The organism is Yoonia sp. I 8.24, from assembly GCF_022096995.1.
Lineage (GTDB): Bacteria > Pseudomonadota > Alphaproteobacteria > Rhodobacterales > Rhodobacteraceae > Yoonia.
This window is the reverse complement of the sequence record NZ_JACXGQ010000002.1, coordinates 459,505-517,175: the sequence shown is the minus strand read 5'-3', so window position 1 is coordinate 517,175 and position 57,671 is coordinate 459,505. Positions and strand designations below refer to the sequence as shown.

56 protein-coding genes and 2 tRNA genes (2 of these 58 only partly in view) are annotated in these 57,671 nt (G+C 51.9%); 35 read left to right on the top strand and 23 right to left on the bottom strand.

All coding sequences use genetic code 11. From position 1 onward, the window contains the following. A protein-coding gene (gene thyX / locus Yoon_RS05515) for an FAD-dependent thymidylate synthase (protein ID WP_238110872.1) crosses the window boundary here: on the bottom strand, positions 1 to 297 show its 5' end (the start). Its footprint begins 609 nt before the window's first position; 297 of the gene's 906 nt are visible here — the first part of the coding sequence; the start codon lies at positions 295 to 297; its stop codon lies off the left edge, out of view. 135 nt (positions 298 to 432) lie between these two features. Between thyX and Yoon_RS05510 the strand changes: the two genes are divergently transcribed. Beyond that, positions 433 to 1,803, top strand: coding sequence for a surface lipoprotein assembly modifier (locus Yoon_RS05510; protein ID WP_238110871.1), 1,371 nt, complete (start codon positions 433 to 435; stop codon positions 1,801 to 1,803). A 44-nt stretch (positions 1,804 to 1,847) separates the two neighbouring features. Here the strand turns inward: Yoon_RS05510 and Yoon_RS05505 are convergent, their stop codons facing one another. From Yoon_RS05505 to Yoon_RS05495, 3 genes are read right to left on the bottom strand one after another with little or no spacing between them, the layout of a single operon-like run. Beyond that, positions 1,848 to 2,969 (bottom strand): class I SAM-dependent methyltransferase, encoded by a 1,122-nt coding sequence (locus tag Yoon_RS05505; RefSeq protein WP_238110870.1) that lies wholly within the window; start codon positions 2,967 to 2,969, stop codon positions 1,848 to 1,850. Continuing rightward, positions 2,969 to 4,147, bottom strand: coding sequence for a class I SAM-dependent methyltransferase (locus Yoon_RS05500; protein WP_238110869.1), 1,179 nt, complete (start codon positions 4,145 to 4,147; stop codon positions 2,969 to 2,971). Before Yoon_RS05500 ends, Yoon_RS05505 begins: the two co-directional genes overlap by 1 nt. Beyond that, the gene (locus tag Yoon_RS05495; RefSeq protein ID WP_370642117.1) at positions 4,144 to 5,136 is read right to left on the bottom strand and encodes an NAD-dependent epimerase/dehydratase family protein; all 993 of its coding nucleotides are present in this window, start codon (positions 5,134 to 5,136) and stop codon (positions 4,144 to 4,146) included. The genes Yoon_RS05500 and Yoon_RS05495 overlap by 4 nt, the downstream gene beginning before the upstream one ends. A 243-nt stretch (positions 5,137 to 5,379) precedes the next feature. Here Yoon_RS05495 and Yoon_RS05490 point away from each other — a divergent pair, with 243 nt between their 5' ends. Further along, positions 5,380 to 6,147, top strand: coding sequence for a sugar phosphate nucleotidyltransferase (locus Yoon_RS05490; RefSeq protein ID WP_238110868.1), 768 nt, complete (start codon positions 5,380 to 5,382; stop codon positions 6,145 to 6,147). A 2-nt stretch (positions 6,148 to 6,149) separates the two neighbouring features. Here the strand turns inward: Yoon_RS05490 and Yoon_RS05485 are convergent, their stop codons facing one another. From Yoon_RS05485 to Yoon_RS05470, 4 genes are all read right to left on the bottom strand, one after another. Next, on the bottom strand, positions 6,150 to 6,896 hold the full coding sequence (locus Yoon_RS05485) for an Asp/Glu racemase (RefSeq protein WP_238110867.1): 747 nt from the start codon (positions 6,894 to 6,896) through the stop codon (positions 6,150 to 6,152). Then, entirely contained in the window at positions 6,893 to 8,053 is a 1,161-nt protein-coding gene (locus Yoon_RS05480; RefSeq protein ID WP_238110865.1) for a Xaa-Pro peptidase family protein, read from the bottom strand. The genes Yoon_RS05485 and Yoon_RS05480 overlap by 4 nt, the downstream gene beginning before the upstream one ends. Beyond that, on the bottom strand, positions 8,046 to 9,056 hold the full coding sequence (locus Yoon_RS05475) for a pyridoxal-phosphate dependent enzyme (RefSeq protein ID WP_238110992.1): 1,011 nt from the start codon (positions 9,054 to 9,056) through the stop codon (positions 8,046 to 8,048). The genes Yoon_RS05480 and Yoon_RS05475 overlap by 8 nt, the downstream gene beginning before the upstream one ends. A 144-nt stretch (positions 9,057 to 9,200) precedes the next feature. Further along, a complete protein-coding gene (locus Yoon_RS05470; RefSeq protein ID WP_238110863.1) occupies positions 9,201 to 9,509 on the bottom strand; it encodes a hypothetical protein in 309 nt (102 codons plus the stop codon). 166 nt (positions 9,510 to 9,675) lie between these two features. Here Yoon_RS05470 and Yoon_RS05465 point away from each other — a divergent pair, with 166 nt between their 5' ends. Beyond that, the gene (locus tag Yoon_RS05465) at positions 9,676 to 10,356 is read left to right on the top strand and encodes an outer membrane protein (RefSeq protein WP_238110861.1); all 681 of its coding nucleotides are present in this window, start codon (positions 9,676 to 9,678) and stop codon (positions 10,354 to 10,356) included. A 488-nt stretch (positions 10,357 to 10,844) separates the two neighbouring features. On the opposite strand, the gene Yoon_RS05460 is transcribed toward Yoon_RS05465, so the two are convergent. Then, complete coding sequence (locus tag Yoon_RS05460) at positions 10,845 to 11,732, bottom strand: hypothetical protein (protein WP_238110859.1); 888 nt, start codon at positions 11,730 to 11,732, stop codon at positions 10,845 to 10,847. Between the two features lie 545 nt (positions 11,733 to 12,277). On the opposite strand from Yoon_RS05460, the gene Yoon_RS05455 reads away from it, so the two are divergent. The 4 genes from Yoon_RS05455 (at position 12,278) to Yoon_RS05440 (ending at position 16,278) form a co-directional block, all read left to right on the top strand. Then, positions 12,278 to 12,655 carry a hypothetical protein gene (locus Yoon_RS05455; RefSeq protein WP_238110856.1) on the top strand — a complete coding sequence of 126 codons (378 nt, stop codon included), beginning with the start codon at positions 12,278 to 12,280 and terminating at the stop codon, positions 12,653 to 12,655. Further along, a complete protein-coding gene (locus Yoon_RS05450; protein ID WP_238110855.1) occupies positions 12,610 to 13,929 on the top strand; it encodes a relaxase/mobilization nuclease domain-containing protein in 1,320 nt (439 codons plus the stop codon). The genes Yoon_RS05455 and Yoon_RS05450 overlap by 46 nt, the downstream gene beginning before the upstream one ends. Positions 13,930 to 14,079: 150 nt before the next feature. Next, positions 14,080 to 15,894 carry a type IV secretory system conjugative DNA transfer family protein gene (locus Yoon_RS05445; RefSeq protein ID WP_238110854.1) on the top strand — a complete coding sequence of 605 codons (1,815 nt, stop codon included), beginning with the start codon at positions 14,080 to 14,082 and terminating at the stop codon, positions 15,892 to 15,894. A 66-nt stretch (positions 15,895 to 15,960) separates the two neighbouring features. Further along, entirely contained in the window at positions 15,961 to 16,278 is a 318-nt protein-coding gene (locus Yoon_RS05440; RefSeq protein WP_238110853.1) for a hypothetical protein, read from the top strand. A gap of 44 nt (positions 16,279 to 16,322) precedes the next feature. Here Yoon_RS05440 and Yoon_RS05435 read toward each other — a convergent pair whose 3' ends face one another. After that, entirely contained in the window at positions 16,323 to 17,015 is a 693-nt protein-coding gene (locus Yoon_RS05435) for a recombinase family protein (RefSeq protein WP_238110852.1), read from the bottom strand. A gap of 197 nt (positions 17,016 to 17,212) precedes the next feature. On the opposite strand from Yoon_RS05435, the gene Yoon_RS05430 reads away from it, so the two are divergent. The 13 genes from Yoon_RS05430 to Yoon_RS05375 all read left to right on the top strand — a co-directional run bounded on the left by Yoon_RS05430 (position 17,213) and on the right by Yoon_RS05375 (position 29,106). Further along, on the top strand, positions 17,213 to 18,508 hold the full coding sequence (locus Yoon_RS05430; RefSeq protein ID WP_238110850.1) for a hypothetical protein: 1,296 nt from the start codon (positions 17,213 to 17,215) through the stop codon (positions 18,506 to 18,508). Positions 18,509 to 18,533: 25 nt separating this feature from the next. Next, a complete protein-coding gene (locus Yoon_RS05425; protein WP_238110848.1) occupies positions 18,534 to 18,707 on the top strand; it encodes a hypothetical protein in 174 nt (57 codons plus the stop codon). Between the two features lie 153 nt (positions 18,708 to 18,860). Further along, positions 18,861 to 19,109, top strand: coding sequence for a hypothetical protein (locus tag Yoon_RS05420; protein WP_238110846.1), 249 nt, complete (start codon positions 18,861 to 18,863; stop codon positions 19,107 to 19,109). Positions 19,110 to 19,377: 268 nt separating this feature from the next. Beyond that, positions 19,378 to 20,376, top strand: a complete 999-nt coding sequence (locus tag Yoon_RS05415; protein ID WP_238110844.1) for a formylglycine-generating enzyme family protein — start codon at positions 19,378 to 19,380, stop codon at positions 20,374 to 20,376. 429 nt (positions 20,377 to 20,805) lie between these two features. Next, a complete protein-coding gene (locus tag Yoon_RS05410) occupies positions 20,806 to 21,240 on the top strand; it encodes a hypothetical protein (RefSeq protein ID WP_238110842.1) in 435 nt (144 codons plus the stop codon). Between the two features lie 24 nt (positions 21,241 to 21,264). Then, the gene (locus tag Yoon_RS05405) at positions 21,265 to 21,642 is read left to right on the top strand and encodes a hypothetical protein (protein WP_238110840.1); all 378 of its coding nucleotides are present in this window, start codon (positions 21,265 to 21,267) and stop codon (positions 21,640 to 21,642) included. Between the two features lie 157 nt (positions 21,643 to 21,799). Beyond that, positions 21,800 to 22,993, top strand: coding sequence for a hypothetical protein (locus Yoon_RS05400; RefSeq protein WP_238110838.1), 1,194 nt, complete (start codon positions 21,800 to 21,802; stop codon positions 22,991 to 22,993). Continuing rightward, the gene (locus tag Yoon_RS05395) at positions 22,986 to 23,264 is read left to right on the top strand and encodes a hypothetical protein (RefSeq protein WP_238110836.1); all 279 of its coding nucleotides are present in this window, start codon (positions 22,986 to 22,988) and stop codon (positions 23,262 to 23,264) included. The genes Yoon_RS05400 and Yoon_RS05395 overlap by 8 nt, the downstream gene beginning before the upstream one ends. Before the next feature lie 1,103 nt (positions 23,265 to 24,367). Further along, positions 24,368 to 25,009: a hypothetical protein gene (locus Yoon_RS05390; RefSeq protein WP_238110835.1), complete on the top strand. Its 642-nt coding sequence runs from the start codon at positions 24,368 to 24,370 to the stop codon at positions 25,007 to 25,009. Next, positions 24,999 to 25,502, top strand: a complete 504-nt coding sequence (locus tag Yoon_RS17995; protein WP_370642115.1) for an ion channel — start codon at positions 24,999 to 25,001, stop codon at positions 25,500 to 25,502. Before Yoon_RS05390 ends, Yoon_RS17995 begins: the two co-directional genes overlap by 11 nt. Positions 25,503 to 25,712: 210 nt before the next feature. After that, entirely contained in the window at positions 25,713 to 26,201 is a 489-nt protein-coding gene (locus Yoon_RS05385; RefSeq protein ID WP_238110833.1) for an excalibur calcium-binding domain-containing protein, read from the top strand. A 240-nt stretch (positions 26,202 to 26,441) separates the two neighbouring features. Next, positions 26,442 to 27,704, top strand: coding sequence for a DNA (cytosine-5-)-methyltransferase (gene dcm, locus Yoon_RS05380; protein WP_238110828.1), 1,263 nt, complete (start codon positions 26,442 to 26,444; stop codon positions 27,702 to 27,704). Between the two features lie 70 nt (positions 27,705 to 27,774). Next, positions 27,775 to 29,106 carry an MvaI/BcnI family restriction endonuclease gene (locus Yoon_RS05375; protein ID WP_238110826.1) on the top strand — a complete coding sequence of 444 codons (1,332 nt, stop codon included), beginning with the start codon at positions 27,775 to 27,777 and terminating at the stop codon, positions 29,104 to 29,106. Between the two features lie 167 nt (positions 29,107 to 29,273). On the opposite strand, the gene Yoon_RS05370 is transcribed toward Yoon_RS05375, so the two are convergent. Continuing rightward, positions 29,274 to 32,765 carry a DEAD/DEAH box helicase gene (locus tag Yoon_RS05370; RefSeq protein ID WP_238110824.1) on the bottom strand — a complete coding sequence of 1,164 codons (3,492 nt, stop codon included), beginning with the start codon at positions 32,763 to 32,765 and terminating at the stop codon, positions 29,274 to 29,276. After that, a complete protein-coding gene (locus Yoon_RS05365; RefSeq protein WP_238110822.1) occupies positions 32,758 to 33,531 on the bottom strand; it encodes a Hachiman antiphage defense system protein HamA in 774 nt (257 codons plus the stop codon). The genes Yoon_RS05370 and Yoon_RS05365 overlap by 8 nt, the downstream gene beginning before the upstream one ends. A 231-nt stretch (positions 33,532 to 33,762) precedes the next feature. On the opposite strand from Yoon_RS05365, the gene Yoon_RS05360 reads away from it, so the two are divergent. Further along, complete coding sequence (locus tag Yoon_RS05360) at positions 33,763 to 34,575, top strand: hypothetical protein (RefSeq protein WP_238110820.1); 813 nt, start codon at positions 33,763 to 33,765, stop codon at positions 34,573 to 34,575. Here the strand turns inward: Yoon_RS05360 and Yoon_RS05355 are convergent. After that, positions 34,548 to 35,270, bottom strand: a complete 723-nt coding sequence (locus Yoon_RS05355) for a hypothetical protein (RefSeq protein WP_238110818.1) — start codon at positions 35,268 to 35,270, stop codon at positions 34,548 to 34,550. The two genes, Yoon_RS05360 and Yoon_RS05355, sit on opposite strands and share 28 nt — an antisense overlap. Before the next feature lie 214 nt (positions 35,271 to 35,484). Between Yoon_RS05355 and Yoon_RS05350 the strand changes: the two genes are divergently transcribed. Beyond that, positions 35,485 to 35,817, top strand: a complete 333-nt coding sequence (locus Yoon_RS05350) for a hypothetical protein (protein ID WP_238110816.1) — start codon at positions 35,485 to 35,487, stop codon at positions 35,815 to 35,817. Then, complete coding sequence (locus tag Yoon_RS05345) at positions 35,804 to 37,369, top strand: recombinase family protein (protein ID WP_238110814.1); 1,566 nt, start codon at positions 35,804 to 35,806, stop codon at positions 37,367 to 37,369. The genes Yoon_RS05350 and Yoon_RS05345 overlap by 14 nt, the downstream gene beginning before the upstream one ends. Here the strand turns inward: Yoon_RS05345 and Yoon_RS05340 are convergent. Further along, positions 37,348 to 37,422 (bottom strand) — tRNA-Thr (locus Yoon_RS05340). The genes Yoon_RS05345 and Yoon_RS05340 overlap by 22 nt on opposite strands. A gap of 86 nt (positions 37,423 to 37,508) precedes the next feature. Between Yoon_RS05340 and Yoon_RS05335 the strand changes: the two genes are divergently transcribed. From Yoon_RS05335 to Yoon_RS05285, 11 genes are all read left to right on the top strand, one after another. Continuing rightward, on the top strand, positions 37,509 to 37,658 hold the full coding sequence (locus Yoon_RS05335) for a hypothetical protein (protein WP_238110813.1): 150 nt from the start codon (positions 37,509 to 37,511) through the stop codon (positions 37,656 to 37,658). 6 nt (positions 37,659 to 37,664) lie between these two features. Continuing rightward, positions 37,665 to 38,930 (top strand): UDP-N-acetylglucosamine 1-carboxyvinyltransferase, encoded by a 1,266-nt coding sequence (gene murA / locus Yoon_RS05330; RefSeq protein WP_238110812.1) that lies wholly within the window; start codon positions 37,665 to 37,667, stop codon positions 38,928 to 38,930. Continuing rightward, positions 38,930 to 39,403, top strand: coding sequence for a DUF2948 family protein (locus Yoon_RS05325; protein WP_238110811.1), 474 nt, complete (start codon positions 38,930 to 38,932; stop codon positions 39,401 to 39,403). The genes murA and Yoon_RS05325 overlap by 1 nt, the downstream gene beginning before the upstream one ends. A gap of 671 nt (positions 39,404 to 40,074) precedes the next feature. After that, positions 40,075 to 41,385, top strand: a complete 1,311-nt coding sequence (hisD, locus tag Yoon_RS05320) for a histidinol dehydrogenase (protein ID WP_238110808.1) — start codon at positions 40,075 to 40,077, stop codon at positions 41,383 to 41,385. Beyond that, on the top strand, positions 41,382 to 41,861 hold the full coding sequence (locus tag Yoon_RS05315; RefSeq protein ID WP_238110807.1) for a UPF0262 family protein: 480 nt from the start codon (positions 41,382 to 41,384) through the stop codon (positions 41,859 to 41,861). The genes hisD and Yoon_RS05315 overlap by 4 nt, the downstream gene beginning before the upstream one ends. 1 nt (position 41,862) lies before the next feature. Beyond that, positions 41,863 to 42,345: a low molecular weight phosphatase family protein gene (locus Yoon_RS05310; RefSeq protein WP_255698682.1), complete on the top strand. Its 483-nt coding sequence runs from the start codon at positions 41,863 to 41,865 to the stop codon at positions 42,343 to 42,345. A 134-nt stretch (positions 42,346 to 42,479) separates the two neighbouring features. After that, positions 42,480 to 42,698 carry a translation initiation factor IF-1 gene (gene infA, locus Yoon_RS05305; protein ID WP_090196658.1) on the top strand — a complete coding sequence of 73 codons (219 nt, stop codon included), beginning with the start codon at positions 42,480 to 42,482 and terminating at the stop codon, positions 42,696 to 42,698. 72 nt (positions 42,699 to 42,770) lie between these two features. Continuing rightward, positions 42,771 to 43,355: a nucleoside triphosphate pyrophosphatase gene (locus Yoon_RS05300; RefSeq protein WP_238110801.1), complete on the top strand. Its 585-nt coding sequence runs from the start codon at positions 42,771 to 42,773 to the stop codon at positions 43,353 to 43,355. Beyond that, the gene (locus Yoon_RS05295) at positions 43,352 to 44,386 is read left to right on the top strand and encodes a ribonuclease E/G (RefSeq protein ID WP_238110800.1); all 1,035 of its coding nucleotides are present in this window, start codon (positions 43,352 to 43,354) and stop codon (positions 44,384 to 44,386) included. Before Yoon_RS05300 ends, Yoon_RS05295 begins: the two co-directional genes overlap by 4 nt. Further along, entirely contained in the window at positions 44,386 to 44,571 is a 186-nt protein-coding gene (locus Yoon_RS05290; protein ID WP_238110797.1) for a DNA gyrase inhibitor YacG, read from the top strand. Before Yoon_RS05295 ends, Yoon_RS05290 begins: the two co-directional genes overlap by 1 nt. Positions 44,572 to 44,665: 94 nt before the next feature. Further along, positions 44,666 to 44,740, top strand: a tRNA-Phe gene (locus tag Yoon_RS05285). A 96-nt stretch (positions 44,741 to 44,836) separates the two neighbouring features. Here Yoon_RS05285 and Yoon_RS05280 read toward each other — a convergent pair. Next, entirely contained in the window at positions 44,837 to 45,574 is a 738-nt protein-coding gene (locus Yoon_RS05280; protein ID WP_238110795.1) for a replication-relaxation family protein, read from the bottom strand. A 56-nt stretch (positions 45,575 to 45,630) separates the two neighbouring features. Continuing rightward, positions 45,631 to 47,280, bottom strand: a complete 1,650-nt coding sequence (locus Yoon_RS05275; RefSeq protein ID WP_238110793.1) for a type IV secretory system conjugative DNA transfer family protein — start codon at positions 47,278 to 47,280, stop codon at positions 45,631 to 45,633. 36 nt (positions 47,281 to 47,316) lie between these two features. Between Yoon_RS05275 and Yoon_RS05270 the strand changes: the two genes are divergently transcribed. After that, positions 47,317 to 47,454, top strand: a complete 138-nt coding sequence (locus Yoon_RS05270) for a hypothetical protein (protein WP_238110792.1) — start codon at positions 47,317 to 47,319, stop codon at positions 47,452 to 47,454. A gap of 199 nt (positions 47,455 to 47,653) precedes the next feature. Here Yoon_RS05270 and Yoon_RS05265 read toward each other — a convergent pair whose 3' ends face one another. The 7 genes from Yoon_RS05265 to Yoon_RS05235 all read right to left on the bottom strand — a co-directional run. Next, a complete protein-coding gene (locus Yoon_RS05265) occupies positions 47,654 to 48,946 on the bottom strand; it encodes a tetratricopeptide repeat protein (protein WP_238110790.1) in 1,293 nt (430 codons plus the stop codon). Between the two features lie 148 nt (positions 48,947 to 49,094). Further along, a complete protein-coding gene (locus tag Yoon_RS05260) occupies positions 49,095 to 49,295 on the bottom strand; it encodes an AlpA family transcriptional regulator (protein ID WP_238110789.1) in 201 nt (66 codons plus the stop codon). A 226-nt stretch (positions 49,296 to 49,521) separates the two neighbouring features. Continuing rightward, a complete protein-coding gene (locus tag Yoon_RS05255) occupies positions 49,522 to 53,625 on the bottom strand; it encodes an OmpA family protein (protein ID WP_238110787.1) in 4,104 nt (1,367 codons plus the stop codon). Positions 53,626 to 54,203: 578 nt separating this feature from the next. Then, complete coding sequence (locus tag Yoon_RS05250; RefSeq protein ID WP_238110785.1) at positions 54,204 to 55,670, bottom strand: aldehyde dehydrogenase; 1,467 nt, start codon at positions 55,668 to 55,670, stop codon at positions 54,204 to 54,206. Between the two features lie 10 nt (positions 55,671 to 55,680). After that, positions 55,681 to 56,718, bottom strand: a complete 1,038-nt coding sequence (locus Yoon_RS05245; protein WP_238110784.1) for an LLM class flavin-dependent oxidoreductase — start codon at positions 56,716 to 56,718, stop codon at positions 55,681 to 55,683. Between the two features lie 4 nt (positions 56,719 to 56,722). Next, entirely contained in the window at positions 56,723 to 57,634 is a 912-nt protein-coding gene (locus tag Yoon_RS05240) for a flavin reductase family protein (RefSeq protein WP_238110782.1), read from the bottom strand. Then, a protein-coding gene (locus Yoon_RS05235; RefSeq protein WP_238110780.1) for an alpha/beta fold hydrolase crosses the window boundary here: on the bottom strand, positions 57,631 to 57,671 show its end. Its footprint extends 772 nt past the window's final position; only the last 41 of its 813 coding nucleotides appear in the window; its start codon lies off the right edge, out of view; the stop codon is at positions 57,631 to 57,633. The genes Yoon_RS05240 and Yoon_RS05235 overlap by 4 nt, the downstream gene beginning before the upstream one ends.

Below are 57,671 nucleotides of genomic sequence, written 5' to 3'. Positions count from 1 at the left end.
GTGCAGCTTGATTTCGCACATCTCGAACGGTGTCGAATGCCAGTGCCGCATCAGATAGCGGATCAGCCCGGTGTCATTTTGCACGGATTTTGTGCCCTTACCGTAAGACACCCGCGCCGCCTGACAGATCGCCGCATCATCGCCCATATAGTCGATGACCCGGATAAACCCGTGGTCCAGAACCTCGTGCGCGTTGTAAAGATGCGCTTCCATCCCCGCGGACACCGCACGCAAGGTTGGTTGAGCTGTCGCGCGCAGGGCGGCAATTTCGGCCTGTTGTTCGGGGCTTATGGGCATGTTCATCTCCGGCAGTTAGATTCGGTTTGGGTCACTATAGTGTGTGAAATCATTTCAGACACCCAAGATAGGCTAGCTGCCCATTCTAAGTTATGACATTATCCCGCAAAAACCGACGTACCGAAGGATCAAACGATGGCACTGCGTATGATTGCCGTGATGGCCTGCCTTGCCGCTGCCCCGGTGTTGGCCCAATCGACGATCGATATTCCCAACGCGCAAGCCCGCGTTATTGCGACCCGCGCCGCACAGGCTGGTGATTTCGCATTGGCGATCGAGATTGCGCAGCAATTGCTTGCCCAAGACCCCGATGACCGGACCGCGTTGATTGTAATGGCCGCCGCCGCACCGCAGGTCGGTGATTTTGATGCCGGGCAGCGCGCGGGTGCACGCGCTTGGCGTGTGTCGCAAACAGATATCCAAAAATACGAGGCAGCCCGCCTGACTGCGTTGGCCGCCGCAAATGCAGAACGGTTTACGCTCTCAACGATCTGGCTGCGGCGCGCGCTGACTGTGGCGCCCAACGATACGGAGTTTGAGCGAACGATCACCGACGCACGCGCCATATCGCGCCGCAATCGGTGGGCTACGTCGCTGGGGTTTTCGATTGTGCCATCCGATAATGTGAATGGCGGTGCCGCGGATGCGACGCTCACCGCGCCGGGCAATCCGGATGGGGTCTTGTCAGACGATGCGCTTGCTTTGGCAGGGGTCCGCGCAAGTTTGAACTTTCAAACCCGCTACCGTCTGCACACAAACGACAACAGCCGCACGATGATCGGTTTGCAATATAGCGGCGCGCGGGTGCGGTTGCAGGATGACGCCCCGCTGCCTGATGCCGCATTTGCCACCGACACCACGATCATCAGCCTATCGCATGAACGCGCCTTGCCCAAAGGCGCGATCAGTTTTAGCGCCGCTGCGGGGGCTTCAAACTATGCGCAGTCCAGTGCGGGCAACCAAGAGGTTGATTTCCAAAAATACGATATCGCGCGACTAGCTGCCACCTACCGGTACCCAGTGGGCAGTCGTTCTGAAATTGGGGTTAGCTTGCAATCTGAGCGGCTGACCTACCTGTCCGCCGCGATTGGTGTGGTTGATCGGAATACTGTCAATGCATCCTTTGCGCGGCGCCTTGAAAACGGTGATAGCTGGCGTGCCGCAATCAGCTATACCGACAGCGACAGCGCCTCTGTGAACTATCTGTCCGAAACTGTGACCCTGCAAGGCAATTACAATTGGCGCGATCCCATTGGTCCTGTCACGCTGGGCGTTGGGGCGGGCGTCACTTGGGCTGATTACCCCGCATATCGATTGCTTTTGCCTGTTACGGGTGGGCGACAGGACACAACGTTGTTTTACACCATTAATATGCAGTTCGCCGATTTATCATACGCCGGGTTCACGCCGGGCGTTTCCGTCAATCACAGCTTTTCAGACAGCAATGTCAGCAGATTTACACGCGACACGCTTGCGGTTGGCTTCACCTTAACCTCGCAATTTTAGCCCCGATGGCACGGACCGAGACATCATATTGAAGTGCGCGCCCGTTAGAAAACCAACGTGGCATTGGCATGGACCTCTGATAATTGGGCCGCGATTTCATCTTTGTAGATTGGGTTCATTACAATGATTTTGAGCTGATCACGGTTGCGCAGCTTTTCGGGCAGATAGGTTTTGCATGCGGTGCCCTGCACAAATGTGCCTGCCCGGCGCGGGTTAATGTCGATGACCCCTTCCACGATATTGGGATCAGGCAATGTGTTTAAAAACGTCGTCGCCCGCGATCCTGCGCCCCAGACAAAAACCGCATCGCCATCGGCACGAAAACTAGTCAGCCGTTCTTCCCAAGACTTAGCAAATCGCGCGGCGACGCCAGAAAAATCCGCGGTTTTGGGCTTGGGCAGCGCCCTATTTGCAGCCTGCGCGCTACGGCGCGAAAAAACGGTCAGGTGTTGGTCACTGTAATTGAACACGCAGTGATTATCCGCAAAGCCCACCCGTTCAAGCAGCGCGGTCAGGGCAAAAGCATTAAAATAATTCACATGTTCATAAATCAAATCACAATAGAGCGTTCCCTCGATCATCCGCGCTGCGTTCGGCACATGGGTGATCAAGCACCCATCATCCGCGACCCAGCCTGCCATTGTGGATAAAAACGCGAATGGATCGTCAATATGTTCAAGCGTCATACGGTTGACGACGGCACCGAATTCTTCTTGTGCGGTGGCTGGCAGAATTTGTGGAACAATCGTCGCCCGTGATGCCCCGCCTCCCCGGTAAGCCGGGTCATAACCAACCAACCGCGCAGCAGATAGCGGTGCCAGCGCATGTAAAAACTCTCCCTGCCCGCACCCGACCTCAAGAATACTTTCCAGATCACGGCCAAGTTCATGCACCCAGGCTGCGGCGGTTTCATGTAAATATGTTTGGAAATGCGCTGAATTGCTTTGCGTGCCTTCATAGGTCTGATCATAGGTCACTGCATTTGCATCGAAATCCGCATTCCACATAAATTGGCAGGCGTCACAGCCAAACAAATCGATAGAACGCCGTAAAGATGCCTGTGATTGCGCCGCAGAATGAACCAAGACACAGGCGTTCACTGGCAGTGGTGGCGTTTTGACGATGCGGCGGGTCGCGCGAGATGCACAGCACGGGCAAGCGGGCATCAAGCTACCTTTGCCAGCTGCGGCAGCGGAAGCCAGACATCAAAGCCTTGGAGTTTTGGTAGAATTTCGGCCTGCAGGTTCCAGGCAAACAAAATAATCGCATCCGGTCGATCTGCCAGCATCTCATCGGGGGCGACGATGGGGGTATTTGCAATCGGCAGAAACTTTCCGATCTTCGATGGTGCTAGGTCGGCCACACATGTCAGCGGCATTGTTAGATCACAAGCTGCCAGTAGCGACACCGTTTTCGCAGCGGCGCCATAGCCTGCCACACGCTTTCCCGAAGTCTCATCCGCGAATTGCGCGGCAGAGGTACGAAACCCATCCAGCTTTGCGCGCAATTGCGCAGGCGCCAATTTGACGCGCGGCGCGGCCTGCGCGATTGCGGCGGTTATATTTGGACTATGCGCTGCCCCCAATTCACAAAATACCCGCAAGCTTCCGCCTTGCGCGGGGACATGCAGCGCATCAACAATCCCAAACCCCGCGGCCCCGACACAGGCGGCTAAGGTCGACAGCGAAAAATGACTGTGGTGTTCATGGTAGACCATGTCAAATGCCCCGGCCTGCACCAAATCAAGCCAGGATTGCGCTTCGATCACCAGCAGCCCGCCGGGTTTGACCACGCTGCGCACTTGTTTGAGCAGCGCCGTCGGCGCGGCCATATGCGCCAAGACATTCGACATAGTGACAACATCCACCTGCCCATGTTCGCGCGTCACTTTTTCAGCCATTTGCGCATCTAAAACACCACAATACGCCGTGCAGCCTGCATCATTGGCCGCAGCAACCGGGCCCGCAGCGGGATCGATCCCGATGCAATTGATGCCCTCTTGCGCGAGCGCCAATTGTAAGGTCCCGTCATTCGACCCGATCTCAAACGCGGTTGCGCCGCGGCCCACCCGTGTTGCAATTTGCTTGGCCAGCCCAGCGGCGTGTTGGCGCACGGTTTGTGACACGCCAGAATAGTACGGGTAATCCGCACCAAATAGCGTCGCGGTTGGTAGGCTTGTGGTGTTTTGTACCAATCCACAATCGTCACATTGGCAAAGACCTAGCGGATATTGTTTTGCCTGCGCCATTGGATCAGCAAGCAGCGCATTCGCCACTGGGCTTGTTCCCATGTCCAAGATGACCTGCGTTGATCCCGTGCAGACGCGACACGCCACTTGGGTCATGCTGCACCCGCCTGTTTGAAACGGGCAAGACGCACAAAACGGTCAGCCCGCAAATCTGCGTCCAATGTGGGTATTTGCCGAAATACATCAATCGTTTGCGCGACGTGACTTTCAAAATCGTCACTATAAGAAAAGCTTGGAAAGGCGCGCAAAAATGCGGTGCCGTTTACCCGGTAGCTGCGCCGATCAGCTTGGCCATTTTCGCCTAAGAGAGGCGGCGCTGCCTGACCCGCGATTGCTGCGCGCGTCGCCGCTTCTTGAACTGTCATTTGCATATTCGGGGGCGCAATATTCCAGATCGGCGGCTTGGTGTTACCGACCGGGCGCTGCACTGCAGCCGTAACCAAAGCCCTTGCAAAGTCTTGTACAGGCATAAAGGGGCGCCAGCTTTTTCCATCACTCAAAAGCCGGATCGGGCGGCCGCATGCGGCCTCAGCACAAAGCTCATTCAACAGCAGATCTGTTCGCGGCACAGGCGACGCGCCAAAGGCTGTCGCACCGCGCAAAATGGCAACCTCGAACCCCGCATCATTGAGAGACAGAAGCGCTTTTTCTGCGCCCAATTTCGCGGCAGCGTAAGGGGTGATTGGTTTGGTTGGGCCAGTTTCATCCAATTCAATTGCACCAGATTCGCCATAGACGGAACAGGTCGAACTAAACACAAACCGGCCCACACCTGCCTGCTTCGCCAGCTGTGCGAGCGCGATCGCCGCTTTTTCATTCAGGTCGTAAGTCTCTTGTGGGTTGAGCCAGCCCATTGGATCGTTGGAATAGCCTGCAAGGTGAATGACCGCATCAACGCCTCGAAGATCCTGTACCGTCGGGGTCCGAAAGTCATCCCAATCCGCAGCAGACCGCGTGATCGGCGCAACCCTAGCATGATCAAACCATCCTGCATCTGCCGTTTTCACATTATGCCCGAGGGCTACCAACCGCCCAAGCACTACTGCCCCTACGTAACCATGGGCTCCCGTAACTAAAATCGTCACCGCGCTTACTCCGCACACTCTTAACTTTTCTCACATGACATCATAAACATGGCCATAACGTGGAGGAAAGATGTTCCCAAATTTACTTATCAGCCGGGCGCCAAGCACAAGCGCTACGTTCTTGTTTTCTTTTCTAGCTAAACACGCCGAACATGCCGTGCGGGGCACAAGCCGGATCGATCACAAAAGGCAGCATGCGCGGCTTGGGAAGTCTGAACAATTACTTGGCCCAATGGTGCCGTTTTGAGCGAGCATACACATCTGACGGGTGTCATTCTTGCAGGGGGCAAAAGCGAACGGTTTGGCGGCGTTGAAGCCCTGCCCAAACCCGCCGTGCTGATCAATGGCATCCCGCTTGTGGTTCATGCCGCGACCCAATTGATACGTGCAGGCTGTCGCCGCATCATTGTCCTTACGGGCGCAAACCACGTGCAGTTGCAAGCGGCGTTGGCCCTGCCAAGTGCTGCAGGGCGGTTGACTGTCGGGCCAGATCAAAGCGCTAAGATTACCCTACGGTTTTCGGGCAATGACACGGCCACGGGCGGCAGGTTGGCACAGCTCAGCCGCGCCGAATTGGCGGATGGCGCGCTCATTTCTTATACGGATGTTTTTGCCGACTGTGATCTTACGCAACTGCTGGATTTGCGGCGCGACACACACGCTAGCCTCGCGATGCTTGCCGTTAACCCGCGCCAACCTTGGGGTGCGCTAGAATTGCAGGGGACCCGGGTCGTTGATTTCGCCGAAAAACCGATCCGTCAGGATGAGTGGATCAACGGCGGGATTTTTGCCGCTGACGCTACACTTTTAGATGCGATTGAGACCCCGCAAGACGCACTGGAAGGCCCAGTCATGGCACGGTTGATTGCGCGCCAATCGGTTCAGGCGTTGCGCCATACCGGCTGGTGGCGTGCGGTTGATACCACCAAAGATCGGCGCATCGCGCAGACCGATGATTTTGCACGGTTCGACTATGCGCCAGATATGCGACCGCAGCTTACCCCGCGTTGATCCTACACCGTCCCCAGTTGACCTGGAAACCCTGTCGCCAGCGCCACACCGGCGCTACGCGCCATATGCCATGCCAAAGCCTGATTGCTACTGACCACAGGCTTGCCAAGCTGCGCCTCAAGATCAGTAATAATGTCGAGCGTGCGCAGGTTTGTACAAGACAGAAACACCGCATCCACATCTGCGTGCTGTCCGACGTCCAGCGCCGCAGCATGGATAGAGGCCGGATCAATACGCGCCACCCGTTGTTCAATCTCTTCGCCAAATGACAGGCTATGCGGCACTGCAAAGCCTGTCTCCACAAACGCTTGCTGGATCGGCAAGGCCACATCTGCAACATAAGGCGACACGATCCCGACAGCGCGCGTGTTCAACGCCATTAGCGCCGCGATAGAGGCGCTTAGCGGATCACAGACCGCCCGCGTTTGCGCATTTGCGGCGACCATCTGCGCGACATTCTTTGCGCCGATCAATGTCGTCCCCGAGGTGCACGCATAGCCAATCGCGTCAAACGCCACCGCAGGCGGCAAAAGCCCAACGGCTTGCGGCAAGTCCACCGCCATTTGCGTGATTGTATCACGCGTGAGCGCTGTGCCAGATGCGACCCGGCTGACATAAAGCGCAATCTCGCCTGATGGGAACAGTCGCCGAAAATCCTGCTCAATCGTTTCATCAACCTGCAACACCACCAGCCCCAGCGTTGCGGCTGTCCCGATCGGCCCTGTTAGATGGTAAGGATATGTCTTCACCTGTGGATTTCCGGCAATGCGGGCGGCGCCCGGCGTGACAAGAGCTGCGCACCCGCCGCAGTCAGAACGATGTTTTCTTCATGCACCATGATCTTGCCCGGCGCGATTTCCACCCCCGGCTCAAGCGTGAGCACCATGCCCGCGCGCAAAGGTGTGTGATCGTGCGGCGTCAGAGACGGCCATTCCGTCAGCGTGATCCCCAACCCATGCCCCAAGCGCCCGCCGCCGGGCTGCGCACCTTGGGACAGGATGCTTTGGCACATCACGTGGTGCAGTTCAGCCGCTGTCATACCGGGATGCAGCGCTGATAATGCCGCATCAGTGGCTTGATAGGCGACATCATAGGCCCGCCGCGCCGCATCATCGGGGGTGCCAATCGCAAAATTGCGATCAAAATCGCAAAAATACCCGTCACGCACCGCGCCTGTATCAAGCATCAAAATATCGCCGTCTTGTAGGGCCCGGCTAGAGGCAGGCGAGATCACATCGCCATAGCCACCCTGCCCGGCCCCGCCTGCCACATAAGACACCCAATCGGCCCCTTCGGACAGCAGCGCGATTTGAAAATCGCGGAACACCGCATCCAAGGGCCGCCCCTTTTGCGCGAATGTCGCCACCCGGTCAAACGCACGGTCAGCAATGGCGCAGCTTGCTTTGATCTTGGCGATCTCTGCTGCGGATTTGATTTCGCGTGTGCGCTGCACTGTATCCGTTGCATCGACAATCCGCCGTGGCGCGATTTTGGCTGTGCAGGCCACATAGTCCGCAAGCGGCATCCGCAGATGCGTCTCTAAGCCCATCGGGATCCCCAACGCGCCGTGCGTTGGCACCTGTTCACAAATGGCATCACATAACAGACTGACCCCATCATCAGTGGGGTTAGGCGCGTCCCATGTTCGCATATCCGTGATCCAACTGCGCCCCATCAATTCCGCCCCAATCGCCGGAATAACAGCAATGGGCGCGCCTGATGCTGGTACTAAAATATACCAAGGACGGGCCGGGCTTTCCCAAAATCGGGTCAGAAAGCCGGTGACATAGAACACATCGGCGGGCGTGGTCAAAAGCAGCGCATCTTGTCCTGCGGCGGCCATCTGGTTTTGCATCCGGGCGACGCGGGTTTCAAACTCCGCGCGTGTGAACACGCCCTCAGCCATCTTCTGGACCTTCGCTGATAATGCAAAGCACCCGCGCATCCGGCCCAAGTGCCGGACGTCGCGCCAGAACAGCTGCAACACCCGCGGCCCCTGATGGGGTCGTCGCAATCGCATGCGGCGCAAGGAACGCGACCGCATCTGCCGCCTCTTGTTCCGTCACTGTAACAAAGGTGTCCGCATCGCGGGCCAACCCCGCAAGCGCCACCATCGACGGGGTCTTGCAATCAAGCCGCCCCATTTCAGACACAGGGCCCGTGGTGGTCACCACCGCCCCCTCTTTGATACTCGCGATCAATGCGGGGGCCGCGTCGGGTTCGACCACGATGATTTCGGGCCCGTCCTCCCAAACCACACGTGCATAGGCGGCAACGGCAGCGGCCAATCCGCCGACCCCTGCTTGCAGCATAATATGGGTTGGGGGGCTATCAATTTGCGCAGCCACCTCAACGGCCATTTGCAAATAGCCTTCCATTACTTTTGTCGGCAAGGTCACATAGCCCGGCCATGACCCATCTGACAAAAGCGTGCCATCACCTGCATCTGCTGCCTGCTCTGCCGCGACCAAACTGTCTTCGTATGTGTCGCCTGCACGTTCAACTTGCGCGCCTGTCGCACGTAACCTTTCAGCAAAAGGTTCTGGCACAGTTTTGGCAAGATAGATGATCGCCTTAGCGCCAAAAACCCGGGCGCCCGCCGCAAGCGAAAGCCCGTGATTGCCTGCACTGGCGGTGATAAACACATCCCCCACAAGCGCCTGCGCCCAATTGTCATCCGTGACTTTCTCTGCGGCAAGCGCGGCAATCGCATAGGCCGCGCCAAGCGCCTTAAAACTGCCAAGTCCCATGCGCGCGCGTTCATCTTTGAGAGAGAGCGACGCGATCCCAAGCTGTGCCGCCGCCGCGTCCAAACTGCGCAAAGGCGTTGGCGCATGTGCCGGACACAACGACAAAAGCTGCGCCACTGCAGAAGCGTCATTTTTTGGAAAAAAACTCAATCCCGACATCCCTGCGCCGCGATAAGGATTCTGAAGACTATCTGACATATGCGCACTTTCGCTGAGGGGCCTTAAATCAAAAGCGTACCTTAGTCAGGAATATGCGCAATCCCTATATCCAACAGGCGGCCTACACGGCCTAAGTTGTGCAGTTTAGACGCCCGTCAAACAGGTATCCGTAGTTCTCCCTTTATAGCAGAACGTATCAGATCGGTTTTCATCCGCCACCAAGGATCCGAGGATTAGTGAACAAAGCGCGGCAACTGGGCCCACAAGACGTAGGCCCAGCCTCATCTTAAAGCGGATACCGCGCTGCGACGCTTGTAGCACGGTCGTATCTATCATGGACTGACCTGCACTTGCATCGAGCCAAATACCGTCCGAGACCCGATATCCAGCATCGATCATATAGCTCGCTGCATCAAAGCTGGCATCAATCATTTTGCCCACAGCAACGGTCACACGAAACATTTCGTTTATATGGCTGATGCTCAATAACACGACACAGGCGTGGCGCTTACGTCACGTCACCACAGTAACAAGCCATGAAAAACATCCCTAACTTGACTTCAAAAACCACCCCACTATTTGCAGGGTTGCATTATTAGTTAACTGTAAGGGTATCTCAATGAACTATAAATTTCTTTTCACATCATCACTTATCGCTTTTGGTCAAATGGCATCCGCAGGCGGCATCACCGTGCCAGTTATAGAAGCGCCTGTGATCGCTCCAACAGCGCCTGTTGCCGATTGGTCTGGTTCCTATGTCGGTGCCGATCTTGGCTTTGGGAGCGGAACCTATGGCAATGACACTGCTGGCTTCCCTGGCGATGGCGAAGACGATCTAAGCGGTGGAATTTTCGGTATTAGTCTCGGACATAACTTCCAATCCGGTAGCTGGGTCTACGGCGCAGAGTTGCAATATTTTGGTTCGACAATTGAAGGCACCGACGATTGCGGAAATCCTTCATATGAATGTGCTTTGGAAGTGAACGCGCTTTATTCTTTGCGTGGTCAGGCTGGGTATGTTCTAAATTCAGGAATGCTGATCAAAGGCAACGTTGGGATCGCCGGTGCAGATACGTTTGGTTTTGTTGATAACGGCTCAGGTGAACAAGGTTCAGACGTCACCCTATCTGGTGTAACATTCGGTGTGGCAATTGAAAAATCTATCAATGAACACCTCTCTTGGGAGGCTGGCGTTCAGCACTATGCTTTCGATGCCGAAGACTATTTAACCGACTCTGTTTACCCTGACGTTGAAACGAACATCACGACAGCGGAAATGGGTTTGAATTACCGCTTCTAAATCCATCAGGTTTCTTCGGCGAGCTCATGATCTCATATGGGCTCGCCGATACCATTTCCTAGGTTCCCTACCAGTTGCCGAGCTGGATGCGAGTTGCGCCAAAAGCCCCATCCGTGCGCGTTCATCTTTCAGCCAAAGCGACGCGATCCCAAGCTGGGCCGCAGCAGCATCCAAACTGCGCAAAGGTGTTGGCGCATGTGCCGGACACAACGACAAAAGCTGCGCCACTGCAGAAGCGGCATTTTTTGGAAAAAACTCAATCCCAGCATCCCTGCGCCGCGATAAGGATTCTCAAGGATATCTGTCATATGCGCACTTTCACTTGGGCGGGCTGGAACCAAAAACCTACCCTAGTCAGCGATTTGCGCAATCCCTATGTCCAATCAGCGGACTTCACCAAACAAACTGGACTGCCCCCGAAGGAGGCGCCCAGCACCAACCGCAAAATGATGTAACTGGGCCCGCATCGCGCAGGCCCAGTCATTTTATTACAATGGGAAGAGCGCTAGCACGCTTGAACGACGGTCATCACGGCTCAGTTGGTTAAACCGTTGGTCAACACGTGTTTGCGTTCCCGTTTCGAAGGAAATCATGGCTTGAATTTGGGTAATATCCGTTGTTTCGACGGTGGTTTGACCCGCGCTCGCATCCAGCCAGACACCATCTGTCACCTGATAGCCGGCGCCAATCGCATAGGTCTGTGCGTCAAAGTTGTCATCAAGCGATTTTTCCACAGCAGCCGTCACGCGGAACGTTTCGTTAACATCATAGCTGCCACGGGCGCCAAGCAGCGCACCGTCAAACCAGAGATTGCTATCTTTATAGTATCCGCGCGCTTGAATTGGACCTGCGTCATAGGAGGCGCTCAGTGTTGAAATCGGGTCATCAAGGTAGGTATAGGACTGCACGTCAAGGCCAAGACGCAACTCTGGTGCTGCGGCGTATTCTGCATAAAGCGATGTGAGCGCGTCATCGTCATCGATGCTGGTATAGTTCAAAGCAACGGCAAATTGATCGTTTTGGTACTGGCCGAAGACCTCGTAACCATCCCATGCCGGGATATCCCCATCAACGCCCGTAAACCCTGCGCCGAACAACATTTCCGGTGACGCCATATAGCTGGCAGAAACCGCATATTCGACGAAATCAACCGGAATGATGACATCGTGTTGGATGCTTGCAATATCTGCACTCAGCAAGAACTGACCAAACGTGTATTCAGCGACCCCTTGCACGCGGCCCGACGAACGTTCATCGTTTTCAATGTCAAAGTGAGAGTAGTCGTAGCTCAGGTGCGCATAGTTCAAGCCATCCTCGGCCGAAGCGGCACCCGCGATCAGGGCGATCATGCTTGTCAGTGTAAGTTTCTGTAACATTTGTAATATCCTTTTTTAAAATTGGTTCTTCCTATGGTCTGAACCTTAGGTTTTCGATTGACCGTGACGGTCGCAAGGGAAGGCTTAGCGCGCTGCTAGAATTGCGGCCCCCTCATGTCACTTTCCTTTGCGTTGTTCCAAATTGCATTGACGTAACCGCAACTCATCCGCGTTACAGTCGTAGGTCGTTTGAGGGTGGGGAAAGGTTCAAAGAAAGAAAGTAAATAGTTCAAAAAAGAGCACAACACGTTATTATAAATAACAATATCCCCCAAAAATAGGCCGGAAAACGACATATCGAGGGACAATACTTATCCCCAATAGCGTTGCTATTCAGGTTATTTGGCGAAATAAAGGGATGGTGCACTTGCGGAAGATTCCGTAGAACCCATTGACTCAAATGTTCTGCTTGAAAAACTTGAGGATTGGGAACGGTATTTACAGTCCGATCCTGAAGTTGCCGACAAGTTACGATCTTTGGATCTAGCTACATCTGGTGAAGCGAGCGCCACAGCCAAGGTTCCTCTGTTGCGGGGGCCACGCCCATGACGCAGCATCAGCAAAAGACACCACGGCCTGCTCCTTTCTCGCTGCGCCTGACACATGATGAACGGGTTGCTCTGGAAGCCAAGGCTGGATCAATGCCACTGGCGTCGTATATAAAGTCCGTGGTTTTGGCCTCGGAGGCCCCCACATACCGGAAGAGGCAAAAACCACCTGTTGCGGAGCAACAGCTTCTGGCGCAGGTCTTGGCAAAGCTCGGACAGACACGCACAGCGAACAACCTCAATCAAATCGCCAAAGGGCTGAACCAAGGCACACTCATCATTGATGAGGAATTGGAGGTCGATCTGAACACGGCCATCGCTGAAATCGCATGGATGCGCGTCACGTTGATGAAGGCGCTTGGGATAAAGCCATGATCTTGAAGGGGTCACAGCGGAGCGGTGCAAAATCACTGGCAGATCATCTGATGAATGACCGTGATAATGATCACGTGCAATTGCTCGATTTACGCGGGTTCATGGCAGCTGACTTGCATGGGGCATTGTCAGAGGCTCATGCCATATCAAAAGCAACCCGTTGTAAGCAGTTCATGTTTTCTCTCAGCTTAAACCCACCCCAAGATCACATCGCAACAGAAGCTGAACTGCGCAACGCCGCAGATCGCGCCGAACAGGCATTGGGCCTGAATGACCAACCCCGCGCCATCGTCGTGCATGAGAAAGAAGGACGTCGTCATGCCCATGTCGTATGGTCACGCATTGATGCTGATGAGATGAAGGCCATCAACCTTCCGCATTTCAAAATCAAACTGCGGGACCTGTCGCGTGATCTGTTTTTAGATCATGGTTGGATACTGCCGGATGGCTTGGCGACCTACGGCAACAAAAGCCCGTTGAACTTCACACTTGCAGAATGGCAGCAAGCGAAACGCCAAGGCATTGATCCAAGAGAAATCAAACAAACCTTCCAGCACGCATGGGCACGATGCGACAGTCAGATAGGTTTTAAGAACGCATTGGCTGAACGTGGATACTTCCTTGCCAAAGGTGATCGACGCGGCTTTGTGGCACTGGACGTTGACGGCAATGTCTACGCCATCGCCAAATGGACTGGGATCAAAGCAAAGGATGTTCGGGCAAAGCTAGGTTCACCTGATGTCTTGCCGTCAGTGCCCCAGACGCAGGCCGAGATACGCACCAAGGTGAGCAATCAGATACGAAGCTATATTGCCAACATAAAAGCGGGCCACAAAAAACAACTCACGCCACTGCGTGAGGAACGTACGCACCTGATCAAGGTGCATCGCATGGCACGCCAGCATTTGAACGAAGATCAAGCCCAACGATGGCGTACAGAGACTAAAATCCGTTCTGACCGTCTTAACAAGGGCTTACGCGGGTTGTTTGATCGTATCACCGGGGCGCATCGCAAAATCATCAAAGTAAATATGCACGAAGCCAAACAATGCGCGCTCCGCGATCAAACCGCACGTAGTGATCTTATTCAATCGCAAATGCAGGAACGGCAGGCCTTACAAACGCGTTTCACAAAAACACGTAAAAAGCACAAACAAGAACGGTCACATCTCGCCCAAACGATTAAGAGGTCGCTAAAACGAACAACTCATGTGCCAGATCAATCCCGTGACACGCCAAGACGGACCACCCCCGGTTTATCAATGGATCGCTGACGTCAAAGGCATTGAATGCCCCTCATTTTGTCAGCGTGACGGTTTGCAGATGCAACGATTACCCGATTTTACCCGGTGATTACCCACGCGGATCATAGCTGATCTAAGGCACATCTTACGCATGTTCATTTTTTGCAAAGGAGATGCGTGATGGAGCAAACGATAACAAATAAAATGATATGGGGTGCCATTCTTAGCATATGTGTATTGGCATTCTGCGTAACCCCCAATGAAAGTCTTGCGCTTGGGTATTTTGACCCGCGCAATCAACATTACCTCACCCGTTCTGAATGGGCTTTGCGGTTAAGCCTTTTGCGCGGGATATTGATGTGCACATCCGTCATGATGGGCTGTGCAATCGGCTGGTTCCTGTCACCACAAGCTAAGGAAACACGACTAGCCGCTGGAATATTGCTTGGGCTTGCGGTTGCGGGTCTCGCTTTGGTCAATGGTGGCGTTTTGGGCTGGAGCGCGACAGGCGTTGTCAGTCTCGTTGGGTTCTTTGCAGCCATTGGCTATTGGATCGGTCAGAGTGTAAAAAAGCTGCTTGATATTCCAACCACGTTCGGGTCCAGCCATTGGGCACGTGAAGCTGATTTGGATGACGCAGGACTATTTGGCGATGATGGCATCATCCTTGGTGAAGCGGCCAAAGGTGAAACACGTGATGTGTTTAGCTATAAAGGTGACCGACATTTGATCACAGTGGCCCCAACACGTGCATGGAAAGGTGTCTCGCATATCATTCCTAATCTGCTGATGTATCAAGGTTCCGTCTTTGTGATCGACACCAAGGGTGAGAATGCAATGATCACAGCCAATGCGCGTCGTGATATGGGGCAACGCGTTTTGGCAATTGATCCTTGGGGGATTTCTGGAGAAGAGCAAGCCTGCTTTAACCCGCTGGATTGGATTGCAAACAGTGGTATCGACGCACCAGAAAATGCCATGTTATTGGCGGATGCATTGGTCCAAAAGGCCAGCAATAACGCCGACCCGTTCTGGACATTGGAAGCCAAAGCCTTGCTGCAAGGTTTGATCCTACATGTCAGCTTTGACGAGGCATATGATGGGCTGCGCAATTTGGGCACAATGCGTGATCTCTTGCTTTATGCAGAAGATGATATGCAGGCATTGTTTCAGCAAATGGTCAATTCTCCGCATCAGATCGTTGCCAGCTGCGGCGCACGGTCATTACAAAAAGAACCAAAGCTTATGGCCAATGTGCTGGCCTCGGCACAAGCAGAAACACATTTTTTGGACAGTGATCGGATCAGAGAATGCCTGTCGCGCTCTGACTTTTCGTTTGCAGAGCTTAAAACCGACCTGATGAGCATCTATCTGATTTTGCCACCAGATCGGTTAGACAGTTTTGGGCGGTTCTTACGTTTGCTTGTGCAACAGGCTATCACAGAAAACGCCCGCCACATTGACGTTCAACCACGTAAGCCTGTCTTGTTCATTCTTGATGAAATGCCTGCGCTTGGTCGTCTGACAATGATTGAGCAAGCCTATGGTCTTATGGCGGGTTATGGCATTCAGCTTTGGGGAATATGTCAGGATTTATGCCAGCTGCGCAAAGTCTATGGCCCTGACTACGAAACATTCATCGGCAATAGCGGTGTTGTTGCCTATTTTGGATCACCTGACAAAACCAGTGCAGAGTACTTTTCGGCATTATGTGGCGTCACAACGGTCTGGAACTTGAGCAGCGCTTTGGCATCTGGCTTTAGCCAGAATACGAACGGGACCGGTAACGGCTCGCACGGTAGTTCGACAACCTACACCGACAACCGTGCCGCGACACAGCGTAAGTTGGCTTATCCTGATGAGTTGATGCGCTTACCAAAAGATCGTCAGCTCATTCTTATCGAAAACACCATGCCGATCATGGCGGCCAAAATCAGATGGTTTGAACATCCAATTACTAAAGATAAGGGCGTCAATTTACACGCTGACACATAACACAACATTTGGCCTGCCTCACTGGCAGGCCTCTTTGCAATATCCCCAATCACAGGAGGCCGTAGTATGGCCGATCCCAGAAGAGCCTTTAACCGCATCACTAACCCAGACGGCACACCGGTGCGCGACAAAGACAATACTCAACCTGTCCTGAAGCCAGCGGCACAAAACCTACGCCCTGCCCAAAATCTCGCTCCCGACGGTGCAATGGGGATCAGATCGTCCAAACAACCCGTGCAAAAACAACAAGGTACATCACTGCAAAAAGACAAACCCAAAATCCAGTTTCGTAAGGGGGCGGAAACCCCCAAGAAAATTCAGTTTCGCAAAAGCTTCAAAGGAATTAATCGCTCAAATGACAAAGATCAAAGTCGGGAAAGATAAGCCTTTACAGGCCTTTCATTTGGTAACGTCCCACCATTTTCCAATCAGTGGTAGGAGCCGTCATCGCATTTGGGGTCGATGATTAAACGTCCATCATCAATCAGTTGCTCAATCTCACTGTCTGATCCGGCGTGAACAGCATCGACCTTGGCGAGATCATCAAGTGCTTTTTTCAGAGTATGCGACATGGCCGGTCTGCCCACATGTTTCCCCCGCGCTTTAGCAGCAGCCATGCCTGCTTTGGTGCGCTCGCTGATGAGGGAGCGCTCATATTCAGCGAAGACAGCCAATTGCCCGAATATCATGCGGCCTACGGCTGTCGATGTATCAATACCTTGGGTGATGGCATGGAAATGAATGTCACGCTGTTGCAGGTCTTCGAGGATCGTCATCAAGTGCAATGTTGAGCGTCCCAGACGATCCAATTTCCAAACGGTCAGCGTATCGCCTGCATCCAAATCATCCAACATCGCTTGCAGCGCCGGGCGGTGGGTTTTGGCCCCTGATAGACCATGATCCGTGTAAAGCGTCACGCAGCCCGCAGCCATAAGCGCATCAATTTGCAAATCCTCGGATTGATCAGCATCTGAGACACGCACATATCCAATTTTTTTGCCGGATCGTCGCGTATCATCACCTGTATGGCTATCTCGTTGATCGGACTCGGTCTTTTGCACATTCCCTTTGTTCATCTGGGTATTTTGGCAGGCTGGCTGCGTCAAACAAGCTGAATCCATGGCATTTTTTCCTTGTCCAAAGGGGTCCCTTTGCAACGTCGCTTTGAGCCTCGATTTTATCGGCTATCTCCCGCGCAAAAACCTGTGGAAAACAAGTGTCTCGCGCAATCAACACCGAACTGGGTTAGGGTTACGATAAAGGGACCCCTTTTGCTGCGCGCGTATCCAAGCCGCTTCAAAATACAAAAGGGAAACCCATGCTGTCCACATTCTTCTCCCGCACGATGACGGCGTCGGCGCTCGCAATCTGCGTGGCCCTGACCAACACACCGCTGCACGCACAAACTTATATCGCACCCGATGATCAAACCGTCGCATTGCTGGCTGCTTACCTATCTGACAACACACCCAATTTCCGCGAAGATGCATTGGCCTCTCGTGAATACCGCCGCGCCAATGAATTCGATAAGCCGCAGGTGCTACAAGATGTCGAAGATAATCTGCGCACCCAATATGAACGCATCGCTGAGATTGGTGGTTTAGAGCTGCGCGTCTCGGGTAATATCGGTCAATATGATGCCGCATCTGGTGCTTACCGCATCTCAGTCTTTGAACCCGGCACTTATTTCCCATTTGCGGGTGACCACGCGCTGCATCTGGATAACGCAGCTGATTTTTATGAATGGGAACTGCCTGTTGCAGAAGCACGCCGTGTGCGTGAGCTTAGCCCGCGTGGCGGTGTAGTGCTTGAACTCTCCATCGTGCCTTTTGCGATCACGCCTAATAACCCGCACCATATCCGCACGCAGATTGTTGCGCTCAAAATGTTCGAAAGAAATTCTGGGCAACTGCTGTATGAAACCAGCCTGCCAGAAGACGCGCATAAAGATATCCAAACTGCCGCAGCCCAAACACCAGACATTATTGATCAATCACAATTAGAACTGGTGGGCGTTCACATCGGCATGCCCGTCGCTGACGCCCTAGAAGCCTTGCGCAGCGAAGGCTATGCGGTTGGAGACGATTTGAACGTCTTATATCGGTTCTCGACCTATGAGGACGGGTTAGACGAACAATTGTTGCCCTTTGGCGTCAGCCCATCCCCTGAATATATGAGAATACGGGCAGCCTTTCCGCATTCGGCGCATTTCACACCCGATCTGACATGTGGTGATGATACGCAGCTTCACAGCTGCGGCGTGGTGTATTTTGACCCATCAACGCGTGAGGTGCAAAGCATCGCATTGCTGCAAAATGCGACCAACGTCACCAAACAAGACCTCGTCAGCACCCTGTTTGAACGGTTTGGGTCTGCCTCTGATCGCTTCACGGGTTATCTTTGGAAGAACTTTGCAGCCGATCAATATGTCTGGGGCGGTGCTGCGGATGCCGAGATATACAATCACAGCTTTACCGAAATCAGCGGTCCAAACCATTGGCAGGTTGAGGCAATCATCGCCGAACCCACCACTGATCGCAAAACCGTCATTGTGCAGATCAACCAAGCGGCACCTCAAGCTGTTGTCAGCGGCAATGGCGGCATTAAGTTTTAACCCCAAGCGCATAGGAGAGCGTAAAATGACCAACAGCAATAATTCATGGAAAACTAACGGCCAGAACACCCACAAGGGTTCCACCAACCAAGGCACATATGAAGCCCAGAAAGGCTATCCAGCTTCACGGCAGCAATCTGGTGAATCATCGATCAGCTATCAAACACGCATGAACGCCTACAACACATCAAAATCATAACGGCGCGCAGGCATGACGCAAAACAATGGGCGGCAAATTTGTCGCCCATTCGTGCATTGGCATTTAGAAGCCCACTCAGCACCCCCATATTATAGGTACAGATCAAATCAATTGCGAGTAACGGATATGCCCCTGCTTGAGACCCTCACCCAGATGAAAAAGCAACTCGCGTGGATTTCTGAAAACGGAAACCGCCACCCCCTCAATGATGAAAGCCGGAAGTTCGTGCGCATTTCCGAATTACAACACCCCAAATCAGATGATTGGAAACGCGGTCAATCCGATGCCTTTAACCACCTCTGGCCGATTTACTGCCGCCTCGAAGCCCAAGCCATTGCACAAGGCCTCATCGATGCCCCCATCCAACTCGCGCCAGACGAAGAAGACGCTATTCCGTTTTGACGCCTGTTCACGATAATTCAACAGGTCCAGCGGCACACAGCTGGCGGCATCCAATCCGCGCAGGGTTAGCCCATGGGATGGTTCCATGGAAGGGCAGCTAGGGCGTGCTCAAACGGCGTGTTTTGCAACCCATTTCTCCTCGAAAACAGCGTTGTTCGATCTTCTTCTAGAACAGTAAAAAGAACTTTTTATGACAAGGCTTTACAGCGACATAGCGCAACGTTAACGATTCAATTAACAAACCTTTAATACCAAAAGTTGCTTCCATATGAACGCTAAGATTATGATAGAAGCAGTGATGGCGGCACTTGGTTGCGCGGTGTTGACCACAGCAAGCATGGCCGAAACCGCCACCACCTATCAGCTTGCTAACGGGCAGACTGTCGGTGAATTTGAAATGTTCCAAGAATGCGCCGATTGTCCTGAGATGATCGTCATGCCGCTTGGCTCGTTTATGATGGAAGCTATCCCCGGTGAATCCCGCAACCCGTTTGATATTTATGGCCCGGACGCAACAGGAACCGTGCGTGGTCCTGATGAGATCAACATTATTCCAAGCGAACATCCCCGCCATCAAGTCGTGATGGATATCCCCTATGCCATGGCTCGGAACGAGCTTACCTACGCGGAATGGATGATCTCTGTCGACGCAGGTGCTTGTTCACACAGCCCGGATATCAATGTCCGGATACCGCAAGACTACGTCGCAATTGGCCTCGATCATCCAGTGATCAACGTCTCTTATCTGGATATCCTTGAATATGTTGCGTGGCTAAATGCGCAGATCGGGGATGACGTATATCGCCTACCGACAGAGGCCGAATGGGAATATGCGGCACGCGCAGGGACAACGACGCGCTTTGCGCAGGGTGATGATCTGACTTCAGATCAAGCAAATTTTTCGGGACGGGAAACAGAACATGTAAGACGAGGGCAATCAATGCCCTACCTAGCCAACCGATACGTGCCAGTGGCGGTTGAGGAACTAGATGCTGCGAACCCGTGGGGCCTACGACATATGTCCGGAAATGTGTCAGAGTATACTTTATCCTGCTGGTCTGACGAACACCTCGGCCTGAGTACCGATAGCGCATACCTTGCAGATGCTCTCGAACAAACTGATTGCGAGCGGCGTGTTGCAAAGGGCGGAGCACACAATGGTGCAATGGATAACTTGCGCCCAGCTCGTCGAGTCCGACCTGAAAATGAAACCCGCCGAGACTTTTTTGGGTTCCGGCTCATCAGAACATTTAATGAAGAAGGATAAGAAATTATGGAAATCGATTCATTTTACTCAGTAAATTATATTGAAACGGGCGGTGACGAAGGGTTGTTTGATAATCTGAGCAACGAGTATTTAGAAAAATGGGCCGAAGTGCCCATTTTACCAAGCGTAATAGCCTCATACGATGTGAGGGCGCCTTTCAATAGGCTCTTGGCCGCTCACTTTACTTTCGCACAGAGATTTACATACATATTGGCTTGTACAGCCCAACCACGAAGGCCTCTAAAACGGTAATCTTTCAATAACAAACTTCACGTTTCGTTCCACCGGTTCATCATCCAACATATGGCGTAGCGCTTGACAAAAACAGTTTCGCGCGCCTAAGCTCAACCCATCCGTGCGCCTTTTGCTCATTGCGCACGTCTTTTTTGAAAGCTCGACTTAACGATGTGTGCTCAAGGTCAGTACTAAATGTCTTACTTCAAACAACTATTTTTTGTGATGTTACTATCCTCGTGTTCTTTTTTCGCTCCCGCATATGTGGAGGAAGCTGACACAAGAGCAACAGAGGCATACGAAACACTATCCAATATATTGGCAAAAGCAGAGCTGGGTGAGCTTTCAGACCCTGAAACCTTCGCAGCGTCAGTTGATAGTTATGCGTTAATAATCAGCAAGCTAGAAACTGCTGCATTTTCCGTGGGCGGCACTCCGACGGAGGAAACCAGTCAACCACGAGATGAGGCGCAAAGCTCCCTCAATGCGGTAATCCAGTCTTGTCTAACGTTGGTAAAACTTTTCGCCAGCGAGCATGAAACTGACGGTATTGTGGTTGGTTCGGGTACCACTCAGCCGGTCCGTATCAGCTGCGATCAGGCTGTTAAGGCCATAAGAGCAAGGCGATAAATTAAGGTGTAGTTGGGGAATGCAATGAATGTAGATTTAGAGAACTTTAGGCCCAATAGCGTTGACGAAATCATTGACGTGATTGGCGAAGAGATCGGGGCTTTGGGGCAGAAGTGGTGGAGCGTCAATTCAGCTCTCGTGAGCGGTTATCTAAAGTCTTTAGCCGAAGCAACTATTCAGACACAAATCTCGCTATCACAGAAGAAGATTACTGCAGCACAAGCTGACAGAATCATGCATATGCAAGAAGTTGCTTTTACATCGACGCTACATTTCACAAAGTATATGAATTTTGTACTTGCACAAAAAGTGTTGGACACAACATTCAAGATAATCGGGTGGGCGATTTTTAATAAGACGGGCATCAATTTATTTCCCCAGCTTGTTTCAACGTCCAGCTAGTTGATGTGATGCCTCCATTCCAGAAGAATACTTACTATCAGGTTTTACCATTAGAGCTTGGTAGGGTTCGGGCAGATTTACACGTTCATAATACTAGAGTTTCAGCATCGAGGACTCGTCAATGTCGGCGCTATGTTTCATTTTGCGGAGATAGATTTTGATGAATTTGATCAGCATTGTTGCCACTACTATGTTTGCGCTAATCGCTGGAGTGATACCTGACACGGTAAGAGCTGACTCTGTCGAATTCAATGTGCAAATATCTGACCCCTACGGCATACTCGACGGTAGTCAACTGACTTTACTCATAGAGGGCCTAGAAAGTGCTTCTCGTCAGCGGTTATTTGCAACAGAGTTAGCGCACAGTCCCCCACAAACAACTTTGAATATAAGCGAACAAAATTTCTCAGACCTGTCTAACAATCCATTGTGTTTCAGGCTTATTAACAATGATAATTACGACCTAGGTGGCATGATCCTTCGAAGTCCATGCCAAATACCAAACGCCGATAGGCGTTTTTCCCTTACTCTAAGAAAACCGGTAGACTATGGATTTGATTTCAGGCGTCGGGTGGACGCGGCGATAAGTCGACGATCTATGACCTTGGATGAATTTAGTGATTTACATGAGGCATATGTTGTATTCTTTGAAAACCAACCCAAGGAGAATATAGTACTTGCAGACGTACGGCTTTTTGCAAAACTAGTTACGTTCGTTGACAACGAGGCACCTCACATACAAGATCCGCGTTTTTTTGCGCTTGATGTATTCGATAACCCGCTATCAACCACAAGCAGCTCAGAGTACTTTTCTCAAAGAATATTTGACTTCCTAGAAACGGAACTGGGCGACAATGAAGAAATATCAATAGAGTTCGAGCGGGCAGTTGCGGAGCTATATTTTGCTTATCAAGGGGTTAGACCATTTAGGTTTACGGACCCGGGACCGGTAGACAGTTCTGAAGTCTTTTACAGAGAATTGTTTGGGCTTGTCCTGGCTTTAGACGTCTTAAAGCCAGGAGGGTTTGAGCTAGCCAGAGTTCCGCCAATTCAAAGATACTCAGAGAAGTGCCTTGAGTTGGGAACAGCAAACCCACTGGAAAGAGACAGATGTCTGTTACCGTTGTTTGAAAATTTGGACCAGATTGATCTAGCATCACATCGTGAGAGTGTCCGTCGAACGGTCGCTAGCAAGATTGCTCAGAGCTTTGATTGCCAAACATTGGATGATGTCAACTCTTCATACGTTACCGGCACCATTGAAGCATTAACGGCTGGTGGGGTTTGCACAGGCAATTTTGATCAGTGTTCTTCGACAGTAAGACAATGCATGGAGGAAATAGATGGCTAACAACTCTTCAGGGAAAAGTGGCGCTTGGGGTGCTATCAAGTCGATATTGGTGGTGCAGGCTGTCGTTTCGGCTCTAATTGCCATGGGTTTGATTGGTGGGACTATCTACGTCGCAAACGGGCTTTCTGGTGACAATGCTAGGGAGGAAGTGCTTGAAATACTGAAGTCGTGGGGTGGCGTTATTATTGGTTTCTATTTTGGAACAGCTTATACTCAAATCGCCACCTTGGTTCGCGCTCTGGAAGGTACTTCAACTGATAGTGACGAGTAGAAACTGAAAATACATTGCCTTCCCATTGAATGCTGACGTGTTGCACCTGCAACCGTCTGGCTTCCGCCAAGGAGCGGGGATGCAAGGATCAACGGTGCGGTTACGCAGGACCAGACCCCACCCTTTGATCCGCGCGGGGGGAGCCGCCCTAGTTGTCATGGGGGTATTGGGGGAGCAGACAAGCTCCCCTGATTGGGGATCAATCGGCCACAAGGATTGTGCATGGTTTGGTGCAGGTGGAGAGGTCAGCTCTCCAAACTCTGCGAGTGGGTCACAAGGGGCGGCGATACGCCCTTTGGTCGGGTTCAGCGTCGATGCGCTGACGGCATTCGACCCGCGCAGGGTTGATCTATGGGGTGCTGGGGAGAGATGAAATCTCCCCGACGAGGGATCAAACGCGATAGGTTTGCATGGTTATGAAAGGCTCAACGCCGCTCATGACCGTCGCTTAGGGGGATACAACGGGGGAGCGCAGCAACCCCCTTGTCAAGACGTGTGGTACTACCACACACATCTTGCAGCAAACCTTATGCTGGAAGGTGGCCCGAAGGGGACGTAGCGAAAACGGGTCAACGACCCACATCTCGTGCATAAAATCAGAACACCTAATGCAGGTGCTAAGCCCCATCCTACTACCGAAGTTTATGCATAGAGTATAAATACTTGACCAAACTGAGACGCTGACCTATATTAAAGTTGTGTAGTTTGTAACAATACAACCGTTGCGGTGGTGGCGGCCAAAAAAATTGAGGTTTTTGTGATAGTCGCCACGAAAGAGCGCACACATACAGATCAGGAATTAAGTGCAATGGGATTATCCCAAGTGTACAACATTTTGGCATCCAAAGATTTTATTTTCTCTGAAGACTTCCGATACTTCGTAGACACAACCATCGATAAGCTTGACGTCAGCGATGAGGATGCAGGTGATATGTTAGGTTATGATTATACCACGATCCAGCGATGGAGATCTGGAGTGTCATGCCCACATCCTTACGTTAGACATGGAATAATAAAGCACATTGCGGCAACAGCTAGCCTGACCCCAAAGTAACTGGGCGAACCTAACAGAAGAAATTCGAGAAGTAGAGAGTATCATTTAAATGATTGAATTTGGGCTTGAGAGCTTAAGCCATGCTGATCTTGCATATCAATGGCACTCAGGTTTTGCATCCAGCGATGAGAATATATCTCGGCTAGAGATGGAACAGTGCAAAGCATTAGCAGCCAATGGCAAGTTGGTTGTTGCCAAGAGAATTAATGGCACAGATATTCCCGAATTTGTCGCGGTAATATATTATGATGTTGAGAATTCCACTTGGGTACTGGGCGGCCTTATGACTGACTACAATGTTCGCGGTAAAGGTGTTGCACAAGTGTTGTGTTCATTGGCGTTGGGAAGGTTAATCGCTCTGGAAAACCCTTTTGGAAGGAGTGAACGGATAGTTTCGCATGTTGCAAGATCAAACGACCGGCCCAAAAGGCTCCTTGAATTAGCTGGGTTTCAAAAAGTTGCTTCAATGAAGAGCTCACGAGAGACAGATGAGGGTGAAGAACGGTGGATCGATGAATATGAATTGAAGAACCGTTATGTAGCTCTCGAGATGCTGAAGAAGTGGGCCGCTAACTGGAACTTACCGCTCTGTTCTTCAATTCAAAAAAGATCACTACTCACGTTGCCGCCTGGCAACAACATAGCTGACTGGCACGCGATCTTTGAGGTGCAGCAAAAATATGGCACTTAAGCTACTGAGGGAACATACTGGTTTCCAGCATAGGATAGCGCTTGCCATCATAGCAATGGTAAGCATGACCATAATATATTGTAGCGACAGTATAATTGCGACAGCGTGTCTAGCCTTCCTCTTCAATGCCTATTTGATGGCCTCAATCATCGAAATGAGTATTCGATCAAGGAAGCGGGTAACGGAGCCCATATTTTTGTCCCTGCCCAATAGGGAATATTGCTTTGCAATCTGTTTGTTTTGTATCACTTTGATGATATTGGCCTACGCCGAAATATATCTTATTTCGGCTGGTATAAAGTGTTCCGAAGCGACTATGCAGGGATGGATCGACGCCATATATTTTAGCACCGTCACCATGACCACACTCGGCTACGGAGATTGCCTACCGATAACTGACACCGCAAAGATAACCATAATCACACAGCTTTTTTCAGGCTTAATAGGTATTGCAGCGGCTCTCTCCGCTGTTGTTTCAAGATCTATTGGCTGAGCAGTCTCTGTCTTAATCGCAAAGCCATCACGCCCAAGATCGGAAAATCCCCGAAGGGTCGCGGCGTTTGGGGGACAGCATGGCTGGGCTTAGAACTAGACATATTAAACGACTAGGCACATTGTGTACCACATGTTCAAGTTGATTTTAAAAGCGACACTCACCTCAGCTTTTCTCCTGTCAGCCTGTGCGGTGACAGACCCAGTGCAAATGACGGAAATCATAGATCAAGCCAATACAACCGATCTCTGGCTAGAATATCGGCGCAGCCAGTCAGCGGTTGCACTCTCGTTGATTGAGACGGAACTGGTATCCCGAGGCGAGCTGCAGTTCGGCACGGCATATGTTGGCCAGCGAACAGCGAGCGCCTATCAGCGGTCGCTCTACACAAGGACAGGGACCACAAGCAGCGCTGACCTGCGCAACTGCTCAGACTTCGCAAGCTCGGCCGCGGCGCAAAGGTTTTTCATTCAGGCTGGCGGTCCGCTGAACGATCCGCACATTCTGGATGCTGACGGTGACGGTCTGGCATGCGAATGGGGCGTCCGCATTGCGAGGATCGCGTCCTACGCCAGACAGCAAGCCCGCTCGACCTTTGCCGCCCCTAGGCGAACCACAAGTTCCAGATGCTATGTCGGGCCGCGTGGCGGGACGTACACAATCACCGCAAGCGGCAATCGCAACTATTCGGGTTGCTAATGACAGATAGCGACCCTGCACTTACGGTCGTCGAAGCCGCGATGGCGGCTTCATCTGACACACTCCTCGCAGCACATCTTAGTGCTGAAAATGATGCTCAGGGAACGTTGCACAAACGGATCATACAATGCCCACGTCAGTGTCAAATAAGCTCTGGATAACTCACTTTTCTCCCGAATGTTCTGTTGCCGTGTTTCTGCAATGATGTCAGAATAGTTCCCAGATAAGAAAGAGGCGAGCATGTCAGAATTTTCCCGTCTTAGGCTTGAAGCAGGCCTGAGCATTCCCGAAGCTGTTGAAGCATTAGGCTACTGTGAACGAACTCTGTACCGATGGGAAAATGGTGATGCCCAACCTCGAAAGGCAGCAATCGAATTCTTGAAAAAAGCTGTTGGGGGAAAAGAAAAACCCGAGGGATCTTTCTCATTTATTGATTTATTCGCAGGTATTGGTGGTCTTCGCTTAGGGTTTGAAGAGATCGGCGGCAAGTGCGTCTTTACCTCTGAGTGGGATCGTTTCAGCGTCGAGACCTACCTCGCGAACCATAAATGTGATCACAAAGTAGCGGGCGACATAACTAAAGTGGACGTGGAAGAAATCCCATCCCATGATGTTTTACTTGCGGGTTTCCCCTGCCAGCCTTTTTCGTTGGCTGGTGTTTCTAAGAAGAATTCTCTGGGTCGAGAACATGGATTTCGGTGCGATGCTCAAGGAACCCTGTTCTTTGACGTTGCCCGAATTATCGAACACCACAGGCCGCGTGCGTTCCTTCTTGAAAATGTTAAGAATCTTTTGAGCCACGATAAGGGGCGAACATTTGAAGTAATCAAAAGAACTCTTACTGAAGAACTCGGATACACAATCGATTTTAAGGTGATCGACGCAAAAGCGTTTGTTCCTCAACATCGTGAGCGAATTTTCATCGTTGGTTTTCGTGCGGAATGTGGATTTTCCTTTGACGATCTAGAGCTGCCTGAAGTTTCGAAAGGTCCGCGTATGAGAACAATTTTGCATCCTGAAGATGGGCCTCAAGAAGCAGGTGACAAACATTTCACAGACGAACTCGGGAATGTTAGCTCTAAATATTTTCTGTCCGACAAGCTGTGGAATTACCTACAAGCGTATGCTGAGAAACATAGACTAAAGGGTAATGGATTTGGATTTGGGATGGTTACCCCAGATGATACGTGTCGGACTCTTTCGGCAAGGTATCATAAGGATGGCTCTGAGATACTAATCAGCCGTGGCTCTAAAAACCCTCGACGGTTAACACCTCGCGAATGTGCGCGGCTTATGGGCTTCGAAAAACCAGGAAAGTCTGCGTTTAAAATTCCAGTTTCAGACACTCAGGCGTATCGCCAATTTGGTAATGCTGTAGTTGTGCCAGTTGTCGCAGCGATCGCTCGTCACATGGCACCTTATATTTTGAATGAGACACAGGAACAAATTTATCAAGAAATGCTGCTCAGGGAAAATGGAATGCTCGCGTCAGAAACTGCATAGTTTCAAAAAGTCTCTTGGCAGTTCAGCTATGAGTCATGCAAAATAGGCTGAAATTTTAAGGAATCTATTTGTGATTGAAAGCATTTCTCAGCTTGTAGGAATAATGAAATTAGAGGGGGCCACGAAGTTCTACGCGAAGAAGCTTGCCCCCAACGACAATTCAAAGAACCAAGTTTATCTTGGCGGTAACTTTTCCGCCCTTAACATTATACCTCATGGCGATATTTTTTTTGATGCCAATGATACTGCGGGAAGTAAGCGCGAACGTGCAAAGGCCAAGGTTAGCTTTTTTTGGGTTGATGAAAACGGAAGGCATCATGCTCCCAATACCCAGCTAGTTCTTTATCCAAAATACCCTGAAATAAGAATGTCAGGGTTTTTGCTTGGTTGCCGTGGTGGCCCAAGTGATGTGATGACCGTACGTGATGAAGGGAGAATATTAGTTCTTGGTGCTACGCCTGCTGGCGATGTGCTTGGCTTTTCTTGCTTCGCAGATCATCCAGTTGCTGCTGCAATCCATGCCGCTGAAAATTTAGACGAAACAGGCGTGTTCGTTGAACTGCCAACAAGTGGTTCTGAAAAATCCTCGAAGCAATTGTTAATTGAAACTTTGACTGAAATTTACAGTAAGCATTGGATTTCATCTCAAAAGCTAGGTTCCGACGGAGAGAAGAGGTCCTATAGAGCTCGAAACGGTGGAGGTTATACACTTGAAGCCGAACTTGGGATAAGTCCGAACGGCTACTCTGAGCCCGATTTTCTTGGGTGGGAGATTAAGCAATACGGTGTCGCCGATTTTGAAAATTTTAGACCTAAAAGTCCAGTTACGCTCCTTACCCCTGAACCTTCGCAAGGGATTTATCGTGACGATGGTGTCGCTGAATTCATGTCGAAATTCTCCTACGCGGACAAATCTGGAAAAGAGGATCGTTTCAACTTTGGCGGGATTTATGCGCACGGAAAAGCGTCGCATAAAGATACAGGTTTGAGGTTGGAGTTGAGTGGTTATGACTTCGCTAAAGGGAAAATATCAGATGTTGACGGCGGGTTGGTTCTTCTGTCCGAGAGTGATGAGTTAGCGGCGAAATGGCCCTTTACTGGTATGATGGAGCACTGGAACAGAAAGCACGCTCAAGCTGCATACATTCCTTCTCTCTTTCGAAACCCGCCCCCAGAGTATTCTTATGGCCCAAGGGTTTTGCTGTGTGAAAAAACTGATTTTAGCCTGTTTCTTAAGGCTGTGGCGAATGGTGTCGTTTATTACGATCCTGCGATAAAAATCGAAGGAGCTTCTAGTGCCGCACCTAAGATAAAAAAGCGAAACCAATTTCGGATCAAACACACCGAACTGAAAACCATGTATCATAAAACAGAATATGTTGATCTTAGTTTAGAAGCTTAAACGCAGATGGAACGAAATTAACAGTCAGATAAGGAGCACTCCTATTCGGGCGAGTCGTTGATATTATAGGGTTTTGTACGATTTGTCGCACTGATCATTGCTCCAACATTTTTTATGCGCTCTGTGTCGATCATTTCTGTTTTTCATTCGAATTCGTAAAGCAAAGGCTAACTGAACGAGAGCTCTAACGGCCCAAAATACTTGACCTCAACAACGTCAACCACACCAATTGTTTTTGCCAATAATAGACCTATAGGTAACTCGGGAAATGAACCTAAAAGCTCCCCTGCAACTTCCATCGATGGTGATAATACAGCAAGCCTACCTTCTCCAACGTTTTGGAGGCGCAGTGTTTGGCTGGCTGCGGGAATATGCACGTTGTCTGCCCAACGTACCTTGCAATACAGAATCTGCTTTTTCCACACACGATTGTCTGCAGGTAAATAGCTTTGCCGGAACCCCAGCCACTGTTGTCTAGTTTCGGCGGTCGGCCAATCGGTTGTCTCTGTAAGTAACCGAACCTCTTCTGAGCCCAACCAATCTTTGAGCTCATGCGCATTCTCGAAACTTGCATTGGAATCCGTAATTACCTTCAGTGCACCTGTTCTGGAAGAGAAACCGGCTTGCATCAACAAGGCAGCAGAACGACATAGTGTTCCCGTCTCTAGCGCCGGTGCCAGTAATCCTACTTCGAAATCTCCCATTGTCATGCCTTCAAGAGGGTCCCCGATAATATCAGAATTTGCTTCTGCACGAACTCTGAGTGCTTCGATTCCCCATGGCAATTTGTACACTAGGGCTTCTTCGACGAACGTAAGAACCTGATTACGATCATCTCCCCCTACACCGGCCAAAGTATGTCCACGCAGCCACGCCGATAGAATGTCTTTCCATCCATCAGGCAGTGTTTTTGGAACGAATGGTTCAATGGCGAAAATGAGCTCTGCAAGTTCTGTAACCACTTCAATTGCGCGATCATCATCACCGGAAATAATTGCACCGTTAGCGGCGATGACTAACTCGTTGGCAGGTTCTGAAATTATGTCGAGATTTCGACCTGTCTTGAAGCCCACACCAGCCAAAAAATATCCTTTACGCTGGGAAGATGAGCTGTTCTCCCAGATACGATTTGCTCTCCCAACAACCCCTGCTTTTAGAGCTTGCCCAATTTCAATTTCACGACGAGCAATACTTCGCTCCCAAAGCGACGATGAAAGCACCTCGTCCAATGTCGCGGAAATTTGCCCAGCATCGAGTTCGTTATTACCAATAAGACTCAATATCGCAGTATCCAGCATTGCTAGGTCTCTGTCCCATTCTAGTTCCTTAGATCTTTTTTCCTCTTCATCCTCGATATCGGCTTCTGGAAAGTTCCAAGCCTGAGCATTGTTAAGAACGTATTCAACAAATACTTCCACTTCTGGTGAATCTAGAGCTTGATACAATCGAGCAAGCAACTCGAGAGTAATTTTTAGTAACCCACTTTCGAGATCGATTTGCGAAGCGGATGCAATCAACTCTTGCCATTGCCCCTTACGATAATCATGGCTGTCGAAAATGGGGCAAAGCACTAGCCCCTCGACGTCCACGAATGCACGTCCAGCTCGACCAATCACGTTCTTAAATTCACTTGCAGGTATTACTTCACCAATTCTGTGCAGAGACTGCATCACAACAGTGGTAGCAGTTAGGTTTAATCCTTGCGCCAATGTCGGAGAAGAAACCGTGATTTTCATACCCCCCTGACGAAGCAACGCTTCCACTTCCTTTCGATAAGGCGTTGGAAGAGAACCATGATGGATAACAATGCCCATCTTTAAGCACTTTAAAATGGCATGATCTGCGCCAAGCCATTCGGTTCCAATCGATAAGGCGCTAGCCAAATTGCCTTCGTCAACTTCCAATACCGAATCTAAGAACCCATAACCCGCAAGTTTTACGATGCTTTCCGCGGCAGTTCCAACCGACCGTTTTGTAGGGCAATAGATCAAAACAGATTGACCATCCTCCACAAGCCTCCAAGCCGTGGCTAAAACCAATTCAGCTTTGTTATGAGGAAACGAGTTCGTCCGTCGTCCGGGCTGTGGGTCTCGAGAACCAATGAAGTTTGGTACAAAAGTCTCTTCATCCCCAACCTTCAGGTTAAGTCGTGCTTGAGTGCCATTCCAGACGACATCTCCAAATCGAACTCTTGTTGGACGCCAATCAACACTGACAGCCTCGCCAGCTTGATCTCGTCGCAACCAATTCACAAAGTCATCCATCTGATCGCCAACAGGAAGTATTGCTGACAGGCACACGATGCGCCTTGTGTCCGCATCTGTTCTTTTGAGTAGACGTTGAATCTGGACTTCGTATCGAACTTCCCTTTCTCCTCGTCCAATCATATGGCCTTCATCCAGAACGACTAGGCCAACATCGTCCAAAATTGAGGGGTCGTTCCTTAATGCGAAGTCGAGTTTTTCAGGGGTAGCGACTACGATTTGTCTTTCTTTGAGTGTATCTTCTTCAAAGGAGCTAGTTCCGATGCTGCCATACAGGGCAGAAATCGACACCCCAAGGGTACCAAATGTACCCTGTAGGCCTCGTTCGGTTTGCGCGGATAGTGCTCTCAATGGCGTAACAAACACCACCCTTTTACCATCCGCAAGGCACCTCAAAATGCACAATTCAGCGATTCTTGTCTTTCCCGCGCTTGTGGGCAACGAGACAATCAAGTCGTCGCTAGTATCTACAGATCTCGTTGCGGCTAATATCTGTGAGGGCCACAACTCAATTTCTGCACGCTTTCTTGAGTAAAGAGACGCGATGTAAAGCTCTCTCATTTCGATCCATTTATTGTCCGCATTTTCTGGCACATCCAAGGGCAAAGCTGAATGGAAACTAGAATTCCACAAGTCGTCTATCAGGTGGGAGGCTACCTTAAAAACCCACCATTCATTAACCATACCGAGGTCTGCGCAAGTTTCTTCTCCCTTGGCAAGCTCGGCTTTGGCACGGGCAACTAAGTTTTCATCACCGCTCGCAAGCGCCGATAAGTAGATAGCGATTGAACGATAAAAATTCTCTTTGAGAACAACCTGCAAAACGGGCCAAATTTGACCTGACTCGTCTTCTACAAACTCTTCCTGAAATAGTGTTTCTTGTAGTGCTTCATCATTCGCTATCCCCGACGACAGAAAGGAAATGATCTCATTTTCGAGTTCATCAAGTGATCTCAAAATGAGCAGTGCTAATGCTCGTTCGATGCCAGAAAAATTTTCATCTGTCAGAGAGCTATTCAGTAGTGAAAAAGCCCTTGCCGAAAAACCGGCCAGATGGAAAGCAGAAGCAGCTAGAACTTTGTAAAACCCACGTGATGGATCATTGGGATCACCCTTCGAAAACACCGCCTCGATTGCCTCACCTGATTGCTCAAACGCGTTCAGTGTAACTGACCTGAGCTCAGTGTCAGGACGAAGCCTTAAACCAAGAGCAAGCAGCGATGTGCCATAGGATTTCAGGTCATAGGACAAGCGAGGAGAGTAATTCGGTGACCCTTCCTCTAATTCGCCGTCTTTCCAGATAATTGACCTAGCTTGTCCTCGTGCTAGCAGGCGTCCACGGTATGCCGGATCAAGAGCCGCTTCTATACTTTGTGCGAGCTGATCACTATTCATGGTTTTGCTGAACCTGTTCGTAAACGTTTAGAATAAAATCCTGATGCCCCACAAGACGAAGCCCCACTGCGTATTGATCTACAGTTCCCGCGTAGTTTGTTAGGTCGTTCGTCAAAAAATTATCTGGTGCATTTCCACTAAAGGTGAAAACTAAGTTCCTAACTTGTGCTTGGGTGAGACCCCGTTCGAGATAGTCTTCATAAATGCGATCTGACAAATCAGCATTTCCCATTTCATGCAGCCGCTCTGCCAAAAACCCAAGTGCGTGCGCTGTCGGTAGGCCATCGTCCCCATCTAGTGCCTGACGAGCTTGATCTACTGTTGCTTGGTTTAGGGATGCTCGGCTCTTAGCTTCAACTTTGAGATATTTGATGCGTACATTTGCGTCGTTATCAACTTGCACTCCAATAACATCATCGCCCCTCATCGCCTGCTGTCGATGGTCCTTCCATCGAAACCTCTTGATCGGAACATCAAAATCCATGGTTTCTTGGATATACTCAGTCGCAAAAATTTCCCCAATATCACCTGATCGCGACCTCTTTTGATCAGGCAGCAAATCAATGAGGCGTTGTGCAAGTGCATTTTTTCCATGCCGTTGAAAAATTGCGGCTATCCTATTTGGAGCAAGGTAGTGGCCTGGTACAATTTCAGCCAACCTACCAACTACGTTTCCAAGATTACCCTCGATCACATTTACAAGACGGAGATGATGTCCGTTCAACTCAGTTTCTGTGGAAGTGAAATTTTCTTCAAATTCAATCATATTCGGTTCAGTCAGTTCAAAAATTTTTACGACATAGGCTAGCTCAAGAAATTATATTAAGAACGGGTATGGATCGTACATGTGACACCTACCTCGACATTACCAATGGTTGTAACTTGTTCAACGAAAAATACAAAAGTATGCACTCATTTTGACCAACCTCAAATATGTGAATTTAGGGTACACCTCATGTTTTCTGACGTTCGAATAAGGTGGCAGCAAAAGGGGCCAATGGCAATTAGTACTCGGGACATCCAGCACAATTTTGTTGTGGAAATCAACGTTGCTGTTTTCGAGTATCTAACGCAAATTTTTCGTCAAATACCAATTAGCGGGACCTCTTCGGTGACCTTTCAGCAGTCACTTGATTGGATCATTCTACATGAAATCCAGCATGCAGAGCTTGGGCACTTCTCAATTCTCGATGGTGTCCCGACGTTCAGTCTAATTTCGAGTTCTCGCAAGTCACAGGTTCAAGAACCTGATCTGCCGCGCGAGCTTTGGGACAAGGTGGAACGGTGTTTGGAGTTGCAAGCCGATCATGAAGCTTTGGAGGAAATGCTCGGCAACATGGACAACGTTGATTGGGCCGAATTGCGTGTCACGATTGCCAGTATCGCCTCTGTGATCGTGTTGATTGAGAATATTGATAGGGACAACCCCAATCCTAGCGAAACCCATCCCAAGGCCGCGACGCGAATATTTCAGCTACTTGGACATGTGGGCGATATGTGGTCCATTGGCACGTCGCTACATGCGGACGATCTGCCCAATGCTGAACGTATTCAGGAGTTCGCAAAAGAGGTGATTTTGCCCGCCTATTATGATGCGATTGAGATGGCCAAATCAACCAAAGCCACAAATCTCATCCATGACCTCAGTGATCCTGAGATTTTCTTTGCGGATATCGCGCATGCAAAACTTGGCCACTGGGATCAGTTGCAAACGGCTGGCGCGAAGGAATGGGCGGAGCTGAAAGACGCCAATGGGCAGATTTTGCCATTGGTCTATAAATTTCAGGCAGAGAACAACACGTCAATATAATGCAGAATTGCAGTTTGGCCGATATCCTTGGTATCGGGAGTGCAAGGTAAGTCATTTGCATTTTGCGAGACAATGAAGGCAAAGCGATGCATGTCCAAATCGCTTTCTTCAGAAAGCCGTTCAATTTCACCATTCTCATCAATTGGGAAATGAGGTTCGTCACTTTGTAGCTGAAAGGTATGCGAGCTATTCGGGCCTAACGGCATCAGGTACCATTCCCCTTTGTATCGTTCAAACCCGATAGCATGCACGTGAATATCGGATCGAAGGAAAAAGCAGAACTCCTCCCCAAGTTTGAGTGTCGCATCTGGCGCATCACGATCTTTAACTTTTTTGATGAGGTTCAACTCGTCCTTGGTAAAGCGTTTGATCTGGAGTTTCCCGCGAATGCCACGCTCCTCGATATAGTTATCCCATGCGTTTGTATTCGGTTTCGGAAATAATCTGGGATCAACGGCATGCGCCGTCTCAGGATGGCGTTCAGCAATCCAAGCATGGATCAGTTTGGCCTTTGGGCGTCCAATGGCTCCGCTGCGGAAATTGGACAGATAGTCTGTGCCAACCATCAGCTTATGACCAAAGGCTTCCTCCATAACGGCCTCCACACTCAGGTCGGTGGTGTCAGCGATAGCGCGGGCGACATGATAGAGGGCTGCACGGTCGGCTTTGCTCGCTGTCTTCCAATTGTTATCCACATCAAAATCCTTGCCTCAAAACTACCCGATTTTACCTGCAACCTACGGCCATTACAGCGGTATTTTAGGATATCCAGATTTCAAAGCTAGAAAATTCACGCTTTGGGTTTTGGGAATATTATCCTATGATGTTCCACTTACGTTCTCTCGCAGTGAGAGGCAACAAAGGAGACCCCGAACCAGAGAAACGCCAAGAGGCAGAAAGAGACAGGCCATGACCGACATTCCCCCAGAGTTTAATCCCGAAACGGCCCCGCCAAGCCTGACGATTGATTGGGATGCCTATCTGCCCTTCTTCGAAGATGAGGATATCTCAGATGAAGACAAGCGCGAGTTGATTGAGGCGCTATGGTCGATTGTCATCAATTTCGTTGATCTCGGCTTTGACGTTCACCCTCTCCAGCAGGCTTGTGGAAAAGACATCTCTTTGGCTGAAGTGCCGATACGAGATGTGCTAAACTTGGACAATACAACATCAGAGCTCGAACAGTCATCAGCCCCACATCGCGATGGGTCGAGTGAAAGGAATCCGCATGCGTCAGAGTAGATACACAAAAACAGATACAGATGCTCCGAGACAAGCTTTGATCTATTGCCGCGTGTCGTCGCGGGCGCAAGAAGCGGATGGCCATGGTCTTCAGAGCCAAGAAACCCGTTGCCGTGAATTTGCGGCATCAAACGGACATGAGGTCGCTGCCGTGTTTCCAGATACGATCACGGGTGGCGGCGATTTCATGAAAAGACCCGGAATGGTGGCGCTGCTGTCATTCTTGGATGCTCAACCAGATACGCAGTTTGTCGTGATCTTCGATGATCTCAAACGCTTTGCGCGGGACACGCGGTTTCACCTTGATCTGCGTGAGGCGTTTCGTGTGCGCGGTGCGACGATTGAATGTTTGAATTTCAAGTTCGATGAGACACCTGAAGGTGAATTCATCGAAACCATCATGGCGGCTCAAGGTGCATTGGAACGTAAACAAAACGGACGGCAAGTGGCGCAGAAAATGAAAGCGCGGATGCAGTTGGGGTACTGGGTCCACAACGCACCTGTCGGCTTTCGCTATCAGACCGTCAAAGGGCATGGCAAATTGCTGAGGCCAGATGAACCACATGCAAGTACAGTGCGTGAGGCCATCGAAGGATTTGCAATTGGGCGCTTTCAAACACAGGCCGAAGTGAAGCGGTTTTTGGAATCAAAGCCTGATTACCCGCACAACAAAAACGGTAAGGTTCGTGACAAGCGGATCACAGATTTACTGACCAACCCTCTCTACGTCGGGTATGTCTGTAGTGAGGTGTATGAGCTGAACTGGCTGAAAGGCCAGCATGGCCCCCTGATCTCAATGGCGACATTTGAAAAGGTGCAACAGCGCCTTAAGACCACTGGATACGCACCTGCGCGTGCGGACATTGGCGAAGACTTCTCCCTTCGCGGTTTTGCCACCTGTGGAGACTGCGGAAGCAATCTGCGCTCTTCATGGTCAAAGGGGAAGACCAAGTACTATCCGTATTATCTGTGCCAATCCAAAGGTTGCGAAAGCTATGGGAAGTCTATCCCGCGCGATAGAATTGAAGGCGCGTTTGCCGATGTTGTCAAAACACTGGAACCGAGTCCCAAATACTTGGCATTGGCAAAAGCCATGTTCAGACGTGCGTGGGATGCACGACTAGCTCAAGCAAAAGATGCCGCGCGTTTAACCAAGCACCAGATCGCCGATGCCGAGTTACAAATCGAAGCTTTGCTCTCGCGTATTATGCAGGCCAGCAACGATGCCGTCATCGGTGCCTATGAAAACAAGATCACTGAACTGGAAAAATCGAAGGTGCTTATGGCCGAAAATCTTGCAGAAAAGGCTTCAAAACCCAAGAGGTATGAGGAATACCTAGAACTCTCCCTACAATTCATCTCAAGCCCTTGGAAAATATGGGAAAGCGGCGATGCAAGCTTACGCAGAATCGTCCTGAGATTGGGTTTTTCGGGTGGATTTTCTTACCATCGAAATGATGGACCTAGAACACCTAAAATAGCGTTACCTTTCAAGGCTTTAGGTATGATTTCAGTGGGTGGAAAAATTAATGGTGCTGCGAGGGAGAATTGAACTCCCGACCTCGTCATTACCAATGACGCGCTCTACCACTGAGCTACCGCAGCTTCCGTGAGCGGGGAATTAGACCCAAATGCGCGCTGGTGCAAGCCCTGACTGGACCCTTTTTGCGCTTATTGCTAACAGGGCTGTCATGAGCGACAAACAACAGCAGAGTAGTAAGGGCAAGACCGCCACATCCCGAGATGATCGGTTAAAGGCGGCGCTCAAGGCAAATATGGCCAAGCGCAAGGCGCAGGCCCGCGCCCGCACGGCGGGTGATGATAAAAAAGAGAAAGAGTAGACAGGCATGGATTCGATTGTTGTCAAAGGCGGCACACCGCTAAACGGAAAAATCCAGATCGCGGGGGCGAAGAACGCAGCGCTTGCATTGATGCCAGCCACCTTGCTTTCTGAGGAACCGTTAACGCTGACCAATGCGCCGCGCCTGTCTGACATCAAGACAATGACGCAGCTTTTGCAGTCTTTGGGTGTCGAAGTCACCTCTATGCAAAATGGCAAGGTGCAGGTGCTGTCGTCACACGACATGACATCGACCACTGCCGACTATGAAATTGTCCGCAAAATGCGTGCCTCTAATCTTGTTCTTGGTCCCCTTCTGGCCCGTCATCATCAGGCGGTTGTGTCCCTGCCCGGTGGTTGCGCGATTGGCGCACGCCCGATGGATCTTCACGTCTCGGGCCTCGAGGCGATGGGCGCGCAGATTGAGCTTAAAGATGGCTATCTACATGCCGTTGCCAAAGGCGGGCTGAAAGGCGCGCGCGTGCCGCTGCGTTTTGCCTCTGTGGGTGCGACGGAAAACATCCTGATGGCCGCAACATTGGCCAAGGGCACGACCGTGATTGAAAACGCCGCGCGCGAGCCTGAAATTGTCGATCTCGCCCGCTGTTTGCGCAGCATGGGCGCGCAGATTGATGGCGAAGGCACCAGCACGATCACCATTGATGGCGTTGACCGTTTGGGCGCTGCCACCCACCCGGTGGTCACTGACCGGATTGAACTGGGCACCTATATGCTCGCCCCTGTGTTCGCAGGTGGTGAGGTCGAATGCCTTGGTGGTCGGCTTGACCTGATCGAAGCCTTTGTTGAGAAACTGGATGCCGCTGGCGTGGATGTGTCAGAAACCCCGGATGGGCTGTTGGTTAAACGCCGCAGCGACCGTGCGCGCGCCGTTGACGTCACCACCGAAGTCTTCCCCGGCTTCCCAACCGATTTGCAAGCGCAGATGATGGCGATGCTGTGTACCGCGGATGGCACCTCCGTACTGGAAGAAAAGATCTTTGAAAACCGCTTCATGCATGCGCCCGAACTGATCCGTATGGGTGCAAATATCGAGGTTCACGGCGGCACCGCAACCGTCCACGGTGTCGACCGGCTTAAGGGGGCCCGCGTCATGGCGACGGACCTTCGGGCCTCTGCATCATTGATTCTGGCAGGGCTTGCCGCCGAAGGCGAAACCGTGGTCAGCCGCGTCTATCACCTTGATCGCGGCTACGAGCATATCGAAGAGAAACTGAGCGCAGTTGGTGCGCAAATTGAACGGGTATCCGAATAATGGTTGAAGACGCGCGCTTTGAAGATGGCAAAGAATCACCCTTGCGCCTCAAGGCGTTGGATGCAGATGATCTGAATGTGATCGCCGCATTGGTGCAAGATGCGGTGTTTCCGGCGGCTGAAATGCAGTGGGATCGCAAGGCACGCCGCTTTGCCCTGCTATTGAACCGCTTTCGCTGGGAAGACGCGGATAACGCACCGCGCCACGGCCATGAACGGGTACAATCCGTGCTGGTATTCGAAGATGTGATACGCGTGCAAAGCCAAGGGGTTGATAAATCCGACCCTGAAATGGTGTTCTCATTACTGTCTATCGCCTTCACCCCCGGCGAAGACGGATCTGGCCGCATTGAGCTGACCCTCGCAGGCGACGGTGCCATCGCGTTTGAGGTCGAAGCGCTCGAAGTCATCCTACGCGACGTCACCCGCCCCTACGGCGCACCATCAGGCAAGGCACCGTCGCATCCCTCCTGAATAGGGCAGCGTCAGGCAATATCGGTCCGAACATCAAGCATTTGCCCGAACCCGACATTGGACGTGGTGTGCGCTAAGGTCGGATGAGGGGGAAAGTGCCAATGTGCTGCGGTTGCGTCAACGTCTGCATTCGGGCATTCAATCTGCAGAAAACTTTAGGAATAACTACTGAGGTAAATGATGTTTCGCCGCTACAAACACTTCCTCAGTCAGGAACCGCTCAAGGCAGTTCTTTTGTACCTTGGCGTCATTGCGCTTACGGGTTTGTTGATGGGACTATCCGTACAATTCTTGGGAAGCATTGGCTGGGTCATTTACTTTGGCTTGATGCTTGCCTTGTGTGTTTGGTTCATTGTGGCCGGCTTTTTGATTGCTTTACGAGTGATTGAAGTTGGCTCTCGGTAACTTGCATCGAACCTGCTCAAAATCCAAACAGCTGCTGACGGATGCTGAAGCTGCCAAAACAAAAGCCATTCGCGGCAGCGCAAAATTTCGAAAAGTAAGCTCTTAGCGGACTTCAACTGCGATTTGAACGAACGACAGCTGATGCACCCTTCGAGAGAAGATTCAATTATTGACGAAATGCTCAATGCCATCGCACCCCACCTGATAACAATGCCGCATTGAAGCGCGCGCCGCTGCCTTGTATGTCGGCGGTGAAGGAGTGACCAATGCCACAGTTTCTGAACACATCTGACGCCGATTTCGAAAGCCGTTTTACCGCCCTTTTGGGCGCAAAGCGCGAAGATAGCCCAGATGTCGATCATATTGTGGCGGGCATTATTGCGGATGTGCGTGCGCGCGGCGATGCTGCGTTGATCGCACTGACCAGTAAATTTGATCGCCTAGATCTGACACCTGAAACCATGCGCTTTTCACCTGCTGAAATTGAGGCCGAATGCGCAAAAGTCAGCGAAGCAGATCGTGCAGCCCTCGAATTGGCCGCAACCCGCATCCGCGCCTATCACGCCCGCCAGATGCCCGCAGATGATATGTGGACCGATGACGCGGGTGCAACGCTTGGCTGGCGCTGGACACCAGTTTCGGCGGCGGGTCTTTATGTGCCGGGCGGCTTGGCCTCATATCCATCTTCGGTTTTGATGAATGCAATCCCTGCAAAGGTCGCTGGCGTGGGCCGTTTGGCCATCGTCGTGCCAACGCCCGATGGGGTCACAAACCCGCTGGTGCTGATGGCCGCAAAGATCGCTGGCGTGGACGAGATTTACCGTATCGGCGGTGCGCAGGCCGTCGCGGCACTGGCTTACGGCACCGATACAATCGCGCCTGTCGATAAGATCACCGGGCCGGGCAATGCCTTTGTCGCTGCGGCCAAGCGTAGGGTGTTTGGTAAGGTCGGCATCGACATGATCGCGGGGCCTTCTGAGATTTTGGTAATTGCCGACAAAGACAATGATCCTGATTGGATCGCGCTTGATCTTTTGTCCCAAGCCGAACACGACGAAAGCGCGCAATCGCTGCTGATCACCGATGATACCGATTTTGGGCAAGCCGTTGTTGCCGCTGTCGAAAAGCGCCTTGAAACGTTAGAACGCCGTGCAATTGCCGGGGCAAGTTGGCGTGACTTTGGCGCGTTGATTACCGTGGCCAATATGGATGAGGCCGTCGCGCTTTCTGATCGGATTGCGCCCGAGCACCTTGAGATTTGCACTGCAAACGCTGAAGAATTAGCGGGGCAAGTGATCCACGCCGGTGCGATTTTTATTGGGGGTTGGACACCCGAAGCAATCGGTGACTACATTGGGGGGCCAAACCACGTGCTGCCGACTGCCCGGTCTGCGCGGTTCTCAAGCGGGTTATCTGTTATGGATTTCATTAAGCGCACAACCCTGTCTAAAATGACGCCAAAGGCGCTTGCCGCGATTGGTCCTGCTGCCGAACGGCTTGCGCAATCCGAAAGCTTAGAGGCGCATGGGTTGTCCGTACGCGCGCGCTTGGACCGTTTGAACACAGGTGACACATGAACAAGCTGAGCCATATCACGATTGATGATTCTGGGCTGCCTGCCCCGACGCCTGAAATCGAACAAGAACGCAAAGTAGCGCTTTTTGATTTGCTGGAAGACAACAGCTTTGCGTTGCCTGACCGCAATGACCGCGCAGCGCCCGCTGGGCCCTACCGTTTGGGTCTGTCCATCAAAGAGCGGCGCCTTGTTTTTGATATCAAAACCGAAGCCGAAGATCCCGCAGGCGAATTTCACCTGTCGCTGGGGCCGTTTCGGCAAGTTGTAAAAGACTATTTCCAGATATGCGAAAGCTATTTCGACGCGGTAAAAACCATGCCACCTAGCCAAATTGAAACCATCGACATGGCACGGCGCGGTATCCACAATGAAGGCGCACGTATCTTGCAAGAACGGCTTAAGGGCAAAGCCGATGTCGACACCGACACGGCGCGCCGCCTGTTTACATTGATCTGCGTATTGCATTTCGGGGGCTGATTTGGGGGAGGTCGCCACTTTCGAACCCCTGCCGCAGTCAGTGCTGTTTTGTTGCGACTATAATTCTGTGCGTTCCCCTATGGCCGAAGGCATCATGAAAAGCCTTTATGGCACCGATTGCTATATCCAATCCGTTGGCGTCAAGAATGACCTGGAAATAGACGGCTTTGCGATTACCGTCTGCGCCGAAATTGGCGTAGAGCTGTCCCGTCACCGCGCGCGCACATTTGATGAAATGGAAGAATGGGGCGATGATCTTTCGTCGTTCGATCTGGTGCTGGCACTGTCGCCGGCCAGTCAGCGCCGCGCACTCGATCTGACCCAATTCTACCATCTAGAGGTGGAGTATTGGCCCATTCTTGATCCCACGGGGCTAGGTGATGACCGCGAAGCACGGCTCAACATGTACCGACAGACCCGCGATCAAATCAAAGAGCGGTTGATCGTGCGGTGGGGCCCCGGCGCTAGCGCTGAAACCGACTGAATTTCAGCGCTTTTGCGTTGCAAAACCGTCATATCCTCTGCCTCTTGCCGATTAGGCCTTGAAAACTTGTGGGTTCGGGCGCATTTAGACGCCGTCCGCCAGACTTTGGGCGGAAGTGAAATACAGGAGATCACATGGCCAAGGAAGAACTGCTCGAATTCCCAGGTGTCGTAATAGAACTTCTGCCAAACGCGACGTTTCGGGTCGAGCTGGAAAACGGCCATGAGATCATCGCGCATACGGCAGGAAAGATGCGCAAAAACCGCATCCGCGTTTTGGCAGGCGATAAGGTACAGGTCGAAATGACCCCTTATGATTTGACCAAAGGTCGCATCAACTATCGCTTTAAATAAGCTGATACGCATGTCTTGCGGCGGTAATCCGGTGGATGTTTTGACATATCCAAGTTGCAAAACGGTGTCCTTATGACGCTGTCGCTCGTGCTTGGCTCAGGCTCGCCCCGGCGGCTTGAGCTATTGGCGCAGCTTGGTATCACACCAAGCGACATCCGCGCCCCCGATATTGATGAAGATCCGCGCAAAGCTGAAGTGCCGCGTGACTACGTCAACCGTATCGCCGCTGAAAAAGCGGCTGCTGTGCCGATTGGCACGAATGAGATTGTGCTATGCGCTGATACCACCGTAGCGCTTGGCCGTCGGATCATGGGCAAACCTGCCGACGCAGGCGAAGCGGCCGCATTCCTATATGCCCTTTCAGGTCGTCGTCACAAGGTCATTACTTCGGTTGCGGTAAAACGCGGCGATCAAGTCTGGCAAAAAGATGTGCAATCCACCGTCGCGATGAAACGCCTCTCAGACGCCGAAGTGAACGCTTACCTCGCGTCGGATGATTGGCAAGGCAAGGCCGGCGGTTATGCCATCCAAGGCCCCGCTGGCGCGTTTATCCCGTGGATCAACGGATCATACACCGGCATTGTTGGCCTGCCACTGACCGAAACCGCCGGGCTTTTGACCGCTGCTGGTTTCCCACTGTACAAAGGTGATACATGAAGGGCCGCGCAATTATTCTAGATCATATCGGCGATGTCGAAGTTGCCGCTTATATGATTGATGGCAAGCTTGACGATCTGCTGATTGACCACCCCGACGCGCCCCGCCAAGGGGCCATCTATCGCGGTATTTGCGACCGCCCAATCAAAGGCCAAGGCGGCATGATGCTGCGCCTGCCCGAAGGTGAAACCGCATTTTTACGTGCAGGCAAAGGGCTACGCCCCGGCCAGCCGTTACTCGTGCAAGTCACTGGCCATACCGAAGACGGCAAAGCCGTCCCCGTTACCGACCGCGTGCTGTTCAAAAGCCGCTACGCGATTGTGACCCCCGGCAAACCGGGTTTGAACATCTCACGCCAAATCACCGATGAAGACACGCGCGATAACCTGATGGCCATCGCCCATAGCGTCTTTGACAGCGAACACGGGCTGATCCTACGGTCATCGTGCGAAGGGGCCGATGGTGAAGAAATCGCCGAAGATATCGTGGCGATGCTGTCACTTGCCGATGCGGTACTTGCAGATGCAAACGGCACCACCCCCGAAGCGCTGACTGAGGGTGACGGCCCACACACAATCGCTTGGCGCGAATGGGCCAGCGTCGCAACGGTCGTTACCGATGCAGGCAGTTTTGATACGCACGGCGTGCTCGATCAACTGGCGATGCTCGACGGCCCGCTGGTGCGTTTGGGCGAGGGCACAATGTACGTCGAACCCACGCGTGCGCTGGTGGCCGTCGATGTGAACACGGGCAACGACACATCGCCCGCCGCCGCGCTCAAGTCCAATCTGGCAGCAGCACGCGCCCTGCCCCGCGCCCTGCGCTTGCGCGGCCTTGCCGGCCAAATCACGGTGGATTTTGTGTCCATGTCCAAAGCCCACCGCAAACAGCTTGACCAAACGCTGCGCGCCGCCTTCCGGAATGATCCGATTGAGACATCCCTTGTCGGTTGGAGCCCCATGGGCCTGTTTGAACTCCAGCGCAAACGCGAACGCCCCCCGTTTCCCAAACAACTTTTTGCGGATCTGTGATGGCCTGTCCGATCTGCCAAAAGCCAACCGCAACCGCATTCCGCCCGTTTTGTTCAAAACGCTGCGCAGATATTGATTTGGGCAAATGGTTCAGCGGCAGCTACGCGATCCCCGCGGCCGCATCTGAGGATGATGAGGACCTCGAAAACGAACTGCGGGCTGCGGACGAAAAGAAACCACACTAAGGCGCGATTAATCGCAACTTCCCTCTGGACACCCCCTCCCCCCGCGTCTAAAACGCCGCTACCCAAGGGGTTGCAGATCGCAACACCATCCCGTGCCCGGGTAGCTCAGGGGTAGAGCAGTGGATTGAAAATCCTCGTGTCGGTGGTTCGATTCCGCCCCTGGGCACCATTTTATTGAATAATGCGCTGTTTTTGATAGATAAATTGGCCTCACACAATTTCAGCCCACCTTTTAGACCACCCTGTAAATTTACTGATTTGATGATCATCTCCCGTTTTTTGGTGCCCTGTCTTTCTCACTTGTGACCACCCTCAGCTCTAGATTTGGAATCCCCCAGAGGGATGTGAAGGCTTTGGTGCGCTGTAGTTCGGCGTAGGCGATTTGTTTTTTACTGGTGCTGGAGGCGGTGCCGGTGTTTCTGTGGCGCGGGCTGGTGCGTTCGCATTCGAGGGCGATGAAGCGGTAGCCGGTGGGGGTTTGCTCGGTGTGTGCGATGCCGTAGAGGGCATCAGGGATGATTTTGCTCGCTTGTCCATTGATGCGGATGGGCAGCGCCAGCGGGTTGCGGGCGTTGCGGGTTGTTTCAGGGGCGCGGGCGAGGATGTCATCGACGGGCATGAAGGTTCTATGGGGCGTGGCGATGGACTCAAGTTCTGTATCCAGAAGCGTGTCGATGATCATCATCGTGTGCAGGAACTGCGGGCTGAAGGAGTTGCGGCGGCGGGTCGAGAAAGTCACGGCGCGCGAGGGCAGTTGCCCGAGTTCGTCGAGGTAGCGCGTGCCTTTAGGGCTGATCTCGTAAAGCATTGGGGTGGCGCGGGCATCAAACAGAGGTGCTTGGATTTGCGGACGGTTGATGAATCCCGTTTCATGGAAGAGATCACCGAGCCGCTCGATAAAGCGTTTGGGTGATTTGGGCGATAGGATGCGGATGAGATGGTCTTGGCGCAGGTAACGGTAGCGATGCAGCCAGCGAAGGATATCTCGGTCACGTTCGGTCAATTGAAGGCGCTTGCCGGTCGGAGTGCGGGTGAACCGGTCCCGCCGTCCGAGGGGGTCTAACCCCATGGCATGGGCGACCCATCATCTTGGGCATCTTCAGCTTCGGATGTTTCAGGCTCAGCAAAATCATCCTCTTCCAAGAACCGATAGCTCGCCAGTTGTTCGAGGAGGGTCATGTGCCAATAGTCATCAGACATGGCCATGCTGTCGCCTAAAAGCTCACGGCCGCCTTGTAGCAAGAAGGTATGTCCGTTGCCGATCTTCATCCAGAACTGCCCAGTGTGCAGGTTCTGCACATCGGCCTGGGTCTTGCCGAGTATCTTGGCCATCTTGTCGTCTTCGGGCGTGCGCCCCGCGACTTTGATATTGGTGTTATTGAGAACAACGGCCTGCATTTCAGAGGACATCCCCCGCCCAACCACCTGCTGCGCTAAGGTTAGGCTGACGCCGTATTTGCGGGCCTCTTCCAAAATTTGCATCGTGGCAGGTGCGATGTAGTTTTGGCATTCATCGATGTAGAGGTTGATGGGCACGCGTTCCGCTTCCGGCGTATCAGCGCGGCGCAGCGCCAAGCCTTGAATAGACGCAACAACCAACCGCCCGAAGGCTTCGCTGGCTTCATCGCCAAGCCGCCCCTTGGAGAGATTAAAGAGGATGATCTTGCCCTCATTGATCGCCCCTTCCAGATCGAGCGTCACCTGACTGTTGACCATCTCATCAAAGGCTAAGGTGTTGAACAGGCTTTGCAGTTTTCTGGAGATCGCACTTTTGGAGGGCCTGAGGCTTGGATCACCCACAAAATCATAGGCGAAAAAATCCCGTATGGCGCGGCGTTTAGATTTTTTGCCCAGCTCAATCAGCTCAGCATTGAGGTTATCATTCATGAAGCGTTGCAGGTCCGCCAGGGTTGAGCCCGGGCGGTCGATCAACGTCAGCAGACAGGGCATCAAGACGGTGCGCATGTTCACCGTCAGGCTATCCCCGCCCGAGCCTTTGAGAAGCTGCTCAAAAGCATTCACGAGCTGCTGCGCGATGACTTCCTTTTGCTGCATGGTTGTGCCCTGTGGCACAATCAGCGGGTTGAACGGCGGGATGTGATCATCGCTCAGATACGGATCGATGTAGACCAGCCGATCATCCATCTCGAACATCTGCCACCGGGCCACTTGCAGCGCCAAATCGCCATGGGGATCGATGACCACCGTTGCCTCGCCCTCACGCTGGAAAGCGGCATGGATGAGCTGTTTGAGCAGTTCCGTTTTACCCGACCCCGATCCACCAGTAATATAGGTATGGCGGCGCAGCTCATCGATCATCGGCGTCACCGATAAATCATGAAGAAGGGCATGGATCAGTTTGGGATCGCGCATGTTGAGATACTCAAGATACCCTGCACGGTCTTTCGTGTGCAGGTTGGGATTATAGGCGCGCACAAGGTCCAAGGTCATGGGATCATACTGCATCTGGAGCTTGTGCTGCGCCTCTTTGATCTTATCGGCCTTCTTCCAATCAGCGGAGGGATTATAGCCGCTCTTCTTTTCGATGATCCTGGCCGCGATCTTGTCTTCAACAGGATTGCCTAGCCGCCCGAGCTCAGAGGGCATGTCTTGTTCTGTATCAAACAGTTTGGCCGTAAGCCGGGGCGCAGCAGTGATGGCTGATATATATTGATCATAGCTCAGAAGCTGAATTTGACGTTCCAGCATCTGCGCATATCTGACGCCTTTTTCCTGATCCGCCTCATGGATTTGATCATAGAAACGTGCGATCCGATCAGACACGATAGGATCGATCACCTCATCGCAATGGATGATCTGAACCCAGCCAATGCTGCGGACATCCGTGTGCACGAGATTAAGCTGACCCAGCCCATATTGTAGATAATCCTCAAGCCGCATGGGCACCCCGCCGCACATACACAAAGACACGTCGAAGACGTGTATAAATCACGGTTCAATCTATGATTGCAGCCTAAACCCATAGCTGCTCATAAGGAAACAAGGTTTCTCATTTTTACAAAATCATTCGGGGATACGGTATCCCCACGTCTATCCCCATAGAAAATGGAGAGCAGCGACTTCAGTCGTTCGTAATTCGAGAAGCGAGAGCGTCAATGACAAAGGCAGGCGGGTCGTTGTGTTCGAGCCTCTCTATCCGTCGAAGCGGAGCGTTGTGGTATTCGCCTCCCAGTTCAGCTGTTATCATCGCATCGGAAGATCTTCGGTAATATGACTCAGCGGCTACTAAATCGCTCTCCGCCCAATAAACGTCACCTAAATTGAAGAGTGTAACACCAATACCAAGATCATTATCCAATGCTTCGAAAATGCTCAAAGCCTCCAGCAAAAAAGGTTTAGCCTCACCAAATCTTCCCTGCTTGAGAAGTAAATCAGCATTGTTGTTCAATGTGTCCGCCAATGATCGGCTGGCGGCAAGTCTGCGCTTTATCACCAACGCTCTACGAAGGTACGTTTCTGCTCTCCCAAAATCCGCTAGATCCTTATAGCAGTTTCCAGTGTTTGAATATGACCTAGCAACTAAGTCCCTGTTGGAAATCTGCGCTTGGTAGCGCAATGCAACTAAATAATATTGATCTAGAGCAATTGCGCAGCTCGCGGCACGTTGTTCGACATCGTTTGTTGCCCTCCCTATCTCATACTCCACTGCACCTAAGTTGACCATCGCGACGAACCAGTTCTCTGAACCTTCAACAGACAGCTCAATGGCTTGCACCAAGTGAGCTCTGGCTTCATCAAAATCGCCTAAATCCTTGTTGATGTAGCCTAGAGGGATAAGAAAATTCGGGTTCCCAGGATCAAGCTCATTTGCTCGACTGTACGCTAAAAATGCGGCTTCTGTGTTCGAAATTTCCTCGTAAACATACCCCAAATTACCATAAGCTGTAGCAGATGGTCGGAGCATTAGGACAGCCTCTAGTCTTCCTGCCGCAATTTCCAACTCATTGCTGTCGGATGAACTCCGAGCAATCTTTGTCATTTCGAGGGCAGTTGAAATTGAATCTATCGAGGAACTTAATCGACTTTCTTCAAGAGACTTGTAAATTGCCGCAAAGACAATCAAAGTCAGTGCGCAGATAGCCAACAAAATGACGATTAAATTGTTCTTTTGACGAGAGTGTCGAAGGTATGATTCTGGCGACAGGCCACCTTTTGGAATAATGCGGTATTCGAGCTCCAGTGCTTTCAACCGGTCAGTTTCAGGTAGGCTTTCGAGCCGATCTCCAATTAGCTTTAGGCGGTTGTTTCTCCACAGGTTGATACCCCATATAACAGCCACGGTCAGATATGCGACAAGCGCGTAAAAGCTCGTACCGATTGATTGCAAAGCAGCTAAAAATGTCCCAATGTCCATAAAAATCTCCAAACAGATATATAGTTCAGACTATTTGAAGCGGAGCGTAAGTCTAGTCCCTATGGTTGAACGTGTCCGGCTCAGAAGTTTGCGATGACGAACCGTCCCTAAAGAAAAAGGACCGCCCTTTCAGGCGGCCCTTTCGCTCTCACGAGGAAGAGCTGATCTGTTGATCACGTTCGGCGACGCGCCGTTGGATCCAGTCCTGCACTTCACCCTCAAGCCATCCCACGCGATTATGGCCAAGCTTTACCCTCTTGGGGAATGCGCCAGCGGCCTCAAGACGCGCAATGTGTTGGGGCGAGTATAGCACCATTTCCGACACTTGCCGTTTGCTCAACATTTTCATCACAATACTCCTCATAAGGAGCATCATGATGCCCGTTGGGGTTAAACCCTAGGGTGTGGGGAGCTTAGCCGCATAGGGACGTTAGGATAAAACACTGCGGCGCAGCCTGTTATTGCGGACATTGTTTTAGCGGCTTTGTCATCTTTCCAATTTGTTTTAGAAACGCGAAAGGCCAGCGCGTTTGCACTGGCCTTTCGTTGTTTTACGATTGGTCGCCCTTAGGTGCTTACCACGTGAACTCGACGGTTTGCGCCGCGTCGATTGACCCATCAACGTTTGCCCCTACTGACGCGCGGCTGACACCCGCACGGTTAAGAATTGGCGCTGTGTGGGCGAGGTTGACGGAGGCTGTATGCGTGTCGCCGACCCGGTCGTAGTCAAGCGTGACATCCCATACGGCCATCGTATCTTCATCGTCCGCGGTCTCATAAGACAGCGATGCACCATAGCCGCAGTCACCATCTTCGTCGCCAGAGATTGAACAGAACAAACGTGGTGTCAGTTCCAATTCGCCATTGTGCACGGTCCGGATCAAGTCAACTTCGACGAATAGCCGACCGTAGCGTCCCGGATCGATATCAAGATCAACATCGTCGATCGATATTTCGGACCCAAGGGCAACCGCGTAGGCAAGATCAATGCCAACCCGCGGCGCCACTGTCAGTGTGTCATACACGCGCTCTCCACCGACGGCACCACCGACGAACAGGCCGCCATATGTGTAATGACCATCCGCTTCGGTACCCGCGACAACATCAAAGAAGTGACGGCCGACCGCAGCACTGCCGTAGTAGCTCAGCAGCAACCCACCTTCTGTGCGGTTTGCACCATAAAGACCGGCATGGATACCAACCCCGACGATCTCACCAGTGACGTCTGGGTCGACAATATCTGTCTTGGACAGGTAGCCCTCGATGAATTGGCCGAACAGGCGACCATTGGCTTGACGGTCACGTGACCCACCAAAGCTCAGGCGACCGGTTGTGCTCTCGTCCTCTGTGTGGATCACGCTCAGATCGGCCCAAATCGTCCGGTACGCACCGGTGGTACAATCGTACCCTTCGGATGCAAACCGACCTGTCAGGTTACTGCCAGAATCGTTTGCCGACCCATTCAATGTGCGGCTCGTTTGGTTGCCCTCTCCGCAACGGCCAGTCCCCGCAGCATAACCATCTTCGCCACCGACCAGAATGAACTCAACCCGGCGGTTCAGCGCTTGGCCTTCTTCTGTGGCGTTGGTCGCGATTGGGTGCGCTTCACCGAACCCTTGTGCTTGCAACCGGTCCGTATCGATCCCGCGTTCGACAAGAGCGTCCAGCACGGCATTTACGCGGTTTTGGCTCAGGACGATGTTGTAAGCGTCGCTTGCATCTGAATCGGTGTGCCCGGCAATGATAAAGTCTGCTGACTGACACTGCTGCAGCAGATGTGCGATCTCATCAATGATGCGTTGGTTTGCAGCATCGATAAAGTACTTGTCGTTGGCAAATTTGATTGGTTGATCCTGCAACAGATCGTTGATTTGCTGGCCACAAGAATGCCCGACCAGACGATCAGCGGCACGCGCCGAGATGTCTGACGCACTGCGCGAGATTAGCTCAGTTGTGTTTTGCAGGTCTTCTGTCAAAACGCGTTCCAACGCCTCTTGATCAAACACCGAAGCCGACCCGATGACAGCAATATCATATGGGGCTTCGTCGGCATCATCATTGGGCAGATCGATGTCAAAGCCAAACGCGCCTTCGTCAAGCGGGGTGAAGGTCACGGTAAAGGTGGTTGTCTCACCAGGTGCCAAGACCAGATCGCCAGGGTTCACGACTGTCACGCCACCGTCCAAATTTGTCTCACCCGAGATCGTTGGGTTTTCCAGCGTCAGCGTATCTGTCCCTGTGTTCGTGACCGTGTAGGTGATCGTTTGCTCTTCGCCTGCGATCGGTTCGCCAACGTCGTCTTCACCACCATCGGGCATTGCACCGCTCACGGATGAGGTCACATCGATTTCCGCCGCCCCTTCGGACGTGCCTTCGACGGCAATGTTGTAAACACTTTCGTCCTCATCATCTTGCGCGTCGTCATTTGGGAGCGTGATGTCAAAATCATAGGCGCCATCAAATTCAGGCGTGAAGGTGACGGTGAACGTCGCGGTTTCACCCGGCTCTAATGATGTGTCGCTCAGCGCACTAAAGGTCACACCCGCATCATCATCTGTGATGTTGGTGGTCGACCCAGCGTCAAGCGTTGGCTCTTGCAAGGTGAGCGTATCCAAACCATCGTTCGTGATTGTATAGGTGATCGTCTGTTCAACACCCGCCGTCGACTGGGGCTGCGTGTCTGTGCCACCATCAGCAATAGCAACATCGCCATTGGATGTCTCGACCGAGATTTCCGGCGCAACGACAGGTATGGTGACCACAGTCGGCTCATCCGCATCATTGCCAGATGTCCCGTCCGTATCTGTGGTCGCAGGCGCGCTCACTTGTGTCGGCACGGCTGTTGAACCATCGGCACCACCTTGTGGGATCTCTGGTTCCGAACCTGTGTCACTATCATCCGTCACCGGATCAAGTTCGTCATCATTTTCGTCAAACAACGGCACTGTGTCGCCAGCAACAAGAACGATGTCACCCGCATCATCAACCGCGACTGCCGTCGATGTAATCGTGGGTTGGGTTGCAAGATCGCCGCTATCACCCGGCTGAATGACATATTCCGCCGTCGCAACAACAACAGGACCTTCGCCAACGTCAAGCGTGATATTTTCGATACCAGTATCGTCATACGTCACACCAGCAGCCGTCAAACCGCTCAGACCATTGTCGTCAATCTCAAGATCAGCAAGACCCGTGTCACCCGTGTTCTCGGCTGTGTATTCATACAAAATCGTATCGCCAGCATTGCCAAAAATACCGTCGCCATTGGTATCTTCAATACCCGTCACCGTCTGCACCAGCTCAATCGCAGGATCAGGATCAGTGAACGTGACCGTAACCGTGGCTTCGTTGGAGGTATCTCCGTCTTCATCGTCGACAGTGTACGACACGGGGGTCGGATCACCCGTATAGCCAGTCTCGGGCGTGAACGTCACTGTACCATCGCTGTTTACGGTCCATTCGCCTTCGCCGGGTACTGTCAACGTTTTGCTGTCAGTCGATAGGGTCGCGTCAAATGGCATTCCTGTCGTCGTAAATACCACGGTATCAGTGTCCAAATCTGTGTCACCAACGGTATCATTGTCTAAGATGTCGATGTTTTCGACAGCGAGGCCGGATGTTTGATCCTCTATCAGATCGTTGTTAGCCACCGGTTCTGCAATAACAACATAAGTCTCTGTATCAGCTGAGTTGGCTGATAACATAAAGTTATCAAAAATAACATCAGCCCCGATAACGCCACCTGTGCCAGTCATGACAACGGTCATAACAGCATCCGTCTGTGTCGCCGCAGTTGTGAACGTGTTGTTAAAAGTCGTCCAGGGTGTTTGCCCGGGCAACAAACCCGTATTAGAGATTTCGTCAGCGGCGGTTGGTGTTGTGCCAGCATCATCGCTTAGGCGCACACTAAATTCAGGGAAAACATTGTCTGCATTGGCGTTACAAACTCTAGAAAAACCAGTATAAACGTTGCCCGCATCATAGCTAACACTGTATTCTGTATTTGCCAAAAGACCCGTGATTGTCGCCGTGATAAACGTTTGGTTTGGGTCTGTCGTCGCACTTTGCGCATCGTACATTGCAAAATATCCGGACCCCGGATTATCCTGATCGTCTAAGCTTAAGTATATGCCATCACATGATGCCTCATTTGCTGCATTGGCGCGTTCGACCGCATCCGTGCTTTGTACAATTGCATATTCACCTGGGGTAATCTGTGTCGCGCCTGTTCCATCCACAAATGTAAAGCTCGTCCCGCTCCCCAAGCTTGTCGAACTGAATTCGGACGCTCCCGATCCAAACGTACCGTTATCTAAGGCGGTAAATTGGTTACCTGATGTTGCTTGGGCAAAGGTCAGATTGTACGATCCTGAGGTGCTTGTCGTAAAAGTAACGCCAGCGGTAATATCAGACGCAGGAATAAACCACACGGTGTCGTCTGTAATGTCCTGCACACCGGCAGTCAAAACAGCATCGGAAGGAAAACCCGATACGACCACATCGTTCACTGTGTTGTTAAGTTGAGGTACTATCAATGCGATTTGGCTGCCCGTGGTTCCGCTGTTGGCAGTTGCATCCACGGCCTGAGCCAGAGCACCGGTTGCCCCCACCGCCCAAACGGTCAATCCAGCTAAAACTGGGCCGAATTGAACTCCATTCAAAAGTGTACTTTTACCCACCAGAAATCTCCGCATCCGAAATTTAGAATCATTTTAATAAAAATAACAACGCATGTGAAATTAGGGTATGCCGCGCGTAAAGAATTTTGCCGCAGCTAAACCATGGGGTGCATTGCGGATCGCAGACACGCCTTATGCATAAGCTATTATTATCATTGTTTTTTTCGTGATTTAGAGAAATTAATCGCTACGATTTTTAGTCCCTACGGTACTGTACAAAAAGACAGGCTTCGGCGTCAATATGGTTGCGTAGATCACACAGTCTAAAGTTTTTTAGAAACACCGGACCCTATCATATGCAAAAAAATTATGCGTTCACGAAACTGAATAAAACTAGAAAAAGGTGTACACGTAAAAACAATTTACTAGAGGCCGAGCCAAAAGAATCTGCCGCGGGCTTATTGGAATTGATATCAGGCAATCTTCGTTCATTTAATTAGGTCTTTTGGTCCGCGGTTTTGAAGCAATGTCTAATGTCTATAGTGTCGGGGTTGTTCATCAGCTTCTGCCTGTCCACACGTAACGTCGAACCAATGGCATTGCCCGTGACTGTCTAATGCGCATATTTTCAGGCGACTTCAGCGCATCACAAACGGGTCTGGAATAGGTTCGTCACTGGTGCGCAGCCAAACGGCTTTGACCTTGGTATAATCAAGCGCAGCTTGAAGTCCGCCCTCGCGACCGTGCCCGCTGAGGCCGTGACCCCCAAACGGTGCCATCGGGCTCACGGCGCGATAGGTGTTGACCCAAACGATGCCAGCCCGCAGCTTGCGGATCATCCGGTGCGCACGAGTTAGGTCACGGGTGAAAACGCCCGACGCAAGGCCAAACGCAGTGTCATTGGCAAGCGCCAGCGCTTCTGCTTCGGTATCAAACCCGAGGACCGACAAGACTGGTCCGAAAAATTCATGGGTCAGGCATGGCGCGCCGTGCGCGTTCGAGCAATCGAGGATCGTTGGCGGGAAGAATATGCCGTCACGTTTGAGCGGCGCACCGCCTGCGACAACAACAGCCCCCGCTTCGACGGATTGTGCGATAAGTTGCACCGCAGTATCGCGTTGTGCATTCGTGCAGAGCGGGCCAACTTCGGTGGTCATGTCATCGGGTGCGCCGATCACCACGGCCTCAGCCTTTTCCTTAAGGCGGGCCAGAAACGCATCTTTGATCTTGTTAGAGATTATCAGCCGCGACCCCGCGACACAGCTTTGACCTGTGGCCGCAAAAATGCCCGACACTTGGGCGTTTACTGCGCTGTCGATATCGGCGTCTTCGAACACGATGAACGGTGATTTTCCACCAAGTTCCAGCGAAGTCGATGCGAGGTTTTCTGCCGAGTTACGCACGATATACTTAGCGGTTTCCGGCCCACCGGTGAAGGCGATGTGATCAACTTTTGGATGGCTTGTTAAAACCGCGCCGCACTCGGCCGCAAAGCCAGTTATGACGTTCAAAACGCCATTTGGGAAACCCGCCTGGTCGAAAATGCGTGCGAATTCCAGCATTGGTGCGGGCGCTTCTTCGGACGCTTTCAAGACTACCGTGCAGCCGGCCGCAAGGGCGGGGCCGATTTTGACAGCCGAGAGGAAAAGCTGCGAGTTCCAAGGCACGATTGCGGCAACAACACCAATAGGTTCGCGGCGCAACCAGACTTCGATGTCAGGTTTATCGATCGGCAAATGCGCGCCTTCGATCTTGTCAGCCAACCCTGCATAGTAGCGGTAATAGTCGGCGACATAAGCAATCTGTGCGGATGTCTCGCGGATAATTTTGCCCGTGTCCCGCGTTTCCAACTTTGCCAGGGTGTCCGCGTTTTCAGCGATCAGGTCCGCAAGCCGCATCAGCAGTTTGCCGCGCGCTGTCGCGGTCATATCTGCCCACTCCGGCGAGAAAAAGGCGCTCTCTGCTGCCTCGACAGCGCGGCCCACATCATCGCGCCTTGCTTCGGGCATCAGCGCCCAAACCTGTCCCGTGGCTGGATCGCGGCTTTCAAATTGGGCGGCACCATCAGAGAAGCCACCGTCGATATACTGCTGGAATGTCTGCATTGGTCTTCCTTTAGGCAAACGCTGGCATAACGTCGTTGATGAACCGCAGCAGCGAAGCCCTCTTACGCTCAAAGCACATCCCGCTGTCGATCCAGAATGAATACTCATCATAGCCCATGTCTGCATACGTCTTAATCCGCGTGATTGCGTCATCGGGGGATGCGATCACATTGTCGCGCAACATGGCCTCGGCAGTGTAAAAAGGATGCGCGGCGATGTCTTCTGGTGTCAACGGCTCTATCCTGCCTTGGCTGACGTTGCGCTCGTTTTTAAACCACGCTCCGAAGTTGCAGTAGAAGCTGTTGATTTCCTCAGCGGCCTTCTGTGCATCGGCGGCGTCTGCCGCGATGTAGGTGTGGTTGAGCAGCATAATCTCTGGACGTTTAGCGTCAGGAAATTTAGCGCAGGCCTCGTTGAAGGTCTCCATCAATTTGGTGATCTCGCCGTCGCCTTGCCAGAGCGGTGTCACCTGTACGTGGCAGCCATTTGACACGGCGAACTCATGGCTGTTCGGATCACGCGCGGCCACCCAGATCGGAGGACCACCCTTCTGCATTGGCTTGGGCGAAGATGTCGTCGCAGGAAACGAATGATACGCGCCGTCTTGGGCGTAATCGCCTTGCCACAGTCCCTGAATAGCGGGGATAAGTTCGCGCATGCGTTGGCCAGCATCCCACGCGTCCATACCGGGGACCATGCGTTCGTATTCATAGGAATACGCGCCACGCGCGATGCCAAGGTCTAGGCGGCCATCTGTGATAATATCGGTCATCGCGGCCTCACCCGCCAGACGGATCGGGTGCCAAAATGGGGCAATGACTGTACCGGTGCCGAGGCGCACATTCTTGGTCTGATGCGCCAGATCCACGAGGTTGAGAAGCGGGTTCGGCGCAACAGTGAAGTCCATGCCGTGGTGTTCGCCCGTCCAGACAGCGTGCATGCCACCGGCGTCAGCGATCTTTGCTAGCTCAACAAATTCGTCATAAAGCTGCTTCTGGTCCTGATCTGGTGACAGACGCTCCATGTGAGCAAAGAGGGAAAACCGCATGAGCCTACTTCTCCTTTATAACGGGGCGCACTTCGCCGCTGTGTTGGTTGCCGTAATACATGCCAAAATTGCCAAGGGGGCTCTCGGTGGCGAACCGTTCCAGCATCGACAAGATCGCGGGATCGGAAATGCGTGCAAACCCTGATGCTGTCATCGGAACGAACCTGCCTTTTGAAGGCTCTCCTTCGGCGGTCTGACACATAAACGAAATATGTTGGTGCTTACCGCGCTCAAATACCGAATAGACGAACCCCGGCTCTGCCTTCAGTCCGGTCGATGCGATCAGCTGTGCCAAAGCAGCCGAAACGCCTTCGGATTTGACCTGCTGTTCAGGCAGCGCCAAGCCACCGTCGCCATCATCAAGCAACAAGACCTCTCCGTTCCGCTCAATCAACGCAGATACGATCAGGTTCGGGTTCGGCTCGATGGCCTCTGCCGCCGTGGATGGTGTCACGTACGCCCCACGGGCATAGCCAAGGCCGGGTGTCGCAGTGGTAGCGAAGTCCTCGACTTGGCCGATCAAGATCGTGTGGTCACCAGCATCGACGGTCTTGTGCATGCTGCAATCGAACCACGCCGTGACATCATTCAAGATTGGCGCACCGTATGGCCCTTTGTTCCAGCCAACGGTGGCAAACCTGTCTTCTACGGGCCGCGCAAATGTGTTGGACACGTCGATTTGGCTTTCGGCTAGGATATTCACGGCAAATCCAGTTGCCTTCATCAACGTTTCGAAATTCCGCGATGTATTCGCGACACAGACAAGTACCATCGGCGGATTAAGTGATACGGAGGTAAACGAATTCGCTGTAAAGCCGAGTGGCGCGTTGTTTTCGTCATGGGCCGTTACAACGGTTACGCCGGTCAAGAAGGTTCCAAAGGCGCTTCTCAGGGCGCGTGGATCAATTGTCGTCACAAAAGTTCCTTTCTGGTTTCCGGCCTTTTGAGCCACG

Bases quoted from the DNA above. Each gene is read 5' to 3' on its own strand.
- Yoon_RS05430 (WP_238110850.1), top strand. From the start codon at position 17,213: ATGCTGTCCACATTCTTCTCCCGCACGATGACGGCGTCGGCGCTCGCA.
- Yoon_RS05325 (WP_238110811.1), top strand. From the start codon at position 38,930: ATGGTTGAAGACGCGCGCTTTGAAGATGGCAAAGAATCACCCTTGCGC.
- Yoon_RS05275 (WP_238110793.1), bottom strand. From the start codon at position 47,280: ATGCTGGAACGTCAAATTCAGCTTCTGAGCTATGATCAATATATATCA.
- Yoon_RS05260 (WP_238110789.1), bottom strand. From the start codon at position 49,295: ATGAAAATGTTGAGCAAACGGCAAGTGTCGGAAATGGTGCTATACTCG.
- Yoon_RS05445 (WP_238110854.1), top strand. From the start codon at position 14,080: ATGGAGCAAACGATAACAAATAAAATGATATGGGGTGCCATTCTTAGC.
- Yoon_RS05315 (WP_238110807.1), top strand. From the start codon at position 41,382: ATGAACAAGCTGAGCCATATCACGATTGATGATTCTGGGCTGCCTGCC.
- infA (WP_090196658.1), top strand. From the start codon at position 42,480: ATGGCCAAGGAAGAACTGCTCGAATTCCCAGGTGTCGTAATAGAACTT.
- dcm (WP_238110828.1), top strand. From the start codon at position 26,442: ATGTCAGAATTTTCCCGTCTTAGGCTTGAAGCAGGCCTGAGCATTCCC.
- Yoon_RS05405 (WP_238110840.1), top strand. From the start codon at position 21,265: ATGAATGTAGATTTAGAGAACTTTAGGCCCAATAGCGTTGACGAAATC.
- Yoon_RS05450 (WP_238110855.1), top strand. From the start codon at position 12,610: ATGGATGCGCGTCACGTTGATGAAGGCGCTTGGGATAAAGCCATGATC.
- Yoon_RS05245 (WP_238110784.1), bottom strand. From the start codon at position 56,718: ATGCGGTTTTCCCTCTTTGCTCACATGGAGCGTCTGTCACCAGATCAG.
- Yoon_RS05465 (WP_238110861.1), top strand. From the start codon at position 9,676: ATGAACTATAAATTTCTTTTCACATCATCACTTATCGCTTTTGGTCAA.
- Yoon_RS05425 (WP_238110848.1), top strand. From the start codon at position 18,534: ATGACCAACAGCAATAATTCATGGAAAACTAACGGCCAGAACACCCAC.
- Yoon_RS05335 (WP_238110813.1), top strand. From the start codon at position 37,509: ATGAGCGACAAACAACAGCAGAGTAGTAAGGGCAAGACCGCCACATCC.
- Yoon_RS05290 (WP_238110797.1), top strand. From the start codon at position 44,386: ATGGCCTGTCCGATCTGCCAAAAGCCAACCGCAACCGCATTCCGCCCG.
- Yoon_RS05480 (WP_238110865.1), bottom strand. From the start codon at position 8,053: ATGGCTGAGGGCGTGTTCACACGCGCGGAGTTTGAAACCCGCGTCGCC.
- Yoon_RS05270 (WP_238110792.1), top strand. From the start codon at position 47,317: ATGGATTTGATCATAGAAACGTGCGATCCGATCAGACACGATAGGATC.
- Yoon_RS05370 (WP_238110824.1), bottom strand. From the start codon at position 32,765: ATGAATAGTGATCAGCTCGCACAAAGTATAGAAGCGGCTCTTGATCCG.
- Yoon_RS05435 (WP_238110852.1), bottom strand. From the start codon at position 17,015: ATGGATTCAGCTTGTTTGACGCAGCCAGCCTGCCAAAATACCCAGATG.
- Yoon_RS05295 (WP_238110800.1), top strand. From the start codon at position 43,352: ATGAAGGGCCGCGCAATTATTCTAGATCATATCGGCGATGTCGAAGTT.
- Yoon_RS05475 (WP_238110992.1), bottom strand. From the start codon at position 9,056: ATGTCGGGATTGAGTTTTTTTCCAAAAAATGACGCTTCTGCAGTGGCG.
- Yoon_RS05385 (WP_238110833.1), top strand. From the start codon at position 25,713: ATGACGGAAATCATAGATCAAGCCAATACAACCGATCTCTGGCTAGAA.
- hisD (WP_238110808.1), top strand. From the start codon at position 40,075: ATGCCACAGTTTCTGAACACATCTGACGCCGATTTCGAAAGCCGTTTT.
- Yoon_RS05500 (WP_238110869.1), bottom strand. From the start codon at position 4,147: ATGACCCAAGTGGCGTGTCGCGTCTGCACGGGATCAACGCAGGTCATC.
- Yoon_RS05365 (WP_238110822.1), bottom strand. From the start codon at position 33,531: ATGATTGAATTTGAAGAAAATTTCACTTCCACAGAAACTGAGTTGAAC.
- Yoon_RS05510 (WP_238110871.1), top strand. From the start codon at position 433: ATGGCACTGCGTATGATTGCCGTGATGGCCTGCCTTGCCGCTGCCCCG.
- Yoon_RS05265 (WP_238110790.1), bottom strand. From the start codon at position 48,946: ATGGACATTGGGACATTTTTAGCTGCTTTGCAATCAATCGGTACGAGC.
- Yoon_RS05410 (WP_238110842.1), top strand. From the start codon at position 20,806: ATGTCTTACTTCAAACAACTATTTTTTGTGATGTTACTATCCTCGTGT.
- Yoon_RS05350 (WP_238110816.1), top strand. From the start codon at position 35,485: ATGACCGACATTCCCCCAGAGTTTAATCCCGAAACGGCCCCGCCAAGC.
- Yoon_RS05300 (WP_238110801.1), top strand. From the start codon at position 42,771: ATGACGCTGTCGCTCGTGCTTGGCTCAGGCTCGCCCCGGCGGCTTGAG.
- Yoon_RS05395 (WP_238110836.1), top strand. From the start codon at position 22,986: ATGGCTAACAACTCTTCAGGGAAAAGTGGCGCTTGGGGTGCTATCAAG.
- Yoon_RS05460 (WP_238110859.1), bottom strand. From the start codon at position 11,732: ATGTTACAGAAACTTACACTGACAAGCATGATCGCCCTGATCGCGGGT.
- Yoon_RS05250 (WP_238110785.1), bottom strand. From the start codon at position 55,670: ATGCAGACATTCCAGCAGTATATCGACGGTGGCTTCTCTGATGGTGCC.
- Yoon_RS05345 (WP_238110814.1), top strand. From the start codon at position 35,804: ATGCGTCAGAGTAGATACACAAAAACAGATACAGATGCTCCGAGACAA.
- Yoon_RS05455 (WP_238110856.1), top strand. From the start codon at position 12,278: ATGACGCAGCATCAGCAAAAGACACCACGGCCTGCTCCTTTCTCGCTG.
- Yoon_RS05360 (WP_238110820.1), top strand. From the start codon at position 33,763: ATGGCAATTAGTACTCGGGACATCCAGCACAATTTTGTTGTGGAAATC.
- Yoon_RS05505 (WP_238110870.1), bottom strand. From the start codon at position 2,969: ATGCCCGCTTGCCCGTGCTGTGCATCTCGCGCGACCCGCCGCATCGTC.
- Yoon_RS05390 (WP_238110835.1), top strand. From the start codon at position 24,368: ATGATTGAATTTGGGCTTGAGAGCTTAAGCCATGCTGATCTTGCATAT.
- Yoon_RS05415 (WP_238110844.1), top strand. From the start codon at position 19,378: ATGAACGCTAAGATTATGATAGAAGCAGTGATGGCGGCACTTGGTTGC.
- murA (WP_238110812.1), top strand. From the start codon at position 37,665: ATGGATTCGATTGTTGTCAAAGGCGGCACACCGCTAAACGGAAAAATC.
- Yoon_RS05440 (WP_238110853.1), top strand. From the start codon at position 15,961: ATGGCCGATCCCAGAAGAGCCTTTAACCGCATCACTAACCCAGACGGC.
- Yoon_RS17995 (WP_370642115.1), top strand. From the start codon at position 24,999: ATGGCACTTAAGCTACTGAGGGAACATACTGGTTTCCAGCATAGGATA.
- Yoon_RS05420 (WP_238110846.1), top strand. From the start codon at position 18,861: ATGAAAAAGCAACTCGCGTGGATTTCTGAAAACGGAAACCGCCACCCC.